Genomic DNA, 55,702 nt, shown 5'->3' on the forward strand with positions numbered 1-55,702 from the left:
GACGGGCGGCCCCATAGAGGGCCGAACCGGGGATCTGGATGAGTGAAGCCCGCGCAAAAAGTCGGCAAGATGGCAGCCAAGCTCGCTTGCGGCCAAGATGGGGCGGCGGTTCAGACCGCCCGCACCTCTGCGGCCAAAGCGGCGATCACCGCCGGCGGGACCGAGACGGGTTCGGGCGGGGCCACGCGGGACGCGACCGCGTTCGGCTGGGCCGGCGGCAGCGGGCGCTTGCGAGGCGGGTCGTTATAGGGGGTGTTGTAGCCTTTGCGGACGGCCGACCAGTAGGTTTCGCGGGTCAGGCCGGAACCGGTCAGGGCAGCATCGATCATGGCGGTCGCCCGTGCCGCGAGTTCGGGCACGTCTTCCGGCTTCAGCCAACTCTCGACAGGCATCATGCGATCTCCGATCCACACAGCCGAGCTTCTAACGGGCCGGACTTAGCCAGACGGTGAACGCGCAGGCCCCCGGATGGTTGCGATGCACAAATTCGTGCCGAGCCTGTGGGTTGGTGTGGGTAGCTGAGCCTGTGTCGAAGCCTGGCCGGCCCCGCTGCCCCGGTCGGATGCACCTGCCTTGTAACGCACCGCCCCCGTGTAAGGCTGCGCATAGATCAGCGCACGAGTTTCGCGATGCCTGCGAGCACGGCCATGACGATTCGGGTTTCGCCCGAAATCAAGTCGACGCTCGAACGCATCGCGATCGACACCCGGCGCAGTACATCGTTTCTCGCTGCTGAGGCCGTGTCCGCCTGCGTCGAGCGCGAACTGCAAAGTCTCGATGGCATCAAGCGCGGCCTGGCGGATGCCAGACTCGGCCACGTCGTGCCGCACGACGATGCGATGGCCGAAATCCACGCCGTCATCGATGCGGCGGAGGCCGCCCGTGATGCCGACATGTGAGGCGGCCGGTTTTCTGGTCTCGCTCGGCGCTGGACGACATCAAGGAACAGATCGCCTTCATCGCCCGGGATAGTCCAGCGGTCGCGACAGGTCGCAGAGCGCAATCGGGACGCCGGCGCGGCTCTCGGTGAGACGGCAACGGGTCGACCGGACCCGGCACCTTCGAGAAGTCCCTTGTCCGGTTGCCTTACATCGTCGCGTACGCGCTGGAGCCGGTTACGGGCCGGGACAGCGTCCTGACCTTGCGCGTGATCCACACGGCGCGGCGCTGGCAGGCCGGCGCATGGCCGACCTGACCGTTCCGGTTCGGCTGGCCCCCGAGTCTCCGAGGCGCGCTACGGGCGATGAACGATCACCCGAAATCCCTCCTCCGGGCTCGGCGCCACGAAGTACTGGGTGAACAGGTCGAATTGCGCATCCGTGACCGTGAAATCGTGCGTTCCAGACGCATTCCGCGCCCGTAGGCGGGCCCTGCACACGTCATCGGCGACGTCGAGGTAGTGGAGCCGATGGGCGACGCCCGCTTCCTCGAACAGCGTGCGCATCCAGGCCCGGCTGGCGACGGTATTGGCGGGGAAATCCAGCACCACCGAGAGCCCGGCGCGGAGCAGGTCCACCACGTGCGGCCCCATCACGCTCCGCAGGCGGGTCGAATGCCGCACGTAGTCGGCCAGGTCGGCCTGCTCGTCGGGATAGAGCCGAGCGAGCCAGCGATCTTCGGCCACCACGATGGTGCCGGGCGTCGCGCCGAGGCTGGCGGTCAGCGTCGATTTTCCGGCGGCGATCTTACCGCAGACGAGATGCAGCGTCGGTTCCTGGGCAGGCATGGGGTTCGACCTTGGGGACGGCGCATCGGGCGCCGAGACGGTCACGGGCGGGCAGACCCGGCCTGACGGATCAGGCCGGGTCGGGAATTCGGCTGCGGATCGCAGCGCTCGCGCGGTGAATCGACAAGGTCATGGACGATTGATGCCAGGTCTCGGAATCGGTGACCAGGGGGCCGATGACGGCCTGAGAACGCGCTGCGGCAACCGATCGAGGCCGCCCGCGCATCGAGACGAGAGGCGCCGATGTCGACATCAGCGGAATGCGCAGCCGGTGGAGAAGCTTTCCGAAACATCGGGGGTCAGCGTCCACGATCGGATCCACAAACCAAGAGTTGAATTTGCCAAGGCCGCAAGCACAACCTATGTATTTCTTGTCGGCATCGCCCGAATCCGTCGGCGAACGACAGTTCCGCGCGGCAGGTGGCCATGGTTGGATCCGTGAACCGGGTGGCGGCACCAGAAGGGCCTCAGCGCCCGGTCGCACACAAGGTGACGATCCCGGGCGTCGCGGCCGACGCCCGCGGGACAGCGGGCGGAAGCGCGCAGGAGGGCGGGGCCGACGCACAGCCGGATGAAGAGGCGGTGCTGCCGCCTCCGGAGCGGCTGGGCTACGCCAAACTGTCCCAGATCAGCAGCGTGCTGACCACCCTGGCCTCGGCCCGGACCAGCCAGCGGGACCGCGCCGCCTTCGCTCTCCAGGAAGCCGAGCGGAAGCTCCGGCGCCTGAAGGCCGAAGCCCTGGCGGCGGAGGCTTCCGGGGACAGGAAGGCGGCGGCCCGGATCGTCCAGGATCTGGCCCAGGTCGCCCATGAGATCGCTGACGCCGCCCGGGACTATGCCGCCGCCGGCGGTGAGCCGGGCCTCATGGAAGCCAGCCTCACCGAGGTTGCGGCGGGGATCGATCCCGGCGCGGCACTCGAGTCGGATGCGTCGAGCTCCGAGCGGCCGGAAACCGCTGCCGGCGCGCGCGCGGACGAGCCGGGCATGGCCGAAGCCCCCAACGATGCGGCGGATGATCTGAGCGCGGCATCCCCCGATCCGACAACCGACGAGTTCGACCCGTCCCGCACCCTGCCGGAGGATGAAGCCTATCCCGGCGCGCTGCTGCGGCACGAGCCGGACGACCACGGCGACGATTCGGTCGAGGCCCACGCACACGAACTGCTGGACGAGGCCGTGACGCTGAAACAGGCGATGGCGCGGGTGCTGCGCAGCCCACCGGCCGATGCGGAGACGACCGTTCCGACGATCCCGCCCAACCCGCCCGTCGAGACCGGCCCGGCCCGCCGGACCGGACTGGGAGCCCTGGTCACCCGGCTTGGCGCGCGGGCCTGAAGGCCGGTCGGGCGGTCGCCGCGCTCAGCCGAGCCGCTCGATCCACCCTTGCGCCTGCGCCCGGACATTGTCCGGCGCGGTGCCGCCATAGCTGGTGCGGCTGGCCACCGAGTTCTCGACCCCGAGCACGGCGTAGACCGCGTCGGTGATGCGCGGCTCGGCCTCCTGCATCTCGGGCAAGGACAGCGCCTCCAGCCCGACGCCCTTGGCCGAGGCGGCGCCGACCAGGCGCCCGGTGACGTGGTGGGCCTGGCGGAACGGCAGGCCGAGCTCGCGCACCAGCCAGTCGGCGAGATCGGTGGCGGTGGCGTAGCCGGAGCCGGCGGCCTGGCTGAGCACCTCGGCGTTGGGCTCGAGGTCCTTCACCATGCCGGTCATGGCGGCCAGGCACAGGGACAGGGCCTGGAGGGCGTCGAACGTGCCCTCCTTGTCCTCCTGCATGTCCTTGGAATAGGCGAGGGGCAGCCCCTTCATCACCACCAGCAGTCCGGTGAGCGCGCCGATGATCCGGCCGGACTTGGCCCGCACCAGCTCGGCCGCGTCGGGGTTGCGCTTCTGCGGCATGATCGACGAGCCGGTGGTGTAGCCGTCCGACAGCTTGACGAAGTTGAACTGCGCCGAGGTCCAGACCACCAGCTCCTCGGCGAAGCGCGAGAGATGCACGGCGCAGATCGAGGCGGCGGCGAGCGATTCCAGGGCGAAGTCGCGGTCGGCAACCGAGTCCAGGGAGTTCGCGGTCGGCCGGTCGAAGCCGAGCGCCGCCGCGGTGGCGTGGCGGTCGATCGGGAAGGAGGTGCCGGCCAAGGCCGCGGCGCCGAGCGGGCACTCGTTGAGCCGGGCCCGGGCGTCGCGGAACCGGCCGCGGTCCCGGGCCAGCATCTCGACATAGGCGAGGCAATGGTGCCCGAAGGTGACCGGCTGGGCCGACTGGAGATGGGTGAAGCCGGGCATCACCGTGCCGGCATGCTTGAGCGCGGTCTCGGCCAGGGCCCGCTGCAGGTCGGCGGCCTGCTGGTCGAGGGAATCGAGGGTGTCGCGCACCCAGAGCTTCATGTCGGTGGCGACCTGGTCGTTGCGCGAGCGCGCCGTGTGCAGGCGCCCGGCGGCCGGCCCGACGATTTCCGTGAGCCGGCTCTCCACCGACATGTGGATGTCCTCGAGCTCGCGCTTGAAGACGAAGCGGCCGGCCTCGATCTCGTCGCGCACGGACTTGAGCCCGGCCTCGATCGCGGCCACATCCTCTGCCGGAAGGATGCCGGCCGCGCCGAGCATCGCCACATGCGCCAGCGAGCCGCGGATATCCTGGGGCGCGAGGCGCTTGTCGAATCCGATGGAGGCGTTGATCTCCTCCATGATCTCCGCCGGGCCGCTGGCAAAGCGGCCGCCCCACATCCGGTTGCTCATGTCGATCCTTCCGCGCCCTGAACGTCCCGGCAGGCAAACCTGATGCCCGGCCGGACCACTCTGATGGCCGGCGCGGGCCTCGCCGCGCTCGCCGTCCTCGGGACCGCCCTATACGGGAGCGGTCTCCTGCCCGGCAACACGGGCGGGGCGCTCCAGCCCTGCGCGGGCGCGACGCCCGCACTCGCCCGGGTCGACGCCGCCGCCAAGGGCGAGGTCGCGGGCATGCAGGCGCTGAAACAGGCGCGGCCCGCGCCGGAGATCCGGTTCAAGGGGCCGGACGGCGCCGAGACCGGGCTCTCCGACCTCAAGGGCCGGCTGCTGCTGGTCAATCTCTGGGCGACCTGGTGCGCCCCCTGCAAGGCCGAGATGCCGGCGCTCGACCGCCTCCAGACGGAACTCGGCGGGCCGGATTTCGCCGTCGTGGCGATCAACGTCGACACCCGCAACCTCGACAAGCCGCCGGAATGGCTCAAGCAGGCGGGCATCCACGCCCTGCCGTTCTATGCCGATCCGGGTGGGCGCGTGCTGCCCGCGATCCAGCGCGACACCCAATCCCCCGGCCTGCCGACCACGATGCTGATCGACGCGCAGGGCTGCACGATCGGCGTGATGAAGGGCCCGGCCGCCTGGTCGAGCCCGGACGGGCTGGGGTTGATCCGCGCGGTTTTGGGGCGGGAAGCTCAAGGGTCTCAGTCGCGCTCGTAGGCGAGAAACCGTCCCTCCGGCGCCAATTGCTGGATGAGATCGAAATCCTCGCGATTGGCCGTCAGGACCGGAAGGCCGGCCCGTGCTGCGGTGAGAAAGATCAGCGCATCGGCAAGGCAGGCCGTGCGCTGATGACTCTGATAGCCTTGGAGGCGCGCAAGAGTTCCAGCGACGAGACCCGCATCCGCGAAGGTCTGCGCGTCGGGCGTCAGTAGGCGCGTGTCCGGTATCTGGGCGAAGAGTTCAGCATAGTGATCGCGCAACGCTGCCCAGTTCGGTCTGCGCGGATCGGCGGCGGCGATCCCGACCGACAATTCTGCAAGAGCGACCACGCAGTGGAACAGCAAGGCGCGCTCGATGAGCTGCTGCAGCGCCTTGGGCATCCTGCCGGCCGCACTGTGGATATAGACGCCCGTGTCGAGGACGAGGGCCACGGGCGCCGACTCGCCGTAGGCCGCCCAATCCGCCAGTTCATGGCGTGGACGGGGAACGAGGCGGGCGCTTCGCTTGTCCGGCTTGCGCCGCCGAAGCGCGCCGCGCAGATCCACGCTCAACGCGAGCCGGTATCGAGATCGTGGTCCGGTCCGAGCCGCCCCGCCGTGCGGCCGAGGAAATCAGCGACCGGATCGGATTGCGCCAGGAGCGCCAGGGCGACCATGCCGAGCTCGGCTGTCGACGTGATACCCGCCTCGCGCTTGGCGGCATCCACCAGGGCGGGCGGCACGCGGAAGCTCACGTGCTCCGACTTTTCGCCATCGAGCAGCCCGGCTCGCCGAGCCTCCTCGAGTACGGCGGCATGCACGCGCGCAGACGGCCGGGGCGCCCGCTTCCGCTGCAAGGATGTGGTTTTCGGTACAGCCATTCCTGCACCTCTCGCTCTCGAACGTCGGCAGGTTAGCGCAAGGTTGGATACAGGGACAGCTAGCTCCCAGCCCCTTGCCCCCGCCCCCAAACCAAGCCAAGCCTGCCGGCGATGAAGCCGCCTCCGATTCCCGGCCGCGCCCCGCAGGATCGGGGCCGGCGCCCGCTCTCGGCCATCCGCACGATGCTGGCGAGCGAGGCGGCGGGCGGGTTGATCCTGATGGCCGCGGCGGCGCTGGCCCTCGTGGTCGCCAACGGACCGTTCGCCGAGACCTACGCGCACGGGCTCCACGCCGCGCTCGGGCCGATGAGCGTGCAGCACTGGATCAACGATGGCCTGATGGCCGGCTTCTTCCTGCTGGTGGGGCTGGAGATCAAGCGCGAGGCGCTCGACGGGCGGCTGCGCACCTGGCCGGACCGGGTGCTGCCCGGGATCGCGGCCTTGGGCGGCATGGCGGTGCCGGCCCTGGTCTACGCGGCGGCCAATCTCGGCGCCGGGACCCTGCGCGGCTGGGCGATCCCGGCGGCCACCGACATCGCTTTCGCGCTCGGCGTCCTGGCGCTGCTCGGCAAGCGGGTGCCAGTCTCGCTGAAGATCTTCCTGAGCGCCGTGGCCATCGTCGACGATCTCGGCGCCGTGGTGGTGATCGCACTGTTCTACGGCTCGGGCCTCGATGCCGGGATGCTGGGGCTGGCCGGGCTGGTCCTGGCCACCCTCTACGGCCTCAACCGGGCGGGCGTGACCTGGCTGTCGGCCTATCTGCTGCTCGGCCTCGTCCTGTGGGTACTGGTGCTGCGCTCCGGGATCCACGCCACGGTGGCGGGAGTGCTGCTGGCCTTCACGATCCCGATCCGGGTGAGTCCCGGCCGGCCGGAGGCCGCCGATTCGCCGCTCCACCGGCTCGAGCACGGTCTGGCGCCCTGGATCGCCTACCTCGTGGTTCCCGTCTTCGGCTTCGCCAATGCCGGCGTCGACCTGACCGGGCTGACGCGCGACGCCTTCCTGGAGCCCGTGACGCTCGGCATCGCCGCGGGGCTGTTCCTGGGCAAGCAGGCCGGGGTGTTTGCCAGCGTGCGGCTCGCCGTCGCGCTCGGGCTGGCGCAGCGCCCGGCCGGGGCCGGCTGGGGGCAGGTCTACGGCGTCGCGGTCCTGTGCGGCATCGGCTTCACCATGAGCCTGTTCATCGGCGGCCTCGCCTTCGCGGACCCGCAGCATGAGACCGCCGTGAAGCTCGGCGTGCTGGCCGGCTCGGCCCTGTCGGGGCTCGCGGGGGCGGCGATTCTCCTGCTGGTGCGGCGCCCCGCGGCCACCCGCTAGGCGCCGCCCCGGGCTCCGTTGCGCACGAAAATGCGCTACCCGCCTCTCCATGCGGTTCTATCTCGGTCTCGCCACCACCTTCCACGATCCGGCGCTCGCCCTCGTCGGGCCCGACGGCACGGTGCTGTTCGCCGAGGCCACGGAGCGGTTCCTCCAGTACAAGCGCGCCCCGAACTGCGAGCCCGACATCCCGGCCCGGGTGATCGCCCTGGTGCAGGAATACGTTCCGGCCGGCTCGGAGATCGTGGTCGCCTCCTCCTGGGGGGCGCAATTCACCGACTTCCTGCGCGGGCAGGCCGGAACCGGCGCCTTCGACCTGATGGCGCTCGCCGCCCACAGCACGGCGCTCAACCGCTCCTTCGTGCCCGAGCAGGCCGAGCGGGTGTTCATCGCCGACCTCCACGGCGCGCAGGAGCGCGTCGGTCACGGCACCCTGCTGGCCCTCAACCAGGGGGCGCGGGCCACCGGGACGCCGCGCGCGACGATCGCCGGGCAGCGGCGCTACCCGCACCATCTCTGCCACGCCGCCTACGGGCTGTGGGGCAGCCCGTTCGACGCGGCCACCGCCCTGGTGGTCGACGGCATGGGCGAGACCGGCGCGGCGGCGATCTACCGGTTGCAGGACGGCCGGATCACGGAGCTGCGCCGCCATCGCGGGCGCGGGTCGCTCGGCTTCCTGTACGGGCTGATCACCGATCTCGCCGGCTTCGACCAGGTGAAGGGCGAGGAATGGAAGATCATGGGGCTCGCCCCCTACGGACGCCCCGATCCGGAGCTCGCCGCCCTCCTGGCCCGGCTCTGCACCATCGAGGGCGGGCGCCTGCGCTACGCCGAGGCCGCGACGATCCAGGCGGTCGCCGCGGAGATCCGGGCGCGCCGCCCGGCGGACGCCCTGGAGACCGGCTGGGCCGACCTCGCCCGCTGCGGCCAGGATCTGTTTGCGACCTTGATGGATGTGCTGGTGGCCGAGGCGGCCACCCTCGCCCCCGCTGACAACCTTGTGATCGCCGGCGGCTGCGGGCTCAACTCTTCCTATAACGGCCGGGTGCTCGACCGCTCCGGCTTCACCCGGCTGCACGTCCCCTCGGCCCCGGCCGATGACGGCAACGCCGTGGGCGCCGCCTGGCTCGCCTACGCGGAGGACAATCCGGACTGGGCCGGGCCGCCCCCCGGGCAGCGCCCGCTGACACCCTATCTCGGCGTCCGGGTCTCCACCACCGCGATGGAGCGGCTGGCCGAGCAGGAGCCGCGCGCCAGGCGCGTCGGCCACGACGCGGCGACGCGCGCGGCCGCGGAGATCCTGGCTGCGGGTGGTCTCGTCGGCTGGGTGCAGGGCCGGGCCGAGTTCGGGCCCCGGGCGCTCGGCAATCGCTCGATCCTGGCCGATCCCCGGCCGGAGGGCGCCAAGGACGCGCTCAACGCCAAGGTGAAGTACCGCGAGGCGTTCCGGCCCTTCGCGCCCTCGATCCTGGCCGAGGCCGGGCCGGACTGGTTCGAGGCCTATGCCGACAGCCCGTACATGGAGCGCACCCTCGTCTGGCGTGAGCACGTCCGCGCCCGGGTGCCGGCGGTGGTCCACCAGGACGGCACCGGCCGGCTCCAGAGCGTTACCCCTGAGCGCAACCCGGCCTACGCGGCCCTGATCCGCGCCTTCGCGGACATCACCGGGGTGCCGATCCTACTCAACACCAGCTTCAACGTGATGGGCAAGCCGATCCTCGACAGCGCGGAGGACGCGATCCTGATGTTCTACACGACCGGCCTCGACGCCCTCGTGGTCGAGGATTGGCTGGTGGTGAAATGACGAACGCCGCGCCCCGGGGGGACGCGGCGCCGACGGGACGACCCGAACAGATTACTCGCAGACTTCGACGCGGCGGTAGGTGAACTCGCCGTCGCCGAGCCACTCCTTGCGGCGCTCGTAGTGGCAGATCGGGCCGCGGCGCTCGCGGACCACGACGGTCTCGGGCTCCTCGACCAGGACGCGGCGCGGGCGGTATTCCGGCGGCGGGGGCGGCGGCTGGTTAGCGCCGTTCACCAGAGCGCCACCGACCACGCCGCCGACCACGCCGGCCGCGAGGCCGCCGATGATCGCGCCGGTCTGGTCGCGGGCGGTGGCCGGGGCGACGGCCCCGAGCACCAGGGTCGCCGCGAGGGCTGCGGCCCCGGCGCGGATCGTCGTGAAGGAACCGTTCGTGGCCACGCGCAACTTCTCCCGTTCGTGTTGAGGATGATCCAACACCGGGACGATTAAAAATCTCCGAAGCGGCGCACGCCGATGCGCGGGTTCAGAGCAGTCCGTCGAGGGACCCGATCACGCTTGTGGGAGCGAGGTCCGCGTACTCGTCCGGCAGCCCCCGGCGGTTCACCCAGGCGGTCCGGAACCCGAACGCGTGGGCGCCCGCCACGTCCCAGCGGTTGGAGGAGCAGAACAGCACGTCCGCCTCCCCGACCGCGAGCCGGAGCAGCGCGATCCGGTAGGCGTCGGGATGGGTCTTGAACACCTGCGCGTCGTCCACCGAGAGCACGGCGTCGAGATGGTCGGCGAGCCCCGCCGAGGCCACGGCCCGGTCGACCATCGCGGCGTTGCCGTTGGTCAGCACCGCCGTGCGCAGGCCGCGCTTGCGCAGGGACGCCAGCACCTCCGGCACCTCCGGATAGGCATCGAGGTCGCGATAGGCGTCGAGCAGCCGCTCGCGCAGGGCCGGGTCCACGCCCGGATGGACCGCCAGGGCATAATCGAGGGCGCGCACGGTGAGGTCCCAGAAGGCGGCGTAGCGGCCCATCAGCGACAGGGTCCAGCTGTATTCCAGCTGCTTGTTGCGCCAGACCTCGGAGAGATGGTCGGCATCCGGCCCGACCGCGTCGGCGTAGCGCTGGACCGCGGCGTTCACGTCGAACAGCGTGCCGTAGGCGTCGAAGACAACGGCCCTCACGCCCGCGAGCAGATCCTTGGCGTCGGTCATGGCGTTCCTCATTGGCCTTCACGAGCGATCTGGGACTCGAAGGCGCGGCGGCGAGCCCGGCTCGATGGGAGGGTGTTTGTCAGGCCCGGCGCAGGCGCAGGCCGAACAGGTGCAGCAGGCCGGCTAGGAGCCCGCCATAGATCGCGGCCCCGGCGAGGCCCAGCACCACCAGGACGGCGATCTCGCGCCCGTGCGACAGGGCCGGGACCAGCGCCTCGGCGAGCCCCTGCCCGTAGACGGCCACGCCCGCCAGCGCGAGGCAGGCGAGCCCGACGCCCAGGACCGTGAGGCCGAGGGTGCGGCCCGGCGCCGTCCAGCCGCGGCGCTTGGCCAGGACGACGAGGATGAGCAGGTTCACCCACTGGCTGACCGCCGTCGCCAGCGCCAGGCCGGTGACGCCGTAGGGCCCGGTGAGCCAGAGCTTCAGCGCGACGTTGACGCCGATCGCGGTGAGCGACGCCCAGAGCGGGGTCTTGGTGTCCTGCCGGGCGTAGAAGCTCGCCACCGCGCTGCGCACCAGCACCACGGCCGGCAGCGCGAGCCCGTAGGCGGCCAGCACCGAGGCGGCCCGGGACGCGTCCTCGGCGCTGAAGGCGCCGCGCTGGAACAGGGCCGCCATGATGAGGCCCGGGATGGTCAGGAACGCCACCGTGAACGGCGCCGACAGGGCCAGGGAGAACCCCGCCGCCCGGTTCTGCGCCGCATGCGCGCCCGCCACGTCGCCGGAGGCGATCCGCCGGCTCATCTCCGGCAGGAGCACGGTGCCGGCCGCGATGGCGATCACCCCGAAGGGCAGCTGGTAGAGCCGGTCGGCGTAGTACAGGGCCGAGACCGCCCCGGTGGGCAGCCAGCTCGCGATGATCGTGTCGGCGAAGGCCGCGATCTGGAACCCGGCCGATCCGATCACCGCGGGCCCGAGCACCACGAAGAACCGCTTCAGCGCCGGATCGGCGCGCGGCACGGCGAGGTCGGGCATCACCCGGGCCCGGCGGCAGCCCCACCACAGCAGGCCGAATTGCAGCACGCCCGAGACCGCGACGCCCCAGGCGGCCGCGTAGGCGGCGTTGGGGAACAGGAAGCTCAGCGACAGGGCCGCCAGCATGGCGAGGTTGAGCAGCACCGGCGCCCCGGCCGCCACGGCGAAGTGCCGGTGGGCGTTGAGGATGCCCGACAGCAGCGTCACCAGGGTCATGAACAGCAGGTACGGGAAGGTGATCCGGGTGAGCGCCACCGCGAGCTGGAAGCGCTCGCCGTCCTCGGCGAAGCCCGGCGCCAGGGCGTGCACCACCCAGGGCATCGCCGGCAGGGCGAGGTTCAGCAGCACGAGCTGCACGATCAGCATTAGGGTGAAGACGCGATCGGCGAAGTGGTGCGCCTCGCCGGAGCTGCCCGTCTCGGCGAGCCCGGCATAGGCCGGCACGAAGGCGGTGTTGAACGCGCCCTCGCCGAAGATCGCGCGGAAATGGTTCGGCAGCCGGAACGCGACCACGAACGCGTCGGCCATGGGCCCCGCGCCCATCACGGCGGCCATCACCACGTCCCGGGCGAAGCCGGTGACGCGGGAGACCAGGGTCCAGCCGCCCACCGAGAGGATGGAGCGGATCATGGATCCGCCCGCTGTGGGATCATGGGGTCGGGAAACGAGGAAAGAATGGCGGCCTGCCCTGCTGAGCCCGGGGGGCCGCATCAAGAGCCGCTTTTGCCCGGCATCTCAAGGGCGCCGCGGACACGATCGGCCCGCAGCGCCCCTCATGACCGGATCAGGCGGTCGCTTCGCCGTACATCTTCTCGACGTGCTCCCAGTTCACCAGGTTCTCGATGAACGCCTTGAGGTAGTCGGGGCGACGGTTGCGGTAATCGATGTAGTAGGAGTGCTCCCACACGTCGACGCCCAGGATCGGCTTGGCGCCGTGGACCAGCGGGTTCTCGCCGTTGGGGGTCTTCAGGATCGCGAGCTTGCCGTCCTTCACGGCGAGCCAGGCCCAGCCGGAGCCGAACTGGCTGACGCCCGCCTGGATGAAGTCCGCCTTGAACTTCTCGGCGCCGCCGAGGTCCTCGTCGATCTTCTTAGCGATCGCGCCGGGGATGGCGCCGCCGCCATTGGGCTTCATCCACTGCCAGAAATGGATGTGGTTGTAGTGCTGGCCGGCATTGTTGAAGAGCGGCTGATTCGTGTTGTAGGCCGCCTTGACGATCTCCTCGACGCTCTTGCCCTGGAGATCCGTGCCCTCGAGCAGCTTGTTACCGGTATCGACATAGGCCTTGTGGTGCTTGTCGTGGTGAAACTCGAGGGTTTCCTTCGACATGTACGGCCCGAGCGCGTCGTAGGCGTAGGGCAGTTCCGGCAGGGTGAAGGTCATTGGCTCTGTCTCCGCTTTGAGCACGATGCGGACAAGCCGGATCCGGCTTTCCGGGATCATCGTGCGATAACAAGGGGCTGGAGCAGGCCGTGTTTCACGGGAAACAGCGGCGCGCTTCAGCCTTGGGCGGCCTCGTCCCCGGCGGGGGCGTCCGGGTCACGACCCGCTAGGTAAGTCGGTGCCCGCGCGACGGCAACGCCGTTCCGGCCAGGCTTGGTGCAAACTTCCGGGGACGGCCCGCAGCCGGGCGAGGAAGCCCCGGACGCCCGGCCCGACAACCTGCAAGAACCGGTATCCCGGGCAATCTCACCGCCGGGTTTTGCAATATGACGGCAAGGCCTTACTGTGCGCCACGCCTTAAGCGCCGGCGGTTAGCCGGCCCGTGTCTCGAGAGTAACATGATCGCTGCGCTGTTCGCGCTCGCTGCCGCCATGGCCATCGGGGGCTGCGCCGCCGTGATCCAGGGCTTCCCCTATGTGCGTCTGGAGAGCGGCCTCGCGATGGTGATCGCGGGTTCGGTCGCGGCCTCGTCGGGCGCCGTGCTGTTCGGGATCGGCGTCCTCGCCCTCGTGTTCCGCCGGCTGGAGCGGGTGATCGGCCAGCGCCCGGCGCTGGCCCCGGCCGAGGCCGGCCCCGTTACCGAGAGCGCACCGCGGCTGCCGCCGGTGCTGCCGGCCGCCCCCGCCTTCATCGTGCCGCCGATCGTCGAGCCGCCCTTCGACCCCGAGCGGCCGCGGATCGAACCCAATCTGCGCCTGCTCGACGACACCCCGTCGGCCCCGGCCGAGCCCCCCAGGGCGGCCGAGCCGCAGAGGCCGACCCCGGTCGAATCGGACTTCCCGATCCAGGCCTTTCCCGCCGCCCCGATCGTGGAGCCGGAGCCGCCCCGTCGGCCCGCTCCGGAGGCAGCCCCGGCCCCCGCGGCCGAGCGCAGCCCGGAGGACGACCTGTTCGCCGCCCCCGAAGCGCCCCCGCAGCCGGCCCCGCCCTCGGAGCCTCCCGCCCTGCGCCCGAGTCTCGACGCGGCGCCGGAGCCCGAGCCCGAACCGAAGCCCGACACCCGCACCGTGGTCGGGCGCTACGCCTCGGGCGGCAACACCTACGTGATGTTCGAGGACGGCTCGATCGAGGCGGAGACCCCGCAGGGCCGGTTCACCTTCGCGTCGCTGGACGAGCTGAAGGCGTTCGTCGACGGCGGCGGCGAATCCGGGACGCGCGGCGCCGCCTGACGGGGCGCCCCGTCAGGCCAGCGGGTTGAGGCTGTCGTTGCGCGGCGGGATCGGCGCCCGCATGGTCAGCGAGAACCCCTCGGGGTCGTAATCGGTCTCGACCTCGGCCTGGACCTGGGTGATGAGCACCCGCTGCAGCAGGCGCGAGCCGAAGCCCTGGCGGCTCGGGGGCCTGACCGGCGGGCCGCCCGATTCGCGCCAGTGGAAGCGCAGGATCCCGGCCGCGCCCCCGGCCTCCAGGGACCAGGTCACCGCGACCCGCCCGGTGCGGTTCGAGAGCGCCCCGTATTTCGCCGCGTTGGTGGTGAGTTCGTGGATCGCCATGCCGATCGGCACCGCGATCTCGGAGGGCAGGTCGATCGGCGGCCCTTCGAGGCTGATCCGCCCTTCGGCGCCGCCCTCGACCGAGACCTCCGCGTAGGGCTTCAGCTCGCTGAGCAGAAGGTTGGCCAGCGAGGCGGTCTGCCAGGTATCCTCGGTGAGCACCGCATGGGTGTGGGCGAGGGATTTGATCCGCCCGACGAAGGCCTCGTAGAAATCCTCGATGCTGGAGGCCGTGCGGGCCGTGGAGCCCACGATCGCCTGCACGGTGGCCAGCGTGTTCTTCACCCGGTGGTGCAGCTCGCGGATCAGCAGGCTCTGCCGCTCCTCGGCGATCCGCCGGTCGGTCACGTCGGCGACCACGCCGATCAGGCGGCGCGGCAGGCGGCTGGGGGCGTCCCGCTCGAACCGGCCGGCCATGTCGATGGTGCGCCAGGCCCCGTCGGATTTCCGCCGGATCCGGCCGCCGATCTGCAGGATCCCGTCCTCGCGCAGCGCCTTCGAGATCGCGTGGCGGACCGCGGCGCGGTCGTCCGGGTGGAGGATGTCGTTGAGGAACTCGTTCTTGCCGATGGTGCCGTCCTCGGGGGCGTGCCCGAAGATCTCGTACATGTGCTCGTTTTCCCAGATCGCCTGGTCCTCGAGCATATGCCACTCGAAGATGCCGAGCTTGGCGATGGTGGTCGCCACCCGCAGGCGCTGATCCCGCGACAGGATCTCGTCCCGCGCCTCGACCCGGGTGGTGATGTCCTGGACGACGCCGACCATGCTGGCGGGCTCGCCGTCGCGGCCGGGCACGGCCTGGCCCCGCACCCGCAGGATCACGGTGCGCCCGGCGACGGTCACCGGCGTATCGAAATGGTAGGACTGGCCGGCCCGGCACGCCTCGGTGACGGTCGCGGCCAGGCGGGCGAGCTCGGGATCGGACAGGCCGCTCTTGAGCTCGTCCCACGGCACGGAGCGCCCGGGCTGGCGCCCCAGGATCCGGGCGGCCCGGCGCGACAGGGTCAGGAGGCCGGTCGCCCGGTCCCAGCGCCACTCGCCGAGGCCGGCGGTCTCCAGCGCCTCGCGGTTGGCTTCGGAATGGGCGGCCGCATCCGCATCCACGGCCTCGACCACCAGGGTCCGGCCGGAGCGCCGCACGCGCACGTCCAGCACGGTTCCGTCCGCCCCGCGCCAGGCCTGAATGCCGTCGCCGAGCCCCTCGGGCCGGTCGGCCAGGAGATCCGCGGTCGGGCGTCCGGCCAGCAGGCCCGGCGCCCAACCGAGCAGGTCGTGCAGGACCCGGTTGGCGGCCACGATCGCCGCCTCGTCCGCCGACAGCACGACGAGGCCGATCGCGGCATCGTCGAAGCCCGCGCGATACGGGTCGTCCGCCGCCGGGTCTTGACCCACGCTCTCGTCCACTCGGAAAAACCCTCGAACGCGCCGCGGCGCGCTCCCGCACGAGATGCCCCCCTGCCGCGGTCCGGACCGCGAAGGCAACTCAGGATGGCGCCCGAGCGTGACCGTTGCAAGGCGTCCCGCTCCGATGCGGCGACCCGTCCGTGCGAAACCGAACGGGATGCGGGCGCGCTCGGACCGCGCAGGTGCCGCGGCGCCGGCCGCTCAGCGCGGACGGCGCACGAATTCCAGATATGTCGGGCGCCGGCCCGCTGCCAGCGCCTTCGCCTCGTAGCGGGTTCCGGGCCAGCCCGGGAAAGGCTGGGTCCAGTCGCCGGCCTGCCGCGCCGTCCAGGTCAGGACCGGGCAGCGGGCGGCCCGGACCAGGGTCCAGCCGGCATAATCGTCAATGTCGCTGGCGAAGCGGAACAGTCCGCCATCCTTGAGGACCCGGCCGATCTCGGCGAGCGAGGCATCCGAGACGAAGCGGCGCTTGCGCTGCCGGCGCTTCGGCCAGGGATCAGGATAGAGCAGGTAGACCCGGTCCAGGCAGGCATCCGGCAGGCGCGCCAGCAGGGCGGTCACGTCCTCGTCGCGGATGCGGACGTTGCGCAGGCCCCGGGCCTCGATCGCGGCCAGCAGCTTGACCACGCCGTTGACGAACGGCTCGGCCCCGATGATCCCGATCCCGGGATGGGCCTCGGCCTGGGCGGCGAGGTGCTCGCCGCCGCCGAACCCGATCTCCAGCCAGACCGTCTCCGGCGCGCCGCCGAGCGCCGGGAACAGCGTGTTCGGGTCGAGCGGCCGGTCGTCCGGCGGGAGATCGACGCGCAGCGCCGGGAGCAATTCGGTGAGGCGCCGCTCCTGCAGGCCGCGCAGGCGCTTGCCCTTGCGCCGCCCGAAGAAGGCGCGCTCCGGCTCCTCGGCCTCGCGACCGGGTCGTCCGTTCAGGTCAGACATCGGCTACCAACGCGTCGTCCGCGCACGGGCAAGGACGGGTTTCCAGAGGGCTCGCGGCCCCGAGGCAGGGCTCTGCCCCGCTCCCGCAAAAGGTCCAAGACCTTTTGAAACCGGGACTCAAAAAAACGCCAGCGCGCCGTCCCGAATCGGGGACGACGCGCTGGCGGATCGTTCGGCGCTGGAGCGCGGGCCGCCTTACGACAGGGCCGACTTCAGCTTCTGGGCGAGGTCGGTCCGCTCCCAGGAGAAGCCGCCATCGGCCTCCGGTGCGCGGCCGAAATGGCCGTAGGCGGCGGTGCGCGCGTAGATCGGCTTGTTCAGGCCGAGCGCCGTGCGGATGCCGCGGGGCGACAGGTCCATGGCGTCCATCAGGACGGCCTCGAGCTTGGCCTCGTCGACCTGCCCGGTGCCGTGCAGGTCCACGTAGATCGACAGCGGCTTCGAGACGCCGATCGCGTAGGCGAGCTGGATCGTGGCGCGATGGGCCAGGCCGGCCGCGACGACATTCTTGGCGAGGTAGCGGGCAGCATAGGCCGCCGAGCGGTCGACCTTCGTCGGATCCTTGCCCGAGAAGGCGCCGCCGCCATGGGGGGCCGCGCCGCCGTAGGTGTCGACGATGATCTTGCGGCCGGTCAGGCCGCAATCGCCGTCGGGGCCGCCGATCACGAACTTGCCGGTCGGGTTGACGTGCCAGACGGTGCCCTCGTTGATCCAGCCCTGCGGCAGGGCCGCCCGAATGTAGGGCTCGACGATGGCGCGCACGTCGGCCGAGTCCAGGGACTCGTCGAGGTGCTGGGTGGAGAGCACGATCTGGGTCGCCTCGACCGGGCGGCCGTTCTCGTAGCGGACCGTGACCTGGCTCTTGGCGTCGGGGCCGAGCTTGCCGGCATCGCCCTCACCCTTCTTGCGGGCATCGGCGAGGTCCTTGAGGATCTTGTGCGCGTAGAACAGCGGCGCCGGCATCAGCTCCGGGGTCTCGTCGGCGGCGTAGCCGAACATGATGCCCTGGTCGCCCGCACCCTCGTCCTTGTTGCCGGCCGCATCCACGCCCTGCGCGATGTCGGCGGACTGGGCGTGCAGGTAGATCGCGACCTCGTTGTTCTTCCAGTGGAAGCCGTCCTGCTCGTAGCCGATCTCCTTCACGGCCTGGCGGGTCAGCTCCTCGAGATCCTTGAAGGTCACGGAATCCGGACCGCGCACCTCGCCCGCGATCACGACGCGGTTCGTGGTGGTGAGGGTCTCGACCCCGAGCCGCGCCTCCGGCATCGCCGCGATATAGGCATCCACCACCGTATCCGAGATCCGGTCGCTGACCTTGTCGGGATGGCCTTCGGACACCGACTCGCTGGTGAACAGGTAGTTGGAACGCGGCATGTGGACGGATCCCGAGCACGGGTACGCCGTCGCGATCGCGGCGTTCGACCCTCTATGGGGTCGGGGTTCTCGCACCGGGCCGGATGACGGTCAACCCGGATCGCCGAACGGATCCGCTATAACGTACGAAACGGGTGAAAAAACGCCCGTCCTCGGCACAACTCAGCATTCAGCCGTTGAGCTTGTGGTCCAGGGCCCGGATCGCGGCGGCGACGTCCCGGCGGGCTTCCTCGGAGAAATGCTCGGTGATGTGGCGGCCCACGACCTCAGCCAGGCCTTGAAGCCCGTCCTCCGCCGACAGGGGCGTCTGATCCGGCTCGGAGAAGCCCGGCGCGGTGAAGTCGTCGTTCCGCGGCATGCCCTTGAAGAAGTAATCCATCGGCACCCCGGTCATCCGGGAGAAGATGTCGAGATGGACGGCACTGATCCGGTTGGTGCCCTTCTCGTACTTCTGCAGCTGCGCCGCCGACATCCCGAAGCTCTGCGCGACGCGACGCTGCGTCAGCGATGCCTTGCGGCGCTGCTCGGCGATGCGTTGACCGACATACACGTCACGCTGATCGGTTTTCTGACCCGCCATGTAGAACTTGCCCACTCCTGCCGCGATTTTCGGGCGGCGAAGCTTAACCGCACAGCGAGGCCGTGTCACCGGCGGGTGACCATCGCGGTAAATGTTTTGCCGCGGCGCCGATTCCCGTCGACGGACTGAGTTCTGGTGTCCCCGGCAGGGCTCGAACCTGCGACCCCAGGTTTCATACCACTTCGGCTTTCGCCGCCGCCGCCCCTGCGGGCCGCGTTCGTGGCCTGGACTATCCCTTCACCATGGGCCCGGCTTGCGCCCGGCCGTTAGGTGCCGCCCGTCTAGTCTCTACACCTTCCCGCTGGCGCCGAGGCGTCGGGCGGGCTTGGCTCGGGATCGGCAGGACGCCGGCATGCCGGCGCCGGGAGCTTTCCCCGACTTTGAGCGGATCCGCCGCGCAGTTTCCCGACGCGACGCCCAATTGTGACCGTTTAGGAAACCTGTGCTCTGTCCAGCTGAGCTACGGAGACGACCGGAATCCCCATAGCATCAACCCCCGGACAGGCCAACCGCGCGGTGCGCGCGCGCGCGATCCGGGGCATGATCGGCCGGGGGGTTCGATGATCCGGACAGGCGACGGGCCGGCGGGCGGGCGACGGGGCCGGGCGGCCCGCGCGATGGCGGTGCCGATCCTCGCGGCCGCGGGCTTTGCCGCGCCGTGTCTCGCCGCGCCGGCGGAGTGTCGGCCGGGACCGGCGCGGACCGAGATCCTCGACGGGATCGGGCCGCGCGGCGAGATCCGTCTCGCCTCGGGCGGCCGCGCCGTGCTCGAGTCCCTGCACTGGCCGGACACTCCGGAGATCGCCGAGGCCGCCCGCGCCTGGCTCGATACGCGGCGCGGCGACAGCCTGGTCGTGGTCCCGCGCGGGCAGCCCGACCGCTGGGGCCGGGAGCGGGCCGACATCCAGGTGGCCGACACCGACATCGACCTCGCGGGCGGCCTGATCGCGGCCGGGCTGGCCTTCGCGGATGCCGGTGAGCGCGATTCGCTCTGCCGCCCGGCCCTGCGCGCCGTGGAGGCGTCCGCCCGCGACAGGCGACTCGGCCTGTGGCGCGATCCGGTCCTCCAGGCCGCCGATGGGCCGGCGCTCCGGGCGCGGGAGGGGCGCTTCGCCGTCGTGGAGGGCCGCATCCGCCATGTCGGCGAGCGCAGCGCCCGAACCTATCTCGACTTCGTGGCCCGCGGCGAGGACGGGCTCACGGTCACGGTATCGAAACGCACTTGGCGAATGATGCTCGCCCGTGGTTTGAGTGCGCCTTCGCTCGAAGGCCGGCGCGTGCGGGTCCGCGGCATCCTGGAAGTCTGGCGCGGCCCGACCCTGGAGGCCAACGCCGACGCGGTCGAGATCCTGGGTGAGCCGGATCGGCGCGAGGCCGAGCCGGCGGAGGAACAAGGGCTGCGGCGCTGATCGCGATGGGCGGGATCACGGAGCGAATGCGAGTGGTGGGGCGGCGCTTGCGCGGCCTGGCATCGGCCTGTTCCGGGGCGGCGCTTCTGGCTGTGGGCCTGGGCGCCTGCGTGGCCGACCAGGCGACCGGTCCGGTGACGCCGGCCGTGGTCCAGGTGCCGGCCGAGGCGCCGCGCACCACCGGCCGCGAGCGCGCCGCCGATGCCGACCACCTCAAGCTCGTGGCCTCGTTCGGGGGCGAGGCCCGCGTGCCCAACGTGATGCGGATGCTCACGGAGGTCACCGACCGGCTGGTGAAGGCCAGCGAGCGCCCGGACCAGGCCTACGCGGTGACGCTGCTCGATTCGCCCGTGGTCAACGCCTTCGCGCTGCCCAACGGGCGGCTCTACGTCACCCGCGGGCTGGTGGCGCTGGCGAGCGACACCTCCGAGGTCGCGGCCGTGCTCGCCCACGAGATGGCGCACGTCACCCTCAACCATGCCACCGCCCGGAGCGAATTGGAGCTGCGCTCGGCTCTGGTCAGCCGGGTCGTGGCCGACGTGCTGAACGATCCCGATACGGGCGCGCAGCTGCAGCATCAGTCGCGCTTCGCGCTGGCCCGGTTCTCCCGGGAGCAGGAGCTGGAGGCGGACGCCACCGGGGTCCGGACCCTCGCCAAGGCCGGCTACGACCCGTTCGCCGCCGGCCGCTTCCTCACCGCCCTCAACCGCTCGACCAACCTCAAGGCCGGCAGCGGCACCGCGGGCGAGCCCGACATGCTGGCGACCCATCCGGGCACCGCCGAGCGCGTCACCCAGGTCACCCGGGCGGCGCGCCGGATCGGGGCGCCGGGCATCGGGGCCGATGACCGGGCGCATTACCTCGCGGCGGTGGACGGGCTCCCGTATGGCGACAACCCGCGCGACGGCGCGGTGCGCGGCCACCGCTTCGTCCATCCCGGGCTCGGCATCGCCTTCGACGTGCCGGACGGGTTCGTCCTGGAGAACACCCGCTCGGCGGTGCTCGGCACCACCCCGGACGGCAACCGGCGCCTGCTGTTCGACCAGATCGAGGCCAAGGAGGGCCAGCCCCTCGACGTCGCGCTCAGGGGCAGCTGGAACGACGCCCTCGACCCGGCCGGGTTCGAGACCCGCGAGGTCGGCGGCCACCCGGCGGCCTTCGCGCTGTCGCGCGGCAAGGACTGGACCTTCCGGCTCGGGGCGATCCGGATCGGCGACACGGCCTTCCGGATGATCATGGCGGCCAAGGGCGCCACCGACCCCGACCCGGCTTTCCGCCCCTGGGTCGCGAGCCTGCGGGCGATTACCCCCGAGGAGGCGGTGCTGCGGCCCCTGCGGCTGCAGGTGGTGCAGGCCGGATCGACCAGCGCCGAGGAGCTGGCCCGCCGCATGGCGGTGCCGGACCGGGCGCTCGACCGGTTTCTGGTCCTCAACGGGCTGGAGCGCGGCGCCGCGCTGGTGCCGGGCCGCAGCTACAAGATCGTGGTGGAATAGCCGCCCCGCTCTGCCGCGTCTTGCGCGCGCCCGCGCCCCGGACGACCGTCCGGCAGCGCTCGACCGTCGTCCCGGGTCAGGTCTCCGAGGTGCCGCGCGAAGCGCTTGATGGACATCACCTTTTTCCGCGAGCCGGTCGCCCCGCGCGGGGCGATGCGTCAGGGAGAGCGCCGTGATTCGATTCTTCTACAATCTCAGCCCCAACCCGATGAAGGTCGCCCTCTGCCTGGAGGAGATGGGCCTGCCCTACGAGCCGGTTCCGGTGGATCCGCGCAAGGGCGAGCAATTCGACCCGGCCTACACGGCCCTCAACCCGAACGCGAAGGTGCCGACCATCGTGGACGGCGACGTGACGGTGTTCGATTCGAACGCGATCCTGCTCTACCTCGCCGGCAAGACCGGCCGGTTCCTGCCGGAGGGCGAGCCGGTGCGGGGCGAGATGCTGTCCTGGCTGATGTTCGTGGCCACCGGCATCGGGCCTTTCTCCGGCCAATGCGTCCATTTCCGCCACTTCGCCCCCAACGGCGGCGCCTACGCCACCGAGCGCTACGCCTTCGAGGCCCGCCGCCACTGGGACATCCTGAACACGCGTCTCGCGGACCGCGCCTACGTGCTGGGCGAGACCTACACGATCGTCGATATGGCCGTGTGGGGCTGGGCCCGGATGGTGCCGTTCGTGCTGGGCGAGGACGCCTTCGCGACCCTGCCCCACGTCAAGCGCCACCTCGACGCGATCAACGCCCGCCCGGCCGCGCAGGCCGCCGAGGCGCTGAAGGGCCGCCACACCTTCAAGTCGGAGATGGACGACGAGGCGCGCACCTTCATGTTCCGCACACCTCAGAGCGCCGCGTAACGCGGCCCGGTTCAGGGCCCGGTGAGCGTCACGGAGAGCATCGGCAGGGTGACGGCGAACCCGTCGCCCGACGCCGGCGGCGTACCGAGCGTGAGGCAGGCGCCCAAACCGAGACAGAAAGCGAGACCGAGCAGCGAGGTCTCGAAGCCGCGATAGACCGATTCCATGGGAGGTCTCCTTCGCAAGAGACCCGCAGGATGCGCCCGACCGGTAAACGGATCGGTGCGCTGGCGCTCATCAACTGTGTGATAAAGACTGCCGGGATCTAATCCTCTCCGAAAGCCGCGATTACGGTCTCGATCGGCAGGAACAGGGTCCGGCTGTCGTCGGGATAGGCGACGAATTCCGCGTAGTGCAGATAGAAGCGCTTGGCCGCCTCGTCCTTGGCGTGGACCATCACGGCGCCGATGCCGATGCTGCGCGAAGCCAGCGCGATCCGCCGGAGGGCGTCGGCGAGCAGGTCGGCGCCGAGCCCCCGGCCGGCATCATCGCGGCTGACGGCCAGGCGTCCGATCACCGACACGGGAATCACGTCGGGGGCATTGCGGCGGAGCCGGCCTGGCGCCGCCGCGCGGTCTACCGAGCCTGCCGCGATCCCGACATAGGCGACGACCCGCTTGCCCCGGCAGACGACATAGGTGCGCGAGAAGCGGCTCTCGTTCCGCAGAGCGCGATGGCGCAACCAATCGTTCAGCGCCGGCTCTCCGCAATCGAAGGCGGAAACGTCGTGCTCCGCCGTCAGGGGCTCGGGCGCCGACAGGGCCGGCTCCAAAACCGCGCGCTTCTCCGTCACCGCCGCCAGGCCGGAACGCGCCGCATCAGCGCTGCGAGCTTGGGCCCCGGCGGAGGCGGCTCGTCGAGGGCCTTCAGGAAGACGTCGTGGCCCTCTGGATCGAGGGTGAACAGCCGCCGGTCCAGCAGGACATCGACCGCCTGCCGGCGGGCGCTCTCGACCATGAACTCGGTGCGGGTCTTGCCCAGGATCGCCGCCGCATCGTCGATGAGCTGGCGCGTCCCAGCCTCGATCCGCAGGTTGATGCTGCCCCTCGACTCGCCCGAGCCCGACGTCATGGATGGCGCAGCAGAGGGTTGGGCAGCGGAGGCGCGCGCTTTCGGCATGGGCAAAAGGTGCGAGCGCGTACCTACGTTGTCAATACGGGTCTTGCGGCAAAGCCGGCAGCTGCGTGTTGCGCCCAGGATCGATCAGGCGGCTGTCGTCGGCAGTCAGACAAAAGGCCCACCGCACGGTCGGTGCGGCAGGCCTCTCGGTGGGACTCAGAAATCTTAAAAAGACAGCCGATGTTTCACGGGAAACATCGGCCGCGCGTCACAGCAGCTTGTCGATCGTGATCGGCAGGTCGCGGACGCGCTTGCCGGTGGCGTGGAACACCGCGTTGGTGATCGCCGCCGCGGTGCCGACGATGCCGATCTCGCCGAGGCCCTTCACGCCCAGCGGATTGGCCTTGTCCTCCTCGTCCACGAAGATCACGTCGATGTCGTAGATGTCGGCATGGACCGGCACGTGATACTCGCCGAGATTGTGGTTCATGAACCGGCCGAAGCGGTGGTCGAGCATCGACTCCTCTTCCAGCGCCGAGCCGATCCCCATCACGACGCCGCCGAGGATCTGGCTGCGGGCGGTCTTCGGGTTGAGGATCTTGCCGGCCGCAATCGCCGAGACCACCCGGGTGAGCCGGACCTGGCCCAGTTCCTCGTCGACCTTCACCTCCACGAAGATCGCCCCGTGGGTGTAGGCCTGGTAGGTCTCGTTGAAGTCCTTGTCGGGACCGGCCTGCTCCACCGCCTCGACCTTGTCGACGCCGGCGGCCCGCATCACCTCGACCAGCGAGACGCTGCGGCTGGGATCGCCCGCCACCGAGATGCGTCCGTCCGCGAAGACCGCGCGGTCGACATCGACATTGGCGAGCGGCGAGTTCTCCAGGGCGCGGGCCAGCTTGAACACCTGCTCGCCGACATTGCGGCAGGCCTTCATCACGGCGGTGCCGGATGACGCCGCGGTCCAGGACCCACCTGCGACCGGCGCCTCGGGCAGGCGCGTGTCGCCGAGCTTGGTCGTGACCGATTCCATGGGCAGGCCCAAAGTGTCGGCGGCGATCTGGGTCAGGATCGTGTAGGTGCCGGTGCCGATATCGCCGGTGGAGTTGCCGACCATCAGCCGGCCATCCGCGGTCAGCGTCGCGATGGCGCTCGACTGCATCATCATCGATTCCCAGACGCCCGTAGCGACGCCCCAGCCGACGAGTTCCCGGCCCTCGCGCATCGAGCGCGGCTCGGGGCTGCGCTTGGACCAGCCGAAGCGCTCGGCGCCCTGGGTGAAGCAGGCCTTCAGCTCCTTGGAGCCGAACGGCTTGCCCTCGGCGGTGGCGTCCGATTCCGCGTAGTTCTTCAGCCGCAGCGCAATCGGGTCCATCCCGGTCGCGTAGGCGAGCTCGTCCATCGCGGTCTCGATGGCGAAGACGCCGGTGACGGCCCCGGGGGCGCGCATGTCGCCAGGGGTGGCGGTGTCGAGCTTGGCGATCCGGTAGGTCAGGGCGACGTTATCGCAGCGGTAGAGCACCCCCGACCAGTTGACGATGACCTCCTGGTAATCCTCGAACTGGGAGGTGCCCTGCACGGCATCGTGCCGGAGCGCCGTCAGGGTGCCGTCCGCCTCGGCCCCGAGGGAGACCGTCTGCAGCGCCTCGCCCCGATAGGTGAAGGACCACATCTGGTCGCGGGTCAGGGTCACCCGGACCGAGCGCTTCAGCTCCTGCGCGGCCAGCATCGCCAGGAAGGCCTGGTATTGCGGGCGCAGGCCCGAGCCGAAGCCGCCGCCGAGATAGGGGTTGAGCACCCGCACTTGGTCGGGCTTCAGCCCGAACACGTTGGCGAGATACTGGTGGCTGTTCGAGACGCCCTGGATCTTGTCGTAGACCGTGTAGGTCCCGTCCTCCTCGACCACCACCGTGGTGGCGTGCGGCTCCATCGGGTTGTGGTGCTCGTTGGCCAGCGTGTAGGCGCCCTGCACGCGGATCGGCGCGCTGCCAAAGGCCTGGTCGGCGTCGCCCCACGGCGCCGGCGGCGGCTTGATGCCCTCGCGCTTGTAGGGCGGATCGTAGGCGTCGCCGCGCACGGCGTGGAGGTCGGTCTCGGGCTCCTGGGCCTCGTACCGGACCTGGATCAGCGAGGCGGCGTAGCGCGCGGTCTCGAAATCCTCGGCCACCACCAGGGCGACCGGCTGGCCGCTGAACACGATCAGGTCGTCATAGAGGGCGCGGAACGGCGAGCCGGGGGGTGCCACCGCGTCCTGGAAGTTCTTGTCGCGCCAGGCGGTGCGGGGGCGGTTCTCGTGGGTGATCACCTTGAGGACGCCCGGCACCGCCTCGGCGGCGGCGGAGTCGATCCCCGCGATCCGGCCCTTGGCGATGGCGCTCGACACGACAGTGCCGTAGGCGAGATCCGGGGCAGCGAACTCGCCGGCGTATTTGGCCAAGCCGGTGACCTTGGCGGGTCCGTCGATGCGGCTGCGCGGGCTGCCGACGAAGGTGTCGTGGCCGGTGGAGCTGAAGGTCTGGGTCATCGGGATGCCTACTGGATGCGCTTGTAGCTGAGCGACTGGGGCGTGCCGGCAGCGGCCTGTTCGAGGCCGCGCACGATGGCCCGCCGGGCGAGATCGATCTTGAAGCCGTTGGCCGATTGCGGCTTGGCCTCGGAGACGATGAGGTCGGCCGCCTGCTGGAAGCTCTCGCGGGTGGCGGGCTTGCCCTCCAGCAGCGCCTCGGCCTCACGGTTGCGCCAGGGCTTGTGGGCGACGCCGCCGAGCGCCAGCCGGGCAGTCTTGATCGTGTCGCCGTCGAGCTCGACGCCCGCCGCTACCGAGACCAGCGCGAAGGCGTAAGACAGCCGGTCGCGCAGCTTCAGATAGGTGTAGTGCTGCGGGAACTTGCTCTCCGGCAGGTCCACCGACACGATGATCTCGCCGGGGGCGAGGTTGGTGTCGATCTCAGGGCTATCGCCCGGCAGGCGGTGGAAATCCGCGAAGGGAATCGTCCGCTCGCCCTGGGGCCCACTCACCCGGACCGTCGCCTCGAGCGCCGCCAGGGCGATGCACATGTCGGACGGGTGGGTGGCGATGCAGGATTCGCTCGCCCCGAAGATCGCGTGGATGCGGTTGACGCCGCCGATCGCCGAGCAGCCGGTGCCGGGCTCGCGCTTGTTGCAGGGCGTGGCCGTGTCGTAAAAATAGTAGCAGCGGGTCCGCTGCAGCAGGTTGCCGCCCGTGGAGGCGGCGTTGCGCAGCTGCGCCGAGGCGCCGGCCAGGATGGCGTTGCGCAGCAGCGGGTATTGCGCGGCGACCCGGTCGTCGTAGGCGACCTTGGCGTTGGTCGCGAGCGCCCCGAGCCGCAGGCCGCCCTCATGCGCCTCGATGCCGTCGAGGGGCAGGCGGGTGATGTCGATCAGCCGGCCGGGCTTCTCGACATCGTACTTCATCAGGTCGATCAGGTTGGTGCCGCCCGCGATGAAGCGCGCACCCGCCCCGTAGGCCTGGACCGCCTCCGCCACCGTGCCGGCGCGGACATAATCGAAGCGGTTCATCGGGCGGCTCCCTGCATCACGTCCTCGATCGCATCGACGATGTTGGTGTAGGCACCGCAGCGGCAGAGGTTGCCGCTCATCGCCTCGCGGATCTCCTCGCGGCTATGGGCGTGGCCCTCGTTCATCAGGCCGACCGAGGAGCAGAGCTGGCCCGGCGTGCAGTAGCCGCACTGGAAGGCGTCGTGCTCGATGAACGCCTCCTGGATCGGATGGAGCGCGTTGCTGCCACCCCGGTCGCCGAGGCCGGCAAGACCCTCGACCGTGGTGATCTCGGTCCCGTCCTTCATGACCGCCAGCGTCAGGCAGGCATTCACCCGGGTGCCGTTCACCAGCACTGTGCAGGCGCCGCACTGGCCGTGGTCGCAGCCCTTCTTGGTGCCGGTGAGGTCGAGCTTTTCGCGCAGGAGATCGAGCAGCGTGGTCCAGGGCGTGACCTTGAGCGCCCGGCGCTGCCCGTTGATCGTCAGGGTGATGTCGAGCGCGGTGTCGGCCCGCACCGGCGGACTGTTTTCGAGGAGCATGCTGTCGTCCACGATCTGGGCCGGCCGCGGGGCCGGACGGGGAACGGAAGATCGGTCTGGGGCGGCGACGAGCCGGCGCCCACGGGGCCAGTCGATCGACAACCATTCCAAACTACGCCTGTTCCGCGGACGATCGGTCTCAGGGCCGGACATCCGGCCGTTGCCGGGCCCGCCCCGCCTCGGCTAACCCTGTCGTCGCGAAAAAATCCCTGCCGCATCCCGGAGCTCCCGATGGCCGCGCTCGACGCGATCCTCAACGACATCGACACGGACCTGGAGAACGCCCTGGAGCGGCTGTTCGCCTTCCTGCGGATCCCGTCGATCTCGACCGAGCCGGCCCATGCCGGCGATTGCCGGGCCGCCGCCGCCTGGCTCGCCCAGGACCTCACGGCGCTCGGCTTCGAGACTTCCGTGGAGGACACCTCGCTGCACCCGGTGGTGCTCGCGACCAAGCCGAAGCCCGGCGCGCCGCACGTCCTGTTCTACGGCCATTACGACGTGCAGCCGGTCGACCCGCTCGACCTGTGGACGACGCCGCCCTTCGAGCCGCGCATCGCGTCGGATGCGGAGGGTCGCAAGACCATCGTCGGGCGCGGGTCTTCCGACGACAAGGGTCAGGTCATGACCTTCGTGGAGGCGTGCCGGGCCCATATCGCCATGAGCGGCGAGCTGCCCTGCGGCGTCACGATCCTGATCGAGGGCGCCGAGGAGAGCGGCTCGCAGGGCCTGCCCGAATGGGTCGCGGCCAACCGCGACCGCCTCGGCTGCGACGTGGTGCTCGTGTGCGACACCGGCATGTGGGACCGGACCACGCCGGCGATCACCTCGTCGCTGCGCGGGCTCGCGTATTTCGAGGTGAAGGTCACCTGTGCCGACCGCGACCTGCATTCGGGCTTCTTCGGCGGCGCCGCCCGCAACCCGATCCACGTTCTGTCGAAGATCATCGCCGATCTGCACGATGAGGACGGGCGGGTGACGATCGCGGGCTTCTACGACGGCGTGCACGAGCGCCCGCCCGAGGTGCTGAAGCAGTGGCGCGGCCTGGGGCTGACGCCCGAGACCCTGCTCGGGCCGATCGGCCTGAAGGAGCCGGCCGGCGAGCGCGGGCGGATGCCGATCGAGCTGGTGCAGTCGCGTCCGTCCTGCGACGCCAACGGCATCATCGGCGGCTATACCGGCGAGGGCACCAAGACGGTGATCGCTTCGACCGCCTCGGCCAAGATCTCGTTCCGCCTCGTGGACGACCAGGACCCGAAGGTTCTGGCCGAACGGTTCGAGGCCTTCGTGCGCGAACGGGTGCCGTCGGACTGCACGGTCGATGTCATCACCTACAAGGGCTCGCGGGCGATCAGCCTGCCCTTCGACATGCCGCAGCTCGGGGCCGCCAAGGCGGCGCTCGCCGAGGAATGGGGTGTGCCGGCCGTCACCGTGGGCGCCGGCGGCTCGATCCCGATCGTGGGCGACTTCAAGCGGCTCCTGAACCGCGACACGCTGCTGATCGGCTTCGGCCTGGACGACGACCGGATCCACTCACCCAACGAGAAGTACGACCTGACGAGCTTCCACAAGGGCACGCGCTCCTGGGCGCGGATCCTCGCGGCGCTCGGTCAGGGCTGATCGTCAGGGCGGGACGCCCGCATCTTCGCGTCGATCCAGGCCCACAGGGCCCGGATCTCCTCGGCGGCGGGGCTCGCGGGCGCGTATTCCGTGACGCCGAGCCCGGTCGCCAGGGCGTCCTGATGGTCGACCCGGTGGATGATGCCGGGCTCGGCCAGCACCCCCAGCGCCCGCAACTGCGCGGCATAGGCGCTGGTGCGCGGCGAGGGCGGCAGCGGGCACTGGTTCAGCACCAGGGCGAACCGGCCGCGCAGGCCGAGATTCATCAGGGCCTGGAGGGTCGGGCGCGCCGCCACGATGTCGAGGCGCGAGGGCCGCACCGGCATCAGCACAAAATCCGCCCCCTTCAGGGCCGGCGCCAGCCCGGCGGAGCTGCCGGCGGTGTCGAGCACCGCGAGGGTCGTGCCCTGCTGGCCGAGGAGGTCCAGGATCTCGGGAAGCTGGCCGATCTCCCAGGGCTGGATCCGGTCGACCGCCACGGCGTTGCGCTCGCGCAGCGCCCCCCAACCGGCCAGGGAACCCTGCGGGTCGAGGTCGAGCGCGGTCACGCGCTCGCCGGCCTGCGCCGCCGCGACGGCGAGCGAGGCGGCCAGCGTGGTCTTGCCGGTGCCGCCCTTCTGCACCGCCACCGCGAGGATCCGCGGCTGGGTGCTCCGGCGCAGGGCGCGCTCCGATACCTGTTCGGATCCTTGGGGATCCATGCCTCTCCTGCCTGTCGATCTCGGGCCCGGTCCCCGCGATCGTCGCAGCGCCGGAAGATGGTTGTCCGTACCCGTGTTGCGTGTGCGATCACCGCAACGGCGACCGTAGCCCAGCTACCATGACGATGTTATCATGAACACCGGAGGCTTGAACCCAGCTTATCCGGACACGATCCGAACATCTGAAGACGAGCCGGCCTCGTCCCGACCTCATTTGATCTCCGGCCGCACGCTGATCTGCGCGATGACCGGCCGCCCTGCATTCGGATACGCGGCGTCTGATCCGCATCATTATTGATACTGATCGGGCCATAGCGTAGCCACAATCGGAGTGTCAAGGAATTTATCAATACATAAATACAGGATTATTCTAGATCATCACTCCATATTCGCATCCAAAAATCTTGCCGAAAAGAAGCTTGCTGTCCGGATACAGGACGACATGTCGTTCTTTGGCGCTGGATACGCCGGATCGCCTGGTCGTCTTGGGGTCCCGCAATGGCCGGGTCGCGCGGCGATCCGGGGCGGGATCGGATCGCACCCTGCTCGGATCCGGGATCACCCGCCGCCGCCGCGCGTTGGGCCGCCGACCCGCTCGCCTGCTGCAGGAACCGCATGCCCCTCGACCGCCGCCGCCTGATCGGATCGGGCCTCGTCGCCCTCGCGGCCGGATCGGCCCAGGCGGGACCAGCGCCCGCACCGTCCGCCACGCCGCCCGCAGGCCGTGAGCCTCCGACCAGCCGCCCCGCCGGCACGCTGGAACTGGCGATGGCGGCCAACGCCCCGTCGACGCCCACCGGCCTGGCGATCGCCCGGGGCGGCCGGATATTCGTGATGATGCCGCGCTTCACCGGGTCCGAGCCGGTGACCTTGGGCGAGGTGCTGCCCGACGGCTCCGTGAAGCCCTATCCGGATGCCCGGGCCAACACGCCGGACCCGAAGGATCCGCAGGCGACGCTCTTCCACGTCCCCAACGGCGTGTTCGACCGCAACGACACGTTCTGGATCCTCGATTCCGGCCTGCCGCAGGGCAAGGGCAAGCCGGTGCCGGGGGCCGCCAAGCTTCTGGAAATCGACATCACGCAGGACCGGGTCCGTCGGGTGATCCCCCTCGATGCCGGCGTGGTGGCCGAATCCTCGCTCAACGACCTGCGGGTCGACGTCCGGGCCGACCGGGCGCTCGCCTACATCACCGACCAGGGCCAGGGCGGCCAGGGGGCGATCCTGGCGGTCGACCTCGCCAGCGGACGGGTGACCCGGCGCCTGGCGGATCATCCGAGCACGGCGACGCAGGAGGGCCTGGTCAAGTTCGTGGAGCTGCGCCCGGTGATGGAGCAGAAGGGCGATGCTCCCGCGAAACACCCGAAGGGCGGGGCCAACGGCATCGCGATCAGCCCGGACGGCAGCCGCCTGTACTACGCGCCGCTGATGAGCCGGCGCCTCTACGCGGTGGAGACCGCCGCGCTCCTCGACCCGAACGTGTCGGACGCGGCTCTGGCCGCCAAGGTCCAGGATCTCGGCGAGAAGGGCATGACCGGGGGCCTGACCACGGATTCGAAGGACCGGGTCTATCTCAGCCTGCAGGAGCACAACGCCGTCGGCCGGCGCCTGCCGGACGGGACCGTGGAGGTGCTCGCCGCCGACGATCGCCTGATCTGGGCCGACACGTTCTGGATCACGCCGGACAGGTGGCTCTACATCTCGAGCGCCCAGGTCAACCGGCGGCCGGAATTCAACCGCGGCCAGGATTTGCAGCAGCCGCCCTACGCGATCCTGCGGATGCGCATCGACGCGGACCCGGTCCTGTAGGGTGGGATTCGGCACCGCGCGATCGGTACGGCCTCGGCTATGTGCTGCTCTCCTGGTGCAGCCGATTCCGGACCGCCGTGATGGACCTCTCGCACGATCCCGACTTCTTCGCCGTCCTCACCGACAGCTACCGGCGGCGCCTCGGCGCGGCTTTGGTCCCCGACGGGGCGAATGCGGCCTGGCTCTACGAGCAGGCGCCCTTCGTGGTGCTGGCCCATGACGGCGGCGCCGACCCGCGCTTCGTCTACGCCAACCGGGCCGCGCAGGCCTGTTTCGGCTATACGCGGGACGAGCTGGTCGGCCTGCCGTCGCGGTTCTCGGCCGAGGCGCCCGAGCGCGCCGAGCGGCAGCACCTCCTCGACGCCGTGGCCCGGGACGGGTTCACCCGGGGCTACCGGGGCCTGCGGATCGCCAAGGGCGGCCGGCGGTTCTGGATCGAGCAGGCGGTGGTCTGGCAGCTCGACCGCGACGGCGTGACGGTGGGCCAGGCGGCGACGTTCTCGCAGTGGCGCGACGCGTAGGGATCGGGCGCGTCGTTCGGCGGCTGGACGCCCTTCGACGCGCGCTTCGCGCTTCCGCGCGAGGGGGAAGCGCTGAGGATCGGGGGCCGGCTCCGGGGATGGAGCGGCAGGCCCCGCTAGCCTGACGAGTTGTGAAAGCCCGCGTGGTCGCGTCTGCGGCACGCCCGCTCCCGTCACGTCGAACTCCCACCTCGAACGCCGGAACCAAATATCTGCCAATCCTTCGGTCGCGGCTCGAAACGCACCGTTAACCTTAATCAGTGATTTGCCAGATCATTAGTGGCTTCGCGCGGGCTGAAGCGGCCGCCGCGCAAGGATGGCAAATCATGCGGCTGATCGTCGGCACCTTGGTCGTCTTCGCCTGCGTCTTCGGCAGCTACGCCGCGATGGGTGGCCACCTGCTCGTCCTCTGGCAGCCGTTCGAGTTTGTCATCATCCTCGGTGCGGCGATCGGGGCCTTCATCATCGGCAATACCGGGCCGGTGCTCAAGGCCGTGCCCGCCATGCTGGGTACGCTCGTGAAGGGCCCCAAATATACGCAGAACAGCTATGTCGAGCTGCTGGGAATGCAGTATTCGCTGTTCAAGCTTGCCAAGCAGAAGGGTTCGATGGCGCTCGAGCCGCACATCGAAAACCCGAGCGAGTCGACGCTGTTCAACGCCTTCCCGTCCTTTGCAGCAAACCACCACGCGGTCGAGTTCGTCTGCGACTACATGCGGATGGTCACGCTGGGCGCCAACAACGTCTACGAGATCGACGCCCTGATGGATGAAGAATTGGAGACGCACCACCAGGAGCAGGAGCGCGTCGTGTCAGCCATGCAGTCGCTCGCCGACGGAACGCCGGCGCTCGGCATCGTCGCCGCCGTGCTCGGCGTGATCAAGACGATGGGGGCGATCAAGGAGCCGCCGGAGGTGCTGGGCCATCTGATCGGCGGCGCGCTGGTCGGCACCTTCTTCGGCGTCTTCGTCGCCTACGGCTTCTTCGGGCCCATGGCGCAGTCGCTCAAGAGCCTCTTCGAGGCCGAGTCGAAATACTACCTTTCCCTCAAGGCGGGGCTCCTCGCCCATATCGGCGGCCAGCCGCCGGTGATGGCGGTCGAATTTGCCCGCAAGTCTCTGATGAGCGACGTCCGCCCGACCTTCAGCGAGGTGGAAGCGGCAACCGCCGCTCTGCCCGCCCAGAACTGACCCGGTATCCGGCAGGGATTCGATGAGCACGATCATCATCAAGAAGGTCAAGAAGGCCGCTCACGCGCATCACGGCGGGGCCTGGAAGATCGCCTATGCGGACTTCGTGACCGCCATGATGGCGTTCTTCCTGCTGATGTGGCTGATCAGCATGACGACGCAGGAGCAGAAGGTCGGTCTGGCGGAATATTTCGCGCCGGCGGCGTCGAGCCCGGCAACCAGTGGTGCGGGCGGGATGCTGTACGGCACCGCCCTGGACACGTCGGGCAACAAGGCGTCCACGCCCCGGGACGCGCAGAGGGGCTCTGACGAGCAGGTGGACAGACCGCGCCAGACCCGTCCGGGCCGCGCCAACGAACTCGATACCAGCCGCCCGGCCGCCAGCGTGCAGGCCGATTACAGCGCCATCGCCAGCCTCCGGCAGGCGCTCGAAACGATGCCCGACATCGCCGAACTGTCGAAGAACATCGTGATCGAGCCGACCAAGGAGGGCGTGAACGTGTCCCTCGTGGACCAGGACGGCCGCGCCATGTTCCGCGAGGGCTCCGTCGAGCCCTACGAGCGCACCCGTCGCGTGCTGGAGGCGCTCGCGCCCGCCATGCGCCGGTTGCCCAACCGCCTGTCGATCACCGGCCACACGTCTGCCGCGCGCCCGGGCTCGGCGCGGGCCGGCGAACCCTGGAACCTCACCGCCGGGCGTGCGCTCGCCGTGCGCGACATCCTGTCGGGTGCCGGGGTTCCCAACGACAACTTCATGTCCGTGGTGGGACGCGCCGACACCGAGCCGGTTTTCCCCGACAATCCCTACATCGCGCCGAATCGACGGGTGACGATCACGCTGCTCCACGCGAACCCGCCGGTGCCGCCGAACCTGTTCCGCTGACGACGAAGCGCCTCGCGGCCTGAGAGCCCCCCGAAACGCCCTCTGCGCTACCTCGCGCAGAGGGGGCAACCGGTCATCGGGCGTCTGGGGGGAGGCCCTCGAAGGCCGCTCGAGATCGAGATCAAGGCGCGCGGCTCGACACGGCATGATGCGTCGCCGTCGGTCCGGCCCACCCAAACATCAGGCCCGCCCCTCCTGCACCGCGTGGCAGGCGACGCCGTCCAGCAGGGCCGGGACCTCGGTGCGGCAGCGGTCGTTGGCCAGCGGGCAGCGCGGGTTGAAGGTGCAGCCGGGGGGCGGATCGATCGGGTTCGGGATCTCGCCGGAGACCGGCACCCGGGCGCGGCCGACATGGGCGAGGTCGGGCACCGCGTCGAGCAGCATCCGCGTGTAGGGGTGGCGCGGGCGGGCGAACAGATCCTTTGCGGCGGCCACCTCGACCAGGCGGCCGAGATACATCACACCCACCCGGGTCGCCATGTGGCGGACCACGGCGAGGTTGTGGGAGATGAACAGGTAGGTCAGGCCCAGCCGGTCCTGCAGGTCGCGCATCAGGTTGAGGATCTGCGCCTGCACCGAGACGTCGAGCGCCGAGGTCGGCTCGTCGCCGACCAGGAACTCCGCCTGGCTGGCCAGAGCCCGGGCGATGGCGACCCGCTGCCGCTGCCCGCCGGAGAATTCGTGCGGGTATTTCCTGGCATCGTCCGCGTGGAGGCCGACGAGGCCGAGCAGCTCGCTGACCCGGGCGCGGATCGCTCCCTCCCCCTGGATCAGGTTGAACGCCCGGATCGGCTCCGCGATGATCTTGCCCACGCGCCAGCGCGGGTTCATCGACGCGTAGGGGTCCTGGAAGATCATCTGGATCCGCGAGCGCAGGCGCCGCCTTGCGGCCGCCTCCCGGGGATCGGTCATCGAGACCCCGGTGATCCGGACCTCGCCGGCCGAGGGCGGCAGCAGGCCGACCACCATCCGGGCGACCGTGGACTTGCCGGAGCCGGATTCGCCGACGATCGCGAAGGTCTCGCCCTTGGCGATGGTGAAGCCCACCCGATCCACCGCCGTGAGGAACCGGCGGGGCTCGCGCTCGATCACCCGGTTGAGCCAGGGCTTCGAGACGTCGAACAGGCGGCGCAGGTCGGTGACCTCGACATAGGCGCTCACGCCGCCTTCTCCGTCACATCGTACAGGTGGCAGGCGACGCGGCTCGCGCCTACGAGGATCGGCTCGGGCCGCTCGACGCGGCAGCGGGCAAAGACTTTCGGGCAGCGCGGGTTGAAGGCGCAGCCCTTCGGGATGGCGGTGAGCCGGGGCATCGAGCCGGGGATCTGGCTGAGGCGGTCGGCCTCCTGCGACAGGGTCGGGATCGCGCCCATCAGGCCGACCGCGTAGGGGTGATGCGGCTCCCGCACCACGGCAGCGACGGGGCCGATCTCGGCCACCCGCCCGGCATACATCACGGCGACCCGGTCGGCCGCCTCGGCGATCACGCCCATGTCGTGGGTCACCAGCATCACCGCGGTGCCGTGCTCGCGGCAGAGACGCTTGAGCAGCGTGATGATCTGGGCCTGGACCGAGACGTCCAGCGCCGTGGTCGGCTCGTCGGCGATGATCAGTTCCGGCTCGGCGGCCAGCGCAAGGGCGATCACCACGCGCTGGCGCATGCCGCCGGAGAATTCGTGCGGATAGCCGTCGATCCGCCGCTCGGGGGCCGGGATGCCGACCTCGGCGAGCAGGTCGATGGCCCGGGTGCGCGCCGCCCTGGCCGAGAGCTCGGTATGGGCGCGCAGGGTCTCGACGATCTGGTCGCCGACCCGGAACAGCGGGTCCAGGGAGGTCAGCGGATCCTGGAAGATCATGCCGATCCGCCTGCCCCGCACCCGACGCATCGCCTCGGGAGGCAGGTTGTCGATGCGCTCGCCGCGCAAGGCGATCGCGCCGCCGCTGATCCGGCCGGGGCGGTCGATCAGCCCGATCACCGCCGAGCCGGTGACCGACTTGCCGGCCCCGGACTCGCCGACGACCCCCAGGATCTCGCCCCGGCCGATGTCGAACGAGACCCGGTCGATGGCGGTGAGCGGCCCGCGGCGCGTGTCGAACGTGACCGTGAGGTCGCGCACGGAGAGGATGGTTTCGCTCATCGCGCGCGGGCTCCGACAACGGCGCGTGCTCCCGCCCGCACCCTCATCCTGAGGTGCGAGCGCAGCGAGCCTCGAAGGAGGCCTCCGGATGACGCGTGATCCCTGGAGGGCTCCTTCGAGGCCTCCGCTTCGCTTCGGCACCTCAGGATGAGGGCGCGGGTGGGATGAGCCCGGGAAACGCCGTGGTCCAACAACATCATTGCAGCTTCGGATTGAGGGCGTCGCGCAGCCAATCCCCCAGGAGGTTGATGGCGATGACGAGGCCGGCCAGCGCCAGGCCCGGGAAGGCGACGATCCACCACTCGCCGGAGAACAGGAACCGGTTGCCAGTGCGGATCAGGGTGCCGAGCGACGGCATGGTCTCGGGCAGGCCGGTGCCGAGGAACGACAGGGTCGCCTCGGTGATGATCGCCAGGGCCAGGTTGATCGTGGCGATGACGAAGACCGGGCCGGTGACGTTGGGCAGCACGTGGCGGACCAGGATCACCGGGGGCGTCAGGCCGATCAGCCGGGCGGCCTGGACGTAGTCCTTGCCCTTCTCGACCATCACGGAGGAGCGCACGGTGCGGGCGTATTGCACCCAGAAGGACAGGCCGATCGAGATCACGATCAGCCCGATCAGCGGCCCGACATCGAGGGCGCCGCCGAAGCTCGCCCGGGCGACGCCGTCCACCACCAGGGCGATCAGGATCGCCGGGAAGGTGAGCTGCACGTCGGCGACCCGCATAATCAGCGTGTCGAGGGCGCCGCCCGCATAGCCGGCAATCAATCCCAGGGCGATCCCGATGATGCCCGAGGTGATCACCCCGAGCACCCCGACGATCAGCGACAGGCGCAGGCCGTAGAGCACCGCCGAGAGCACGTCGCGCCCCTGGTCGTCGGTGCCGAGGTAGAACGGCGCCTGGCCGTCCGCCTGCCAGATGGGCGGCAGGTTGGAGTTGATCAGGTCGAGCTGGGCCGGGTCGTAGGGGTTCTGCGGCGAGATCAGCGGCGCGGCGACCGCGAGCCCGACCATCAGGATGGTGGCCAGAAGCGCCACGATCGCGGTCTTCGACCTCAGAAAACTCGCCAGCAGGTCGGAATCGCGCCAGCGCGCGAGCCGACCGGGCGTCGCCGCCTGCAGCGGGACCGGCGGGGCGCCGCCGGCGTCGATATCGCGTCCGCTCATCAACCGGCCCTCATGCCGTCGCCGAGGACAGCCGCAGGCGCGGATCGACCACGGTGTAGAGGATGTCGACCACGAGATTGATGGTCACGAAGATCAGCGCGACGAGCAGCAGGTAGGCGGACATGATCGGGATATCGACGTTCTGCACGGCCTGGACGAACAGCAGGCCCATGCCGGGCCACTGGAACACCGTCTCGGTGATGATCGAGAAGGCGATGACCGAGCCGAGCTGGAGCCCGGCGATGGTGATCACCGGCACGAGGGTGTTCTTCAGGGCGTGGCGCAGGTGGACGGCGCGGGTGGAGAGGCCCCGCGCCCGGGCGAAGCGGATGTAGTCGGTGCGCAGCACCTCCAGCATCTCGGCGCGCACCAGCCGCATGATCAGCGTCATCTGGAACAGGCCGAGCGTGATGGAGGGCAGGATCAGCGCCTTGAGGCCGGACCAGGTGAGGAAGCCGGTGGTCCACCAGCCGAGCCGCACCGTGTCGCCGCGCCCGTAGGAGGGCAGCCAGCCCAGCGTCACCGAGAACAGGTAGATCAGCAGGATGCCGATCAGGAAGGTCGGCAGGCTGATCCCGATGAGCGAAACCGCCTGGAACAGGCCGGCGAGCCAGGAATCCCGGCGCAGCGCGCAGAAGACCCCCATCAATACGCCGACCACCAGGGCGAAGACCGTGGCGCAGAAGGCGAGCTCCAGGGTCGCCGGCATGCGCTCGGCCAAGAGCTGCGAGACCGGCTGGCGGAACTGGTACGAGATCCCGAGCCGGCCCTGCACCACGTCGCCGGCATAGCGGGCGAACTGGACCAGGACCGGATCGTCGAGGCCGAGGCTCTTGCGTATCTCGGCCCGCTCGGAAGCAGGCGTATCGGGCCCGACGATCTGGTTCACGGGATCGCCCGCGAACCGGAACATCGAGAACGCGATGAGCCCGACGACCGCGAGCACTGCGGTCGCCTGGATCACCCGGCGCAGGAGGAAGGCGAGCACGCCCGGCCCCTTACTGGGGGTCTTTCGAGACCCAGTAGAGCAGCAGCAGGTTATCGGCGCGCTGAGTCAGGTGGACCTTCTTCGAGACGCCCCAGGCGAGCGCCTGCTGGTGCAGCGGGATGTAGCCCCAGTCGGCGTTCAGGGTGTCGAAGCCCTCCTTGATCAGGGCGTCGCGCTTGGTCTTGTCGGTCTCGGCCTCGACTTGGTCGGCGAGCGTGTCGATCTTCGGGTTGCAATAGCCGGCGAGATTCCAGCTGCCGCGGCCGGACTTGTCGCCGGGCTTCCGGCACCCGACGATCTCGTAGAGGATGTTGTGGCTGTCCAGCGAGGACGGGGTCCAGCCGAGCAGGTAGAACGACGTGTCGTAATTCGGCGCCAGCACCTTGGCGAAGTACTTGGCCTTGGGCTGGGCGTTCAGGTTCACCTTGACGTTGATGCGGGCGAGCATCGAGACCACCGCCTGGCAGATCGCCTCGTCGTTGACGTAGCGGTCGTTGGGGCAGTCCATGGTGAGCGTGAACCCGTCCGGGTAGCCGGCCTGAGCCATCAGATCCTTGGCCTTCTTCAGGTCGGTGGCCGGGCGCTTGATCTCGCTGGCGCGGTCGTAGAGCGCGGGGGCAATCATCAGGGCCGAGGGCACCGCCTGCCCACGCATGACCCGCTTGGCGATCGTCTCCTCGTCGATGGCGAGATAGAACGCCTCGCGCACCTTGGGGTCCTTGAACGGGTTCTTGCCCTTGACGCTCGAATCCTTCAGCTCGTCCCGGTCTTGGTCCATGCCGAGGAAGATCGTGCGCAGCTCCGGCCCGGCCATCACAGTGGCCGTGCCGCTACCATTCACGCGCTGCTGGTCCTGGAGCGGCACCGGGTCGATCCAGTCGACCTCACCGGACAGGAGCGCGGCGACCCGCGTCGCCGGGTTGGCGATCGTGGTCAGCACTGCCTCGTCGAGGTTCGACTCGACCTTGCCCCAGTAGCCGTCGAACTTCTTGAACACCGTCTTCACGCCGGGCTGATGCTCGGTGATCACGAACGGGCCGGTGCCGTTCTCGTGCAGGGTGGCGTAGCTCGGGCTGGTGGCGTTGGCCGGGGTGGGCTGGGCGGCGCCGTTCTTCTCGGACCACGCCTTCGACATGATCAGCCAGGTCGGAAACTGAGCGAGGGCGATGGGGTTCGGCTTCTTCAGCACCATGTCGACGGTGTAGTCGTCGACCTTCACGAATTCGGCGTCGGAGGGGACGTTGGTGGTGAAGTTCGAGCCGGAAGCCCGGACCCGCTGAGCGGAGAAGAGCACGTCGTCGGCCGTGAAGGGCGTACCGTCATGGAACTTGACGTTCTTGCGCAGGTGGAAGCGCCAGCGGGTCGGCTCGGGCGTCTCCCAGGATTCGGCGAGGCCGGGGGCGAATTTCAGGTTCTTGTCGAGGGTGACCAACGACTCGTAGGCCGCCTGCTGCATGCCCTCCGTGAAGCTCTCCTTGAGGGAGTACGGATCGAGGGACTTGAGATCTCCCTGGAAGGCGAAGCGGAACACGTTGGCGGCCTGGGCGGGCAAAGCCGTCAGCGCGAAAGCCGCGACCGCGCCTGCGGCCACGCCGCGGGCGAGGGTCTTCAGGGTCGAACGGGACAAGCGGATCTCCGGAACCTTGGAAGTTGATGGCAGGCGGCCATCACCAGCGCAGGGGTTGAGCCTAGGCCGAGTGAAGCGCGCGGGCAAACCGCACCGGCCACACACCCACAGCAAGGTTCGGACCATCCGTATGCAAAATGCGGGGCCGAGGCGGCACGATGTTCACGGATCTCAGGACGAAGCGCGGGCTCCCCTCTCCCCGTGTGCGGGAAGCGAGAGGCGAAGCCGGAGCGGCGGTGAGGGACGTGACCGGATGAGTCTCCTCCGGGGCAGCCCCCTCACCCTCGGCTGCCGCCTCGCTCCGGCGACGACAAGGTCGCCGGAGCCCTCTCCCCACAAGCGGGGCGAGGGGATCCAACCGCGCAGGCCGGAGACGAACCCGAAGCCGGCAGCCCCTACTCGGCCGCCACATGATGCGGCTGGTGGGCGGGCGCCGCGTCCGCGCCCTCCCCCCGCTCGCCGTCCGCCACGGCTTTGCGCCGGAACAGGCGCATCACCACCACGAAGAAGACCGGCACGAAGAACACCGCCAGCACAGTCGCGGTGATCATGCCGCCCATCACGCCGGTGCCGATCGCCTGCTGGCTCTTCGAGGCGGCGCCGGTGGCGATGGCCAGCGGCACCACGCCGAAGATGAAGGCGAGCGAGGTCATCACGATCGGCCGGAACCGGAGCGTCGAGGCCTCGACCGCGGCCCGGATCACCGAGGTGCCCGGCCTCCAGAGGTCCTTGGCGAATTCCACGATCAGGATCGCGTTCTTGGCCGACAGGCCGATGATCGTGATCAGCCCGATCTTGAAGTACACGTCGTTGGGCATGCCGCGCAGATAGACGGCCCCCACCGCGCCGATCACGCCGAGCGGGATCACCAGCAGCACCGAGACCGGGATCGCCCAGCTCTCGTAGAGCGCGGCCAGGCACAGGAACACGATCAGCACCGAGAGGGCCAGCAGCAGGCTGGCCTGGCTGCCGGCCTGCTTCTCCTGGAACGACTGGCCGGTCCAGGCATAGCCGAAGCCCTTGGGCAGCTGCAGCATCAGCCGCTCCATCTCGGCGATGGCGTCGCCCGAGGTGTAGCCGGGATTGGGCTCGCCGGTGATGCGGACCGACTGGTAGCCGTTGAAGCCGACGATCTGGCTCGGCCCCATGCCCCATTTCAGCTCAGCGAAGGACGACATCGGCACCATGGTGCCGGAGGCGTTCTTCACCGCGTAGTTGAGGATGTCCGACGCGTTCATGCGCTGGAGTTGCTCGGCCTGGACGTAGACGCGCTGCATCTTGCCGCGGTTGGGGAAGTCGTTGGTGTAGACCGAGCCGAGGTTGAGCTGGATCGTGGCGTTGATGTCCTCGAACTTGACGCCCAGAGCGGCCGCTTTCTCGCGGTCGACGATCAGCTCCGCCTGCGGGGTCGGCGGCAGGCCCTCGATCTTGACCTTCTGCAGGATCGGACTGCCTTGCGCGAGCTTGAGCAGCTGGTCCTGGGCCGAGAGCAGGGCCGCGTAGCCGCGGTTCGCCCGGTCCTGGAGGCGGAACGAGAAGCCGGCGGCGTTGCCGAGGTTGTCCACCGGCGGCGGTTCCTGAGCGTCCACGGTGGCGTCGCGGTAGCTGGCGAGCGCCGCGTTTGTGCCGGCCACCAGGGCGGCGGCCGAGTTCTTCGCGTCGCGCTCGCTCCAGGGCTTGAGGGTGACGAAGGCCTGGCTGGTGCTGGGTGCCTGGCCGGAGAACGAGAAGCCGTTGAGCATGGTCACGGTGGCGACGCCGGCTTGCGCCAGCAGGTGCTCCTCGACCTTGCGGTTGGCCTCCTGGGTGCGGTTGTAGGAGGCGCCGGGCGGCGTCTGGATGTCGACCGTGAAGAAGCCCTGATCCTCCACCGGCAGGAAGCCCTCCGGCAGGTTGATGAAGGCGTAGGCCGTGCCCGCCACCAGGGCGAGGTAGATCAGCATCACCCGGCCGGACTTGCGGATGAGACCCGCGACGCCGCGGCCGTAGCGGGCGGTCTCGCGGTCGACGAAGCGGTTGAACATCCCGAACACGCCGCCCTTGGCGTGGCCGTGCCCCTTCTCCACGGGCTTCAGGAAGGTCGCGCAGAGCGCCGGCGTCAGCGACAGGGCGAGCAGCGCCGAGAACGCGATGGAGGTCACCATGGCGATCGAGAATTGCCGGTAGATGATGCCCACCGAGCCGGGGAAGAACGCCATCGGGATGAACACCGCCATCAGCACCAGGGTGATGCCGATGATCGCCCCGGTGATCTGCTCCATGGCCTTCTTGGTGGCCTCCTTGGGCGGCAGACCCTCCTCGTTCATGATCCGCTCGACGTTCTCCACCACCACGATGGCGTCGTCGACCAGGATGCCGATGGCCAGCACCATGCCGAACATGGTGAGCACGTTCACCGAGAAGCCGGAGATCCACATCACCGTCACGGTGCCCATCAGGGCGATCGGCACGACGATGGTGGGGATCAGGGTGTAGCGGATGTTCTGCAGGAACAGGAACATCACGAGGAACACCAGCACCACCGCCTCGACCAGGGTGTGCAGCACCTTCTCGATCGAGGCCTCGACGGCCGGGGTGATGTCGTACGGGATGTCCCACTTCAGGTCCGGCGGGAAGAACTGCGACAGCTCCACCATCTTGGCGCGGATCGCCTTGGCGGTCTCGAGCGCGTTGCCGTCGGGGGCCAGCGTCACCGAGATGCCGGCCGCGGGGCCGCCGTTCAGCCGGGTGGAGAACTGGTAGGCGTCGCCGCCGAGCTCGATCCGGGCGACGTCGCGCAGGCGCACGTTCGAGCCGTCCGGGTTGGCCCGCAGCACGATCGCGCCGAAATCCTCGATGGTGCCGAGCTGGCCCTTCACGATGATCGGCACCGTGACCGCCTGCTTGGTCGGGCTCGGCTGGGCGCCGACCGAGCCGGAGGCGACCTGGATGTTCTGGTTGCGGATCGCCTCGGTCACGTCCTCGGCGCTGAGCGACAGGCCGCGCAGCTTGTCCGGATCGACCCAGACCCGGAGCGAGCGCTCGGTGGAGTAGAGCGTCGCGCGCCCGACGCCCGGGATGCGGCGGATCTCGTTGATGACGTTGCGGATCAGGAAGTCGCCCAGGCCCACCTCGTCCATCGACCCGTCCTTGGAGATCAGGGTGATGATGTTGAGGGTCGCGGCCGAGGCCTCCTCGACCAGGATGCCCTGCTGGCGGACTTCCGCGGGCAGGCGGGCCTCCACGCGCTTCAACCGGTTCTGCACCTCGACGGAGGCGAGCGCCGGCTCGGTGCCGGGCAGGAAGGTCGCGGTGATGTTGACCGAGCCGAACGAGTCGGTGGTCGACTCGAAGTTCATGATGTTGGCCGCGCCGTTCAGCTCATCCTCGATGAGCCGGGTCGTGCCGACATAGAGGCTGTCCACCGAGGCGCCGGGATAGGCCGTGGACAGGGCGATCTGCGGCGGGGCGATCACCGGATACTGCGCGATCGGCAGGTTCGGGATCGCCAGGGCGCCGCCCAGGCAGATGAACAGGGCCACCACCCAGGCGAAGACCGGGCGGTCGATGAAGAAGCGTGCCATGCGCGAGGTCCCCCGGGCTCAGTGGCGGTTGACCGCGGCGGCGCGCGGGGCGGCCTCCGCCTTGTCGCCCGGCGCGTCGGGAGCCTCGTCGGCGTCGTGCTTCGGACCCGCCTCGCCGTGGAGCGGCGTCTGGTCCACGGGCTTCACCTTCACGCCCGCGGTGATCTTCTGGACGCCGTCGATGATCACGCGCTCCCCGGCCTTGAGCCCGTCGCGGATCAGCCAGTTCTGCCCGACCACCGGCCCGACCTCGACGGGCTGGCGCATCACGGTGTCGTCGGCCCGGACCAGCCAGACCTCGGCGCGGCCGTCCTCGGTGCGCTGGATCGCCTGCTGGGGCACCGCGATCGCGTCGGAATCGATGCCCTGCTTGATCCGGGCGCGGACATACATGCCCGGGAACAGCTCGTCATGCGGGTTGGGGAACTGCACCCGAAGGGTCACCTGGCCGGTGCTCGGATCGGCGGTGACGTCCGAGAACAGCAGGCGGCCGGCCAGCGGGTAGAGGGAGTTGTCGTCCATGATCAGGTGGACGTTGGCGGTGTTGTCCTCCAGCCGGGCGAGCTCGCCGCTGGCAAGATCCCGGCGCAGGCGGTTCAGCTCGCCCACCGACTGGGTGATATCGACGTAGATCGGGTCGAGCTGCTGGATCGTGGCGAGCGCCCCCGTGGAGCCCGGCTCGATCAGGGTCCCCTCGGTGAGCAGCGCCCGGCCGATCCGGCCGGTGATCGGCGCGCGCACGTCGGTCCAGCCGAGGTTGAGCTGCGCCCGGTCCCGGGCCGCCTTGGCGCCGGCGACCTCCGCCTCCGCCTGCTTCTTGGCCGCGAAGGCGGCGTCGTACTGCGCCTGGCTGGCGGTCGCCCGGGTCAGCAGGGTCTCGAGCCGGTCGGCCTGCTGGCGGGCCAGCACCAGGGCGGCCTCCTGGCGGGCCAGCACGGCCTCCGCGCTCGCCAGCTCGACCTCGTAGGGGGCCGGGTCGATCTTGTAGAGGATGTCGCCTTCCTTGACCTGGCTGCCCTGCTCGAACAGGCGCTTGACCACGAGGCCCGAGACCCGCGACCGGACCTCGGCGATGCGCATCGGCGCCACCCGGCCGGGCAGGTCGCGCAGGTAGGGGATCGCCTGCGGCGTCACGGTGACGAAGCCGACCTCGGGCACCGGCGGCGTCGGCGCGGCCGTCTGCTTCGGGTTGCAGGCCCCCAGCGCGAGGGCCAGCAGGGCGGCCGATCCCAGGACGGTCACGCGCGGCGCGGCGCGCCGGACGGGGGACGGGGAAAGGGCGGACGAAGTGCGGGTCACGGGTTCCGACGCTCCTGGAGATACATGCGTCTGCAAAGGCCGGCGCGGAGCAAGGCCCGCGCGTCGTCGAGGCGGATCGCGCATCCTCCCGAACGGGGTTTCCCGGCTCTCGGAAAGGCGATGCGGCGCGATCAGGACTTCAGGTTACCAGGCCGGATCCGGGATCCGGGACGATGGCCCTGCGCCGATACGGCGAAGATCGGGCGCCCGGCCGGTGGACGAACCGGCGGCGCGGATCAGGCCGCCCGGGGCGGCCGGTGCAGGGCCTCGTCCGGTCCGAAGGCCGGCGCGACGATCGGAGCATAACCATAGGATGCGGCGGAGGCGTGACGCGGCCGCGGGGCCTCGACCGGGCGGCGCGGAAGCCCGAGCTCGCCGCCGACCTCGAGATCGGCCGGGCACAGGTCGGTGCCGTCGAACAGAGCCCGACGGGCCTCGGGGGCGTTCTTGCGCGTCTCCACCTTGCGGGCGTCCGACAGGACGGCGACGTTCTGGCTGACCACCCAGCAGGCCGGACCCGCCACCGGCGCGGCCCGGGCCGGGCGGGGCGCAGCCGTCAGCGCAGCCGCCGCGACGACGAGCACCGCCAGCACGGCGAGGCTCCGGACGAGGCGGTCCGGCGAGCCCGCGACGCGGCGGGCCAGAAGGGCGACGGATCGGATCACGTCCCGGAGATAAGCATGGCCGTCCTCCGGCGCAATCACCCACGGCGTCGCGCCGTTTTTCAGTGTTGCCCGGAGCCCACAGGGCCGGCCGGATTCGCGCGCGTCACCCCGCCGGCCTCAACCTTGCCGCGAAGTCGGGGCCGGCTCGCCGGAGGATCGCGGCCCACCCGCGACGGCCGACGCCATCGGCAAGAACCGGCACGTGATGAGGATGAAGACCATGTCGAGACGGATCGTGATGCTCGCGCTGGCGGGCGCCCTGCTGGGGAGCGCGCCCGCTTCCGCCAGCCCGCTGGACAGCGGGCCGCTCGCGGATTTCATGAATGTCTTCCGCACCCAGGCGATCCCGCGCGAGACGATCGGCTGGAACAGCACCGAGAAGCCCGGCACCATCGTGATCTCGACCCGCCAGCGCCGGCTCTACTACATCCTCGGGAACAGCGAGGCGATCCGCTACGGCGTCGGCGTCGGCCGGCAGGGCTTCTCCTGGTCCGGCACCAAGACGGTGACGATGAAGAAGGAATGGCCGGCCTGGCGCCCGCCGCAGCAGATGCTGGCCCGCCGCCCCGACCTGCCCCGCTACATGGCCGGCGGCCAGGACAACCCGCTGGGCGCCCGCGCCCTCTATCTCGGTTCCTCGCTCTACCGGATCCACGGCTCGAACGAGCCCGAGACGATGGGCGCCGCGGTCTCCTCGGGCTGCATCCGCATGACCAACAAGGACGTGGTCGATCTCTACGACCGGGTCCGGGTCGGCACCAAGGTCGTCGTGCGCGACTGAGCGAAAAGCCCCACGCCCGGCGCGGATCGCCGGGCGTGGGGCGTGAGGCGCGCATCCCGGTTCCGATCATGCGCGAGCCGGTGGCTGGTCCCGAGCCGATCCAGCCGAACCTGCGGCGGATCGTACCGGCGGGATGTTCTATCCATATAGGAACATATATAGAACATCGAGACGACATCGCGCAGGATGCGACAGGAGCCCCGATGGCCCGCTACCGGTTCCACTGCACCAACGGTCTGGAATGCGTGTTCGACGCGCGCGGCGCGGATATCCGCGCGGCCGGGCGGCTGCCCCTGCGGGCGCGCCGGGTCGCCGTCGACGTGATGCGGGCGCTGTCCGACCGGACCGACTGGTCCGAATGGCAGGTCAGCGTCCACGACCTCACCGGCCGGCGCGTGATGGTGCAGCCCTTCCGGCAGCTGGTCGGCGATCGGCCCCTCGCGGCCTGATCTGGTCCGCCGCCGGCGCGTTCGGTTATCATGCCGGCATGATCAGATCCGCCGGTTTTCGCCCGCGCCGATTCGCCGCCTGCCTGGGCCTCTGCCTGTTGCCGGCCTTCCCCGCTGCCGCCCAGGCGTTCCTGCCGCTCGTGGGATTCGCGCCGCTGCCGTCCTTCGCCCTGGATCCGGTCGAGGATGCCGGCCGCTGGACCGGCTCCTACGCCCGCCTGTCGACCGGCTACGCGGTCAGCACGTCCCGGCATTTTGGAAGCTATTCCGGCCCGACCCTCGGGTTCGAGGGCGGCCGGATGTGGCAGGAGGGGCCGATCCTCTACGGGATCAGCGGCGGCCTGGATTACCTTGCCGGCCTCGACGGCAATCTCACCCCGGGCTTCGGGCGCCTCGCCTACAGCCGCGACTTCGCCGGCGCGCTCGAGGTCAAGGTCGGGACGCTGCTGACGCCGGACGTGCTGCTCTACGCCAAGGCGGGGGCGGGCGCCGTGCACGACACCCTGCGGGTCGGACCGACGCCGTTCAGCCCACCCCTCACCCGGGAGGACATCGCGATCCTGCCGAACGCCCGCGTCGGCGTCGAATGGGCGGTCACGGACCGCCTCTCCGTGGCGGTCGAGGCCGGCGTGGTACGCAACGGCCTGCGCTGATTTTTTTTGTTCTTGGGTCGCCCGACCAGCCCCGTCTTCGCGAGTGCGTCAGCCGGGAACCGGACCCCGCCGAAGCGCCGCAAGATCGCGCCAGCCATAGGCGACCTCCACGAGCGTGGCCCGCTCCCGCCGCTCCACCCGCTCGCCGACCACGACACCGCCGAGACGCGCGTAGAACCGCCGGGCCGTCGCATTGTCGCGCAGCACCCAGAGGCTGGCTGCACGATGACCGCTCCGTCGGAGATGGGCCGCCAGCGCGGCCATCAGGGCGCTGCCGGTCCCGCGCCGCTGCGCGGCGCTCAGGACGTAGATCGCACTGACCTCCCCATCGAAGCCGTCCGCCGCCAGCTCGGCCGTGCGCTGGGCGCCGCAGGACCCGAAGCCGACGAGACCCGCAGCCCCCTCGGCGACCGCGACCGCCGTGCCCGATTCCGGCCCCCCGAGGATCCGCGTCCAGGCCGCCAGCCGCGTCTCGACCGTGTGGGCGGCAATCATCTCGGCGGGCAGGAGCCCGGCATAGGTTTCCTGCCAGGCGGCGACATGGATCGCCGCGATGGCCGGCACATCGTCCAGGCCCGCTGGCCGGATCGTCACGGCTTCCATCGATGGGACGGGATCCATCGGGCGCTCCTGTGAGGGTCGGGCATCGCGCCCGCTGCCGGGCGAGCGACGGCATTCCGATACACCGGCGCCGGACGAGGTCGCGGAGACCAACACATCTGCGTGCCCTCCCCCTTCCGCAGAGCGACGTCCTATACGGGTTACGACCGTCGCCGAAGCATGCCCTGAGCGCAGAAGGCGCGGGTCCCCTCCCCCGCACGGGAGAGGGAGCGCGTCGCGGTCTGCACAGCGCCTGTGCCGCAAACCCGTGTCGGTCGCAGGCAGAAGGGGAAGGGAAACCGCCCCCTGTGCGGACCGCGCCCTCTGTGGAGCCCTACTTCGGCACGAACGCCCAGTAATCCAGATCGAGGATCACGGCCGGGTCGTAGCCCTCGCCCGTCCGGTCCGGGAAGGCGCCGCAGGGCTGGTTCTTGGTGGCCACCGTGCGCAGGCGCAGGAGGCCGACATCGTCCCGGCCGACATCGGCCGCGGCCAGGACCTCGCTCCAGGCATAGACCGTGTCGCCGGCAAAGAGCGGCGCCACGTGGCGGCCGGCATTGATGCCGGCCAGCGCGAAGGCGTTGCCCAGGCCGTTGAAGCTGAGCGCCCGGGCCAGGGAGATCACGTGCCCGCCATAGATCAGCCGCCGGCCGAACCGGGTGTCCTTGGCGGCCAGCCCGTCGAAATGGACCTTGGCGGTGTTCTGGAACAGGCGCGTGGCGATCTGGTGCTCGGCCTCCTCGACGGTCATGCCGTCGACATGGTCGATCTTCTCGCCGACCGCGTAGTCGGCGAAGCGGTGCGGGCTGCCGGCGAGCTCCGAATCGTAGGCGGCGGCGGACAGCTTCGGCAGGGCGCCTGCGAGGTCCTGCGGGTCGACCACCTTGGCCAGCGTCGGCACGTGCTCCTCGGCGATGGCCGCCTCGGGGTCGCGCTTGCGCACCAGCACCCAGCGGCAATAGCTCAGCACGGTCTCGCCGGATTCGTCCGAGCCCACCGAGCGGACATAGACCACGCCGGTCTGCCGGTTCGAGCTTTCCTTGAGGCCGATCACCTCGGAGACGGTCGACAGGGTCTCGCCCGGATAGACCGGCCGGCGGAAGCCGCCCTCCGCGTAGCCGAGATTGGCCAGCGCGTTCAGCGAGACGTCCGGCACGGTCTTGCCGAACACCATGTGGAAGGTCAGCAGGTCGTCGAGCGGGCTCTTCGGGTAGCCGAGGGCCCGGGCGAAGGCGTCCGACGATTGCACGGCGAAGCGCGGGCCGTAGAGGCCGGTGTAGAGCGCCACATCGCCCACCGTCACGGTGCGGGGGGTGGCGTGGCGGATGGTCTCGCCGAGGCGGAAATCCTCGAAGAACCGGCCTGGATTTGTCTTCACGGTCACTCGATCCTACTGCGCGTAGATATACGCCTGGGGCACGGCATATTCGTGCAGAAGGCGGCTGATGAACAGCAGCAGCAGGATCAGGATGATCGGCGAGATGTCGACGCCGCCGAGATTGGGCAGCAGGTTGCGGATCGGCCGCAGCACCGGCTCGGTGATCCGGTAGAGCACCTCGCCGATCTGGGCGACGATCGGGTTGCGGACATTCACCACGTTGAACGCCACCAGCCAGCTCAGGACCGCGCTGGCGATGAGGACGTAGATGAAAAGCTGGACGACCGTGTCGAAGAGCCAGATCAGGGCGTTCATGCAGGTCCGCGCACTATCCTCGGGGCGCCCGCGCGGCAGCACCGGGAGCGGTGTGCGGCAGGCGGCGGTGAAACAGGAATTGACAGGCTGAGCCGCCCGCGCCTACAAGGCCGGCGCCTCGACGGGGCTGTAGCTCAGATGGGAGAGCGCCGCAATCGCACTGCGGAGGTCAGGGGTTCGATTCCCCTCAGCTCCACCACTCACTTTTCGGTTCGGAAAAGCGAGGGGTGGCAAGAACTTATGGAACAATCCCCAGGCTTTCTCGCCGGATCTCCCCACGGAAGCGTGGTTTAAGCCGCGAGCCTGACAGATCCGCGGTGGGCTGGAACCGGCACGGCCCTCTGCTCCGGCCCAGGCACGCCAAATTTCGAGGCGTACAGGCCCGGCATTGGGCGGTAGCGTGCTGGTGAAGCACCACTTCAACGCCATCCAGCGCATCAGTCGCGAAGCCCTGATGCAGGCGGGCGGCACGCGCCGATCAGCGTGTGTGGCATTCAGCCCCTATCGACGGCCTGCTCACGGTGTCTGACGCTTTCTTGCGCGCCATCGAGCCGTTCCTCGCGGTCAACGATTTTCCGCGCGCCCAACACGAGACCGCCGTCAACAACGCACTGCTGTTCCTCGCCTCCGATAGGGCCGGTCCCGTCACCATGGCCGACCTCTATGTCGATGGCGGCGCCACGCTCTGGGCATGAGCGGGCGCCGTCACCGCCGCTTGTGCTTGGGCAGGACGCCGTAGGCCCGCTTGAACGCCACCGTGAAGTTCGAGGGATCCGCGTAGCCCGCCACGTAGGCCGCCTGGGCGATGGTGACGCCGTCCCGCTCCAGCGCCGCGCAGGCCTGAGCGAGCCGCTCGCTGCGGATGAATTCGAACACCGTCATCCGGAAGTGTTCCTTGAAGTGGCGCTGGACGGAGGACACGCTCGCCCCGATCTCCGCGGCAATCCTCTCGATGGTGAGATTCGCGCCGAGATTGGCCAGCACGTAGTCCCGGACCCGTTCGCTACGACGGCGGCTTGCGAGGTGCGGCTGCGAGCGCTCGCCCGTGTGCTCTCTCACGGCCGCACAGGCCTGGCACAGGATGTCGAGGGCCCGCGCCTTGCAATGAAGGGCGCGCATCGCGCCGCTCAGGGTCGGCGGCGGGTCGTAGATCTGATCCGCCAGATGGCGGATCTGCCGGCTCGCCGGGACGGTCAGCTGCGCGCGATGCGTGGACAGGAAATCCTGGAGGACCGGGTCGGTCTCGGTCGTCGCGCGCCTCAGCCCGTCCAGCCACGCATGGGGCGCCGCGATCGTCACGGACCGGACGGGCGCCGCCTCGCCGGGATCATGGTGCAGGCGCGACGCACGGGTGGTGTTGAGCAGGACCACCGTTCCGTCGCCCCCTTCGTCGCCTCCCTGCACATCCAACGCCTGACCGTCGATGAACAATCGATGCGCGCCCTCAGACAAGACCATCACGAGCAAACCTGGGCTGATTTCGCTGACGGCTGCGTCGCACACGCAGCCTGTCCGCCCGTCGATCACGCTGACGGACAGATGATCCATAGCATTCATACGCCAATCACTTTAGAAAAGATACAAATTAGAACGATATTGCCGACGCAAGGCGCGCCGTTCCTACAAAGAAATCCGCCGCTGTGGCAACGATAACCTTCGTGGAGCTTCGGAATGCTGGGGCCTATACGGAGCGCTCAGCATCACGTGCTCTCGCGCGACGGATCATGCGCGGCGTGTTGCCAAGGTCTCGTCCATGCGGTCGCACATCTGTTCCGGAACGTTCCTGCGTCTGACCCTCTCGATCCTTCTCACCGGGGCGGCGAGCACGATCGCCCTCAGCGCCGCGCTGGCCCAAAGTGTCAGCGGACCGGCGCCCGTCGCTGCGGTCGCGCTCGACACCCTGTCGGTGGAAGGCCGCGGCGAGCGCGGTGACGGCCCGGTGCGGGGCTACGTGGCTCGGCAAACCTTCTCCGGCACCAAGACCAGCGCGAAGATCGCCGAGACGCCGCAATCGATCACGGTGATCGGTCGGCAGCAGATGGACGATCAGCAGGTCCGCTCGGTCGCCGAGTCGCTCAGCTATACGCCCGGGGTGATCGCCGATTATCGCGGCGCCTCCAACGTGCGGGACGAGGTGTTCGTGCGCGGCTTCTCCTACGTGCCGCGCTACCTCGACGGCATGCTCTTTGGCGGCGACGTCGATTACTCCAAGGTCTACCCGTATCTGCTCGAACGGGTGGAGCTGCTCTCCGGCCCGGGCTCGGTGCTCTACGGCCAGGTCAATCCCGGCGGCCTCATCAACATGGTGAGCAAGAAGCCGCTGTTCTCGGGGCCGTTGCGCGAGATCTGGCTGACCGTCGGCAATAGGGCGTTCCTGCAAGGATCGTTCGACATCTCCGACCGGGTGTCGGGCACGGATTCCCTCGCTTTCCGCCTCGTCGGCACCGGGCTGACCACGCACCTGCAGGAAGACTTCACCCGCCAACAGGGCATCGCGGTCGCCCCCTCGCTCAGCTGGGCTCCCAGCCCGGACACGACGCTGACCATCCTGTCCGGCTACCAGTGGGAACCGAATTTCGGCTTCCGCAACTTCCTCGATGCTGATGGGACGATCCGGCCGATCAAAGACTACGGCTACGTGCGGCGAGACTTCTTCGTCTCCGACCCCAACTTCGAGAAGGCGGAGCGCACACAGGCCTGGATCGGCTACGAGTTCGAGCACAGGATCGGCGACGCCCTCACGCTGCGTCAGAAGCTGCGCTACGCCTGGGTCGATTACGAGCAGCGGACGCTCACCTGGGGGCGCACCAGTCTCGATTCGGCAACCGGCGCGAAGACGCTCATTAGTCGTTCCGCATCGGGTGGCACAGACGCCTGGGGCACGCTGACCAACGACAATCAGGTCGAGCTGAAGCTCGCCACCGGCCCAGTCGAACACACGATCCTGGCCGGCCTCGACTATCGCGACCGGACCCGCGACTATCACTGGGGCTTCAACCGGAAGAACGTCCCCAGCATCAGCCTAGCCCGTCCGATCTACGGCTACGATTTTTCGCGCTTGGTCCTCGACCCGGACTCAAACCTGAACACGTCTGCCAGCCAGGTCGGTGTCTACCTGCAAGACCAAGTGACGATCGGTGATCTCCACCTCCTGGCCGGTCTCCGGGAGGATTGGGCGAAGACGGCGATGACCGATGCCGTGCCGCGCACCGCCATGCGCTACGACGACAGCGCCTTAACCTATCGCCTGGGCGCGCTCTACACCCTGCCGAACGGCGTCGCGCCCTATGTGAGCTACGCCACCTCGTTCGAGCCAGTCCTCGATCAGCCGCCCATGGGCAACACGCCGTTCAAACCGACTACGGCGGACCAGTTCGAGGGCGGCATCAAGTACACCCCGGAGGGAACGCACCTTCTGCTCACGGCCGCCTATTACGACATTGTGCAAAATAACAGGGTGGTCAGCGCCTACTCGGACACGTTCGGAAAGTTCATCTTCAAGCAGATCGGCGTCGTCCACAACCAGGGCGTCGATCTGTCCGCCCAGGGCGACATCACCGCCAATCTCTCCCTGATCGCCAGCTATTCCTACATCGACTCGATCATCGAGAGGACCGGCGATCCGACCGAGTTCCGCAAGACGCCGCCGCGCATCCCCGGTACCATGGCCTCGCTCTGGGCGGCCTATACCTTCGACACGGGACTGCTCAGGGGCCTCCAGCTCGGCGCCGGTATTCGCTACCTGGGCACGAGCTGGGGCAACAGTGCCAACACCGTGAAGGTGCCGTCCTACGCGTTGGTCGACGCCATGCTGAGCTACGATCTCGGCGTTCTGGACCGCCGCTTCGACGGCGCCGCCCTTCAGCTCAACGCCAAGAATATCGGCAATGTGACCTACGTGGCGTCGTGCCAGGGCGCCGGGGCCTGCTTCTACGGAGACGGGTTTACCGTCACCGGGGCGCTGAAATACCGGTGGTGAGGTCGCTCGCGGCCCTGGTCATGGCCGGCTTGGTCCTCGGGATGTCCGCGCCCCACTCCGAGGGCGCGCCGCCTCCGGGGACGCAGCCTGCAGAGACCGTTGCGAGCAACCGCCTGGCCGCCGGTGAGGCACGGTCCCTCGCGCTGGTCGCCCGACCCGGTGCTTACGTGCGCGGCACCCTCGCGGTCGGCGCCGGCCGCGTCCGGCTCGACCTCGTGGCGGCCGACGGCCGACCGATCCGCCGCCTCGCCGACGATGTCGAAGGCCGCACCGTGGTCCATTTCGTGGCGCCGGGCGGGCCCGCGCGCCTGGTGCTCACGGCCCTCGAAGACGGGACGGCCCATCTCACCACGGAGGCGATCGTCGCCCCGCCGAAGGCGGTGTCGCCGCCGCCGCGGCTGACCAGCTCCGTCATGGCGGCCCTGGCGCGCAGCGTCGAGGCAGGCGGCGGCACGGAGGCGTTCTGGGCCGAGGTGGCGCGACGCGGGACGCCCCTGGTCGAGGTGGGCGGCGACGGCCAAGTCCTCCTCACCTTCCTGGCGCGGGGCAACCGGACGAACGTGCGGCTCGTCGGGGCGCCGTCGGGCGACCATGAATGGCTGAGCCGCCTCGCCGGCAGCGATGTCTGGTTCAAAAGCTTCACGGTCCCAGCCGATACGCGCCTGTCCTACCGGATCGCCCCCGACGTGCCGGCGCCCGCCGGCAGCGCCCGCGAGCGCCGCATCGCCCTGCTCGCCACTGCGGCCGCCGATCCCCTGAACCATCACCCCTGGCCGGCGGACGCGCCGGACGCGTTCAACCAGGAATCGACACTGGAGCTGCCCGCCGCACCGGTCCAGCCGGGGCTCGAGAACCTCTCGGCCCCACGGGGCACCTTCACCCGGTTCCGGCTGTCGAGTGCGGGCCTGGGCAACACCCGCAGCATCACGCTCTACACGCCGGCGGGCTTCGACCCGGCGGACCGGCGCAACCAACTGCTGATCCTGTTCGACGCGAAGGCCTATCTCACCAAGGTGCCGACGCCCCGGATCCTCGACGCCCTCACGGCCGACGGGCGGCTGCCGCCGACGCTGGCGGTGTTCGTCTCGGAGATCGATGCCGAGACGCGCACCCGGGAACTCCCCGGCAACCCGGCCTTCGCGGATTTCCTGGCGCGGGACCTGCTGCCGGCCATCCAGGCGCGCAGCCGCGCGGCCATCCCGCCCGGCCGCACGATCCTGGCCGGATCGAGCTATGGCGGCTTGGCGGCCACCACCGTGGCGCTGACCCATCCCGAGCTGTTCGGCAACGTCATCGCGATGTCGGGCTCGTTCTGGTGGCATCCGGAGCGCCTGGCGGAGCTCGTCGCCCGCGCGACGCGCCCAGACCTGCGCTTCCACATGAGCGCCGGCCTGTTCGAGGGCGCTCATCAGGGCTCGGACAGCATCCTGGAGACGACCCGGCGCCTGCGCGAGCGCCTCAAGAGCCGGGGCTACCCCGTCACGGGCCGGGACTATGCCGGCGGGCACGATTATCTGGTCTGGCGCGGCGCGCTCGCAGACGGTCTTTTGGCCATCGCCGGCGCCCGCACGATCGATTGAGGCGCCTTGCGAATACCGGTTCATGGTGGTTTCACCGGCACACCTGTCTCGCCCACCAGACATCGGACCTTCCCCAGGTCGGGCGTTCAGCCGGTCTGGAGCGGCCAGGTTCTCGTTCATGGCATGCCCGGCCTCAGAAAGGACTGGGCCCGAATTCTGTCCGTGCCAGAGATCGTGAGGCGTTCGATGGCTGCGAAGCCGGGGCGACCGGTCAGCCTGCCTGATCAGGAGATGTCGCCCGCGGCTTCGTTCAGGGGGGCGCGCGGCGACCTCCGGGCCATCATCAGCCCGTCGAGGCTCTGGTTGCCTCCGCAACCAAGGCGTCGAGCGCCTCTCAAGCGGGACAGTCCACCGTCAGCGGCAGAGCCAGCCCCGCCGGCCACACAAGCGTCACCCGAGCGGCA

General features: G+C 69.9%; 51 protein-coding genes, 1 tRNA gene and 1 pseudogene. 21 read left to right on the plus strand and 32 right to left on the minus strand.

Annotation, left to right across the window (positions count from 1 at the left end; all coding sequences use genetic code 11):
- Positions 1 to 110: 110 nt before the first annotated feature.
- Positions 111 to 392: a hypothetical protein gene (locus WYO_RS24430; protein ID WP_039904065.1), complete on the minus strand. Its 282-nt coding sequence runs from the start codon at positions 390 to 392 to the stop codon at positions 111 to 113.
- Positions 393 to 629: 237 nt separating this feature from the next.
- Here WYO_RS24430 and WYO_RS24435 point away from each other — a divergent pair, with 237 nt between their 5' ends.
- Positions 630 to 899, plus strand: coding sequence for a CopG family ribbon-helix-helix protein (locus tag WYO_RS24435; protein WP_007567628.1), 270 nt, complete (start codon positions 630 to 632; stop codon positions 897 to 899).
- Positions 900 to 1,234: 335 nt separating this feature from the next.
- On the opposite strand, the gene WYO_RS24445 is transcribed toward WYO_RS24435, so the two are convergent.
- Positions 1,235 to 1,726, minus strand: coding sequence for an ATP-binding protein (locus tag WYO_RS24445; protein WP_007567630.1), 492 nt, complete (start codon positions 1,724 to 1,726; stop codon positions 1,235 to 1,237).
- A gap of 426 nt (positions 1,727 to 2,152) precedes the next feature.
- On the opposite strand from WYO_RS24445, the gene WYO_RS24450 reads away from it, so the two are divergent.
- Positions 2,153 to 3,061 carry a hypothetical protein gene (locus WYO_RS24450; RefSeq protein ID WP_007567632.1) on the plus strand — a complete coding sequence of 303 codons (909 nt, stop codon included), beginning with the start codon at positions 2,153 to 2,155 and terminating at the stop codon, positions 3,059 to 3,061.
- A gap of 24 nt (positions 3,062 to 3,085) precedes the next feature.
- Here WYO_RS24450 and argH read toward each other — a convergent pair whose 3' ends face one another.
- The gene (gene argH / locus WYO_RS24455) at positions 3,086 to 4,465 is read right to left on the minus strand and encodes an argininosuccinate lyase (RefSeq protein WP_007567633.1); all 1,380 of its coding nucleotides are present in this window, start codon (positions 4,463 to 4,465) and stop codon (positions 3,086 to 3,088) included.
- A gap of 42 nt (positions 4,466 to 4,507) precedes the next feature.
- Here argH and WYO_RS24460 point away from each other — a divergent pair, with 42 nt between their 5' ends.
- On the plus strand, positions 4,508 to 5,170 hold the full coding sequence (locus WYO_RS24460) for a TlpA disulfide reductase family protein (RefSeq protein ID WP_007567635.1): 663 nt from the start codon (positions 4,508 to 4,510) through the stop codon (positions 5,168 to 5,170).
- On the opposite strand, the gene WYO_RS24465 is transcribed toward WYO_RS24460, so the two are convergent.
- Both WYO_RS24465 and WYO_RS31170 read right to left on the minus strand, forming a co-directional pair.
- A complete protein-coding gene (locus WYO_RS24465; RefSeq protein WP_230366525.1) occupies positions 5,155 to 5,718 on the minus strand; it encodes a type II toxin-antitoxin system VapC family toxin in 564 nt (187 codons plus the stop codon). The two genes, WYO_RS24460 and WYO_RS24465, sit on opposite strands and share 16 nt — an antisense overlap.
- 2 nt (positions 5,719 to 5,720) lie before the next feature.
- Positions 5,721 to 5,906, minus strand: coding sequence for a hypothetical protein (locus tag WYO_RS31170; RefSeq protein ID WP_128755083.1), 186 nt, complete (start codon positions 5,904 to 5,906; stop codon positions 5,721 to 5,723).
- A 237-nt stretch (positions 5,907 to 6,143) separates the two neighbouring features.
- Between WYO_RS31170 and nhaA the strand changes: the two genes are divergently transcribed.
- Entirely contained in the window at positions 6,144 to 7,349 is a 1,206-nt protein-coding gene (gene nhaA, locus WYO_RS24475; protein WP_007567640.1) for a Na+/H+ antiporter NhaA, read from the plus strand.
- A gap of 49 nt (positions 7,350 to 7,398) precedes the next feature.
- On the plus strand, positions 7,399 to 9,153 hold the full coding sequence (locus WYO_RS24480) for a carbamoyltransferase C-terminal domain-containing protein (protein WP_007567642.1): 1,755 nt from the start codon (positions 7,399 to 7,401) through the stop codon (positions 9,151 to 9,153).
- 51 nt (positions 9,154 to 9,204) lie between these two features.
- On the opposite strand, the gene WYO_RS24485 is transcribed toward WYO_RS24480, so the two are convergent.
- The 4 genes from WYO_RS24485 to WYO_RS24500 form a co-directional block, all read right to left on the minus strand.
- On the minus strand, positions 9,205 to 9,552 hold the full coding sequence (locus WYO_RS24485; protein ID WP_007567643.1) for a hypothetical protein: 348 nt from the start codon (positions 9,550 to 9,552) through the stop codon (positions 9,205 to 9,207).
- Between the two features lie 85 nt (positions 9,553 to 9,637).
- Complete coding sequence (locus WYO_RS24490) at positions 9,638 to 10,315, minus strand: haloacid dehalogenase type II (protein ID WP_007567644.1); 678 nt, start codon at positions 10,313 to 10,315, stop codon at positions 9,638 to 9,640.
- A 79-nt stretch (positions 10,316 to 10,394) separates the two neighbouring features.
- Positions 10,395 to 11,921, minus strand: a complete 1,527-nt coding sequence (gene murJ / locus WYO_RS24495; protein WP_007567645.1) for a murein biosynthesis integral membrane protein MurJ — start codon at positions 11,919 to 11,921, stop codon at positions 10,395 to 10,397.
- Between the two features lie 154 nt (positions 11,922 to 12,075).
- The gene (locus tag WYO_RS24500) at positions 12,076 to 12,675 is read right to left on the minus strand and encodes a superoxide dismutase (RefSeq protein ID WP_007567646.1); all 600 of its coding nucleotides are present in this window, start codon (positions 12,673 to 12,675) and stop codon (positions 12,076 to 12,078) included.
- A gap of 398 nt (positions 12,676 to 13,073) precedes the next feature.
- On the opposite strand from WYO_RS24500, the gene WYO_RS24505 reads away from it, so the two are divergent.
- Positions 13,074 to 13,904 (plus strand): hypothetical protein, encoded by an 831-nt coding sequence (locus WYO_RS24505; RefSeq protein WP_007567647.1) that lies wholly within the window; start codon positions 13,074 to 13,076, stop codon positions 13,902 to 13,904.
- Positions 13,905 to 13,916: 12 nt separating this feature from the next.
- Here WYO_RS24505 and WYO_RS24510 read toward each other — a convergent pair whose 3' ends face one another.
- The 4 genes from WYO_RS24510 to WYO_RS24525 all read right to left on the minus strand — a co-directional run bounded on the left by WYO_RS24510 (position 13,917) and on the right by WYO_RS24525 (position 18,522).
- Positions 13,917 to 15,620, minus strand: a complete 1,704-nt coding sequence (locus tag WYO_RS24510) for an HWE histidine kinase domain-containing protein (RefSeq protein WP_039904070.1) — start codon at positions 15,618 to 15,620, stop codon at positions 13,917 to 13,919.
- Between the two features lie 213 nt (positions 15,621 to 15,833).
- Positions 15,834 to 16,568: a tRNA (guanine(46)-N(7))-methyltransferase TrmB gene (locus WYO_RS24515; RefSeq protein ID WP_007567649.1), complete on the minus strand. Its 735-nt coding sequence runs from the start codon at positions 16,566 to 16,568 to the stop codon at positions 15,834 to 15,836.
- Positions 16,569 to 16,763: 195 nt separating this feature from the next.
- Entirely contained in the window at positions 16,764 to 17,942 is a 1,179-nt protein-coding gene (gene metK / locus WYO_RS24520; protein ID WP_007567650.1) for a methionine adenosyltransferase, read from the minus strand.
- Between the two features lie 169 nt (positions 17,943 to 18,111).
- Positions 18,112 to 18,522: a helix-turn-helix transcriptional regulator gene (locus WYO_RS24525; protein WP_007567652.1), complete on the minus strand. Its 411-nt coding sequence runs from the start codon at positions 18,520 to 18,522 to the stop codon at positions 18,112 to 18,114.
- Positions 18,523 to 19,082: 560 nt separating this feature from the next.
- Here WYO_RS24525 and WYO_RS24530 point away from each other — a divergent pair.
- From WYO_RS24530 to WYO_RS24540, 3 genes are all read left to right on the plus strand, one after another.
- Positions 19,083 to 19,931, plus strand: a complete 849-nt coding sequence (locus tag WYO_RS24530) for a thermonuclease family protein (RefSeq protein ID WP_007567654.1) — start codon at positions 19,083 to 19,085, stop codon at positions 19,929 to 19,931.
- A gap of 26 nt (positions 19,932 to 19,957) precedes the next feature.
- Positions 19,958 to 21,424: a M48 family metalloprotease gene (locus tag WYO_RS24535; protein ID WP_244424297.1), complete on the plus strand. Its 1,467-nt coding sequence runs from the start codon at positions 19,958 to 19,960 to the stop codon at positions 21,422 to 21,424.
- A 172-nt stretch (positions 21,425 to 21,596) separates the two neighbouring features.
- Complete coding sequence (locus WYO_RS24540) at positions 21,597 to 22,277, plus strand: glutathione S-transferase family protein (protein WP_007567659.1); 681 nt, start codon at positions 21,597 to 21,599, stop codon at positions 22,275 to 22,277.
- An 11-nt stretch (positions 22,278 to 22,288) separates the two neighbouring features.
- Here WYO_RS24540 and WYO_RS31775 read toward each other — a convergent pair whose 3' ends face one another.
- The 6 genes from WYO_RS31775 to WYO_RS24565 all read right to left on the minus strand — a co-directional run bounded on the left by WYO_RS31775 (position 22,289) and on the right by WYO_RS24565 (position 27,394).
- Complete coding sequence (locus WYO_RS31775) at positions 22,289 to 22,444, minus strand: hypothetical protein (protein WP_007567661.1); 156 nt, start codon at positions 22,442 to 22,444, stop codon at positions 22,289 to 22,291.
- A 98-nt stretch (positions 22,445 to 22,542) separates the two neighbouring features.
- On the minus strand, positions 22,543 to 23,070 hold the full coding sequence (locus WYO_RS24545; RefSeq protein WP_007567662.1) for a GNAT family N-acetyltransferase: 528 nt from the start codon (positions 23,068 to 23,070) through the stop codon (positions 22,543 to 22,545).
- Positions 23,067 to 23,348 (minus strand): DUF1778 domain-containing protein, encoded by a 282-nt coding sequence (locus WYO_RS24550; protein ID WP_007567664.1) that lies wholly within the window; start codon positions 23,346 to 23,348, stop codon positions 23,067 to 23,069. The genes WYO_RS24545 and WYO_RS24550 overlap by 4 nt, the downstream gene beginning before the upstream one ends.
- 256 nt (positions 23,349 to 23,604) lie before the next feature.
- Positions 23,605 to 25,857 carry a xanthine dehydrogenase family protein molybdopterin-binding subunit gene (locus tag WYO_RS24555; protein WP_007567667.1) on the minus strand — a complete coding sequence of 751 codons (2,253 nt, stop codon included), beginning with the start codon at positions 25,855 to 25,857 and terminating at the stop codon, positions 23,605 to 23,607.
- 8 nt (positions 25,858 to 25,865) lie between these two features.
- Positions 25,866 to 26,873: a xanthine dehydrogenase family protein subunit M gene (locus tag WYO_RS24560; RefSeq protein ID WP_007567669.1), complete on the minus strand. Its 1,008-nt coding sequence runs from the start codon at positions 26,871 to 26,873 to the stop codon at positions 25,866 to 25,868.
- Complete coding sequence (locus WYO_RS24565; protein WP_007567671.1) at positions 26,870 to 27,394, minus strand: (2Fe-2S)-binding protein; 525 nt, start codon at positions 27,392 to 27,394, stop codon at positions 26,870 to 26,872. The genes WYO_RS24560 and WYO_RS24565 overlap by 4 nt, the downstream gene beginning before the upstream one ends.
- Before the next feature lie 231 nt (positions 27,395 to 27,625).
- Between WYO_RS24565 and WYO_RS24570 the strand changes: the two genes are divergently transcribed.
- Positions 27,626 to 29,011 (plus strand): M20/M25/M40 family metallo-hydrolase, encoded by a 1,386-nt coding sequence (locus WYO_RS24570; RefSeq protein WP_007567672.1) that lies wholly within the window; start codon positions 27,626 to 27,628, stop codon positions 29,009 to 29,011.
- Here the strand turns inward: WYO_RS24570 and WYO_RS24575 are convergent.
- Positions 29,002 to 29,712: a ParA family protein gene (locus WYO_RS24575; protein WP_007567675.1), complete on the minus strand. Its 711-nt coding sequence runs from the start codon at positions 29,710 to 29,712 to the stop codon at positions 29,002 to 29,004. The genes WYO_RS24570 and WYO_RS24575 overlap by 10 nt on opposite strands.
- Before the next feature lie 615 nt (positions 29,713 to 30,327).
- Between WYO_RS24575 and WYO_RS24580 the strand changes: the two genes are divergently transcribed.
- The 4 genes from WYO_RS24580 (at position 30,328) to WYO_RS24595 (ending at position 34,115) form a co-directional block, all read left to right on the plus strand.
- A complete protein-coding gene (locus tag WYO_RS24580) occupies positions 30,328 to 31,521 on the plus strand; it encodes an L-dopachrome tautomerase-related protein (RefSeq protein ID WP_007567678.1) in 1,194 nt (397 codons plus the stop codon).
- 80 nt (positions 31,522 to 31,601) lie between these two features.
- Positions 31,602 to 32,042, plus strand: a complete 441-nt coding sequence (locus tag WYO_RS24585; protein WP_007567680.1) for an MEKHLA domain-containing protein — start codon at positions 31,602 to 31,604, stop codon at positions 32,040 to 32,042.
- A gap of 326 nt (positions 32,043 to 32,368) precedes the next feature.
- On the plus strand, positions 32,369 to 33,232 hold the full coding sequence (motA, locus tag WYO_RS24590) for a flagellar motor stator protein MotA (RefSeq protein WP_007567682.1): 864 nt from the start codon (positions 32,369 to 32,371) through the stop codon (positions 33,230 to 33,232).
- Positions 33,233 to 33,254: 22 nt separating this feature from the next.
- Positions 33,255 to 34,115 (plus strand): flagellar motor protein MotB, encoded by an 861-nt coding sequence (locus WYO_RS24595; RefSeq protein WP_007567684.1) that lies wholly within the window; start codon positions 33,255 to 33,257, stop codon positions 34,113 to 34,115.
- A 180-nt stretch (positions 34,116 to 34,295) separates the two neighbouring features.
- On the opposite strand, the gene WYO_RS24600 is transcribed toward WYO_RS24595, so the two are convergent.
- The 8 genes from WYO_RS24600 to WYO_RS24635 all read right to left on the minus strand — a co-directional run bounded on the left by WYO_RS24600 (position 34,296) and on the right by WYO_RS24635 (position 45,602).
- A complete protein-coding gene (locus WYO_RS24600) occupies positions 34,296 to 35,276 on the minus strand; it encodes an oligopeptide/dipeptide ABC transporter ATP-binding protein (RefSeq protein WP_007567686.1) in 981 nt (326 codons plus the stop codon).
- Complete coding sequence (locus WYO_RS24605; RefSeq protein ID WP_007567688.1) at positions 35,273 to 36,253, minus strand: ABC transporter ATP-binding protein; 981 nt, start codon at positions 36,251 to 36,253, stop codon at positions 35,273 to 35,275. The genes WYO_RS24600 and WYO_RS24605 overlap by 4 nt, the downstream gene beginning before the upstream one ends.
- Positions 36,254 to 36,449: 196 nt before the next feature.
- On the minus strand, positions 36,450 to 37,421 hold the full coding sequence (locus WYO_RS24610) for an ABC transporter permease (RefSeq protein ID WP_007567690.1): 972 nt from the start codon (positions 37,419 to 37,421) through the stop codon (positions 36,450 to 36,452).
- A 10-nt stretch (positions 37,422 to 37,431) separates the two neighbouring features.
- Positions 37,432 to 38,409 (minus strand): ABC transporter permease, encoded by a 978-nt coding sequence (locus tag WYO_RS24615; protein ID WP_007567692.1) that lies wholly within the window; start codon positions 38,407 to 38,409, stop codon positions 37,432 to 37,434.
- Positions 38,410 to 38,419: 10 nt separating this feature from the next.
- Positions 38,420 to 40,036 (minus strand): ABC transporter substrate-binding protein, encoded by a 1,617-nt coding sequence (locus WYO_RS24620; protein WP_007567693.1) that lies wholly within the window; start codon positions 40,034 to 40,036, stop codon positions 38,420 to 38,422.
- A gap of 395 nt (positions 40,037 to 40,431) precedes the next feature.
- A complete protein-coding gene (locus WYO_RS24625) occupies positions 40,432 to 43,599 on the minus strand; it encodes a multidrug efflux RND transporter permease subunit (RefSeq protein WP_007567695.1) in 3,168 nt (1,055 codons plus the stop codon).
- 18 nt (positions 43,600 to 43,617) lie between these two features.
- A complete protein-coding gene (locus WYO_RS24630; protein ID WP_007567697.1) occupies positions 43,618 to 44,898 on the minus strand; it encodes an efflux RND transporter periplasmic adaptor subunit in 1,281 nt (426 codons plus the stop codon).
- A gap of 236 nt (positions 44,899 to 45,134) precedes the next feature.
- Positions 45,135 to 45,602 carry a hypothetical protein gene (locus tag WYO_RS24635; protein WP_007567699.1) on the minus strand — a complete coding sequence of 156 codons (468 nt, stop codon included), beginning with the start codon at positions 45,600 to 45,602 and terminating at the stop codon, positions 45,135 to 45,137.
- Between the two features lie 181 nt (positions 45,603 to 45,783).
- On the opposite strand from WYO_RS24635, the gene WYO_RS24640 reads away from it, so the two are divergent.
- From WYO_RS24640 to WYO_RS24650, 3 genes are all read left to right on the plus strand, one after another.
- Positions 45,784 to 46,344 carry a L,D-transpeptidase gene (locus WYO_RS24640; RefSeq protein ID WP_007567701.1) on the plus strand — a complete coding sequence of 187 codons (561 nt, stop codon included), beginning with the start codon at positions 45,784 to 45,786 and terminating at the stop codon, positions 46,342 to 46,344.
- A gap of 203 nt (positions 46,345 to 46,547) precedes the next feature.
- The gene (locus WYO_RS24645) at positions 46,548 to 46,793 is read left to right on the plus strand and encodes a hypothetical protein (protein ID WP_007567703.1); all 246 of its coding nucleotides are present in this window, start codon (positions 46,548 to 46,550) and stop codon (positions 46,791 to 46,793) included.
- Between the two features lie 38 nt (positions 46,794 to 46,831).
- Positions 46,832 to 47,446: an outer membrane beta-barrel protein gene (locus tag WYO_RS24650; RefSeq protein WP_007567705.1), complete on the plus strand. Its 615-nt coding sequence runs from the start codon at positions 46,832 to 46,834 to the stop codon at positions 47,444 to 47,446.
- Positions 47,447 to 47,494: 48 nt separating this feature from the next.
- On the opposite strand, the gene WYO_RS24655 is transcribed toward WYO_RS24650, so the two are convergent.
- The 3 genes from WYO_RS24655 to WYO_RS24665 form a co-directional block, all read right to left on the minus strand.
- Positions 47,495 to 48,067, minus strand: a complete 573-nt coding sequence (locus tag WYO_RS24655) for a GNAT family N-acetyltransferase (protein ID WP_007567707.1) — start codon at positions 48,065 to 48,067, stop codon at positions 47,495 to 47,497.
- A gap of 313 nt (positions 48,068 to 48,380) precedes the next feature.
- Positions 48,381 to 49,424: a MaoC family dehydratase gene (locus WYO_RS24660; RefSeq protein ID WP_007567709.1), complete on the minus strand. Its 1,044-nt coding sequence runs from the start codon at positions 49,422 to 49,424 to the stop codon at positions 48,381 to 48,383.
- A 12-nt stretch (positions 49,425 to 49,436) separates the two neighbouring features.
- The gene (locus WYO_RS24665; RefSeq protein ID WP_007567711.1) at positions 49,437 to 49,739 is read right to left on the minus strand and encodes a YggT family protein; all 303 of its coding nucleotides are present in this window, start codon (positions 49,737 to 49,739) and stop codon (positions 49,437 to 49,439) included.
- Between the two features lie 123 nt (positions 49,740 to 49,862).
- Between WYO_RS24665 and WYO_RS24670 the strand changes: the two genes are divergently transcribed.
- Positions 49,863 to 49,938: transfer RNA gene (locus WYO_RS24670), tRNA-Ala, on the plus strand.
- A gap of 400 nt (positions 49,939 to 50,338) precedes the next feature.
- A pseudogene (locus tag WYO_RS31175) lies at positions 50,339 to 50,434 on the plus strand (2,3-dihydro-2,3-dihydroxybenzoate dehydrogenase); the annotation flags it as partial.
- A gap of 10 nt (positions 50,435 to 50,444) precedes the next feature.
- On the opposite strand, the gene WYO_RS24680 reads toward WYO_RS31175, so the two are convergent.
- On the minus strand, positions 50,445 to 51,197 hold the full coding sequence (locus WYO_RS24680) for an AraC family transcriptional regulator (RefSeq protein ID WP_165486576.1): 753 nt from the start codon (positions 51,195 to 51,197) through the stop codon (positions 50,445 to 50,447).
- 295 nt (positions 51,198 to 51,492) lie between these two features.
- Between WYO_RS24680 and WYO_RS24685 the strand changes: the two genes are divergently transcribed.
- Both WYO_RS24685 and fes read left to right on the plus strand, forming a co-directional pair.
- Entirely contained in the window at positions 51,493 to 53,718 is a 2,226-nt protein-coding gene (locus WYO_RS24685) for a TonB-dependent siderophore receptor (protein WP_007567716.1), read from the plus strand.
- Positions 53,715 to 55,298, plus strand: coding sequence for an enterochelin esterase (fes, locus tag WYO_RS24690; protein ID WP_007567718.1), 1,584 nt, complete (start codon positions 53,715 to 53,717; stop codon positions 55,296 to 55,298). Before WYO_RS24685 ends, fes begins: the two co-directional genes overlap by 4 nt.
- Positions 55,299 to 55,702 lie beyond the last annotated feature (404 nt).

Source organism: Methylobacterium sp. GXF4, from assembly GCF_000272495.1.
Classification (GTDB): Bacteria; Pseudomonadota; Alphaproteobacteria; order Rhizobiales; family Beijerinckiaceae; genus Methylobacterium; species Methylobacterium brachiatum.

Coding starts and splice junctions, on each gene's coding strand:
- WYO_RS24430 (WP_039904065.1), bottom strand. CDS start 392: ATGCCTGTCGAGAGTTGGCTGAAGCCGGAAGACGTGCCCGAACTCGCG.
- WYO_RS24435 (WP_007567628.1), top strand. CDS start 630: ATGCCTGCGAGCACGGCCATGACGATTCGGGTTTCGCCCGAAATCAAG.
- WYO_RS24445 (WP_007567630.1), bottom strand. CDS start 1,726: ATGCCTGCCCAGGAACCGACGCTGCATCTCGTCTGCGGTAAGATCGCC.
- WYO_RS24450 (WP_007567632.1), top strand. CDS start 2,153: ATGGTTGGATCCGTGAACCGGGTGGCGGCACCAGAAGGGCCTCAGCGC.
- argH (WP_007567633.1), bottom strand. CDS start 4,465: ATGAGCAACCGGATGTGGGGCGGCCGCTTTGCCAGCGGCCCGGCGGAG.
- WYO_RS24460 (WP_007567635.1), top strand. CDS start 4,508: ATGCCCGGCCGGACCACTCTGATGGCCGGCGCGGGCCTCGCCGCGCTC.
- nhaA (WP_007567640.1), top strand. CDS start 6,144: ATGAAGCCGCCTCCGATTCCCGGCCGCGCCCCGCAGGATCGGGGCCGG.
- WYO_RS24480 (WP_007567642.1), top strand. CDS start 7,399: ATGCGGTTCTATCTCGGTCTCGCCACCACCTTCCACGATCCGGCGCTC.
- WYO_RS24490 (WP_007567644.1), bottom strand. CDS start 10,315: ATGACCGACGCCAAGGATCTGCTCGCGGGCGTGAGGGCCGTTGTCTTC.
- murJ (WP_007567645.1), bottom strand. CDS start 11,921: ATGATCCGCTCCATCCTCTCGGTGGGCGGCTGGACCCTGGTCTCCCGC.
- WYO_RS24500 (WP_007567646.1), bottom strand. CDS start 12,675: ATGACCTTCACCCTGCCGGAACTGCCCTACGCCTACGACGCGCTCGGG.
- WYO_RS24505 (WP_007567647.1), top strand. CDS start 13,074: ATGATCGCTGCGCTGTTCGCGCTCGCTGCCGCCATGGCCATCGGGGGC.
- WYO_RS24515 (WP_007567649.1), bottom strand. CDS start 16,568: ATGTCTGACCTGAACGGACGACCCGGTCGCGAGGCCGAGGAGCCGGAG.
- metK (WP_007567650.1), bottom strand. CDS start 17,942: ATGCCGCGTTCCAACTACCTGTTCACCAGCGAGTCGGTGTCCGAAGGC.
- WYO_RS24525 (WP_007567652.1), bottom strand. CDS start 18,522: ATGGCGGGTCAGAAAACCGATCAGCGTGACGTGTATGTCGGTCAACGC.
- WYO_RS24530 (WP_007567654.1), top strand. CDS start 19,083: ATGATCCGGACAGGCGACGGGCCGGCGGGCGGGCGACGGGGCCGGGCG.
- WYO_RS24535 (WP_244424297.1), top strand. CDS start 19,958: ATGCGAGTGGTGGGGCGGCGCTTGCGCGGCCTGGCATCGGCCTGTTCC.
- WYO_RS31775 (WP_007567661.1), bottom strand. CDS start 22,444: ATGGAATCGGTCTATCGCGGCTTCGAGACCTCGCTGCTCGGTCTCGCT.
- WYO_RS24550 (WP_007567664.1), bottom strand. CDS start 23,348: ATGACGTCGGGCTCGGGCGAGTCGAGGGGCAGCATCAACCTGCGGATC.
- WYO_RS24555 (WP_007567667.1), bottom strand. CDS start 25,857: ATGACCCAGACCTTCAGCTCCACCGGCCACGACACCTTCGTCGGCAGC.
- WYO_RS24560 (WP_007567669.1), bottom strand. CDS start 26,873: ATGAACCGCTTCGATTATGTCCGCGCCGGCACGGTGGCGGAGGCGGTC.
- WYO_RS24565 (WP_007567671.1), bottom strand. CDS start 27,394: ATGCTCCTCGAAAACAGTCCGCCGGTGCGGGCCGACACCGCGCTCGAC.
- WYO_RS24570 (WP_007567672.1), top strand. CDS start 27,626: ATGGCCGCGCTCGACGCGATCCTCAACGACATCGACACGGACCTGGAG.
- WYO_RS24575 (WP_007567675.1), bottom strand. CDS start 29,712: ATGGATCCCCAAGGATCCGAACAGGTATCGGAGCGCGCCCTGCGCCGG.
- WYO_RS24580 (WP_007567678.1), top strand. CDS start 30,328: ATGCCCCTCGACCGCCGCCGCCTGATCGGATCGGGCCTCGTCGCCCTC.
- WYO_RS24585 (WP_007567680.1), top strand. CDS start 31,602: ATGGACCTCTCGCACGATCCCGACTTCTTCGCCGTCCTCACCGACAGC.
- motA (WP_007567682.1), top strand. CDS start 32,369: ATGCGGCTGATCGTCGGCACCTTGGTCGTCTTCGCCTGCGTCTTCGGC.
- WYO_RS24595 (WP_007567684.1), top strand. CDS start 33,255: ATGAGCACGATCATCATCAAGAAGGTCAAGAAGGCCGCTCACGCGCAT.
- WYO_RS24605 (WP_007567688.1), bottom strand. CDS start 36,253: ATGAGCGAAACCATCCTCTCCGTGCGCGACCTCACGGTCACGTTCGAC.
- WYO_RS24610 (WP_007567690.1), bottom strand. CDS start 37,421: ATGAGCGGACGCGATATCGACGCCGGCGGCGCCCCGCCGGTCCCGCTG.
- WYO_RS24625 (WP_007567695.1), bottom strand. CDS start 43,599: ATGGCACGCTTCTTCATCGACCGCCCGGTCTTCGCCTGGGTGGTGGCC.
- WYO_RS24640 (WP_007567701.1), top strand. CDS start 45,784: ATGTCGAGACGGATCGTGATGCTCGCGCTGGCGGGCGCCCTGCTGGGG.
- WYO_RS24645 (WP_007567703.1), top strand. CDS start 46,548: ATGGCCCGCTACCGGTTCCACTGCACCAACGGTCTGGAATGCGTGTTC.
- WYO_RS24650 (WP_007567705.1), top strand. CDS start 46,832: ATGATCAGATCCGCCGGTTTTCGCCCGCGCCGATTCGCCGCCTGCCTG.
- WYO_RS24655 (WP_007567707.1), bottom strand. CDS start 48,067: ATGGATCCCGTCCCATCGATGGAAGCCGTGACGATCCGGCCAGCGGGC.
- WYO_RS24665 (WP_007567711.1), bottom strand. CDS start 49,739: ATGAACGCCCTGATCTGGCTCTTCGACACGGTCGTCCAGCTTTTCATC.
- WYO_RS24680 (WP_165486576.1), bottom strand. CDS start 51,197: ATGGTCTTGTCTGAGGGCGCGCATCGATTGTTCATCGACGGTCAGGCG.
- WYO_RS24685 (WP_007567716.1), top strand. CDS start 51,493: ATGCGGTCGCACATCTGTTCCGGAACGTTCCTGCGTCTGACCCTCTCG.